General features: G+C 64.6%; 50 protein-coding genes and 1 tRNA gene (2 of these 51 only partly in view). 30 read left to right on the forward strand and 21 right to left on the reverse strand.

The window, feature by feature from the left end; translation table 11 throughout:
* Positions 1-879, reverse strand: partial view of a DnaJ C-terminal domain-containing protein gene (locus PE058_RS17195; RefSeq protein WP_020085268.1) — the 5' portion only. It extends 42 nt beyond the left edge of the window; 879 of the gene's 921 nt are visible here — the first part of the coding sequence; it begins with the start codon at positions 877-879; the stop codon falls past the left edge of the window.
* Positions 880-990: 111 nt separating this feature from the next.
* Positions 991-1,818, reverse strand: coding sequence for an alpha/beta hydrolase (locus PE058_RS17200; protein ID WP_271028955.1), 828 nt, complete (start codon positions 1,816-1,818; stop codon positions 991-993).
* Positions 1,819-2,089: 271 nt separating this feature from the next.
* Here PE058_RS17200 and PE058_RS17205 point away from each other — a divergent pair, with 271 nt between their 5' ends.
* The 3 genes from PE058_RS17205 to PE058_RS17215 all read left to right on the forward strand — a co-directional run bounded on the left by PE058_RS17205 (position 2,090) and on the right by PE058_RS17215 (position 5,632).
* On the forward strand, positions 2,090-3,166 hold the full coding sequence (locus tag PE058_RS17205; RefSeq protein ID WP_271028956.1) for a prephenate dehydrogenase: 1,077 nt from the start codon (positions 2,090-2,092) through the stop codon (positions 3,164-3,166).
* A 275-nt stretch (positions 3,167-3,441) separates the two neighbouring features.
* Positions 3,442-4,848, forward strand: coding sequence for a cell envelope integrity protein CreD (gene creD / locus PE058_RS17210; RefSeq protein ID WP_271028957.1), 1,407 nt, complete (start codon positions 3,442-3,444; stop codon positions 4,846-4,848).
* 115 nt (positions 4,849-4,963) lie between these two features.
* Complete coding sequence (locus PE058_RS17215) at positions 4,964-5,632, forward strand: aquaporin (RefSeq protein ID WP_271028958.1); 669 nt, start codon at positions 4,964-4,966, stop codon at positions 5,630-5,632.
* A 99-nt stretch (positions 5,633-5,731) separates the two neighbouring features.
* Here PE058_RS17215 and PE058_RS17220 read toward each other — a convergent pair whose 3' ends face one another.
* A complete protein-coding gene (locus tag PE058_RS17220) occupies positions 5,732-5,950 on the reverse strand; it encodes a hypothetical protein (RefSeq protein WP_020665368.1) in 219 nt (72 codons plus the stop codon).
* Positions 5,951-6,005: 55 nt separating this feature from the next.
* Here PE058_RS17220 and PE058_RS17225 point away from each other — a divergent pair, with 55 nt between their 5' ends.
* The 8 genes from PE058_RS17225 (at position 6,006) to PE058_RS17260 (ending at position 13,638) form a co-directional block, all read left to right on the forward strand.
* Complete coding sequence (locus PE058_RS17225) at positions 6,006-7,646, forward strand: DEAD/DEAH box helicase (RefSeq protein WP_020085262.1); 1,641 nt, start codon at positions 6,006-6,008, stop codon at positions 7,644-7,646.
* A gap of 318 nt (positions 7,647-7,964) precedes the next feature.
* The gene (locus PE058_RS17230) at positions 7,965-8,279 is read left to right on the forward strand and encodes a hypothetical protein (protein WP_020085261.1); all 315 of its coding nucleotides are present in this window, start codon (positions 7,965-7,967) and stop codon (positions 8,277-8,279) included.
* 40 nt (positions 8,280-8,319) lie between these two features.
* Complete coding sequence (locus PE058_RS17235) at positions 8,320-8,880, forward strand: GNAT family N-acetyltransferase (RefSeq protein ID WP_271028959.1); 561 nt, start codon at positions 8,320-8,322, stop codon at positions 8,878-8,880.
* Between the two features lie 58 nt (positions 8,881-8,938).
* Complete coding sequence (locus PE058_RS17240) at positions 8,939-9,721, forward strand: amino acid ABC transporter ATP-binding protein (RefSeq protein WP_271028960.1); 783 nt, start codon at positions 8,939-8,941, stop codon at positions 9,719-9,721.
* A gap of 1 nt (position 9,722) precedes the next feature.
* A complete protein-coding gene (locus tag PE058_RS17245) occupies positions 9,723-10,754 on the forward strand; it encodes an amino acid ABC transporter substrate-binding protein (protein WP_020085258.1) in 1,032 nt (343 codons plus the stop codon).
* An 8-nt stretch (positions 10,755-10,762) separates the two neighbouring features.
* The gene (locus PE058_RS17250; RefSeq protein ID WP_020085257.1) at positions 10,763-11,956 is read left to right on the forward strand and encodes an amino acid ABC transporter permease; all 1,194 of its coding nucleotides are present in this window, start codon (positions 10,763-10,765) and stop codon (positions 11,954-11,956) included.
* Entirely contained in the window at positions 11,953-13,080 is a 1,128-nt protein-coding gene (locus tag PE058_RS17255; protein WP_271028961.1) for an amino acid ABC transporter permease, read from the forward strand. The genes PE058_RS17250 and PE058_RS17255 overlap by 4 nt, the downstream gene beginning before the upstream one ends.
* A 111-nt stretch (positions 13,081-13,191) precedes the next feature.
* The gene (locus PE058_RS17260; RefSeq protein WP_020085255.1) at positions 13,192-13,638 is read left to right on the forward strand and encodes a hypothetical protein; all 447 of its coding nucleotides are present in this window, start codon (positions 13,192-13,194) and stop codon (positions 13,636-13,638) included.
* 66 nt (positions 13,639-13,704) lie between these two features.
* Here PE058_RS17260 and PE058_RS17265 read toward each other — a convergent pair whose 3' ends face one another.
* From PE058_RS17265 to PE058_RS17275, 3 genes are all read right to left on the reverse strand, one after another.
* Positions 13,705-14,868: an NAD(P)/FAD-dependent oxidoreductase gene (locus PE058_RS17265; protein ID WP_271028962.1), complete on the reverse strand. Its 1,164-nt coding sequence runs from the start codon at positions 14,866-14,868 to the stop codon at positions 13,705-13,707.
* 243 nt (positions 14,869-15,111) lie between these two features.
* Positions 15,112-15,606 carry a bactofilin family protein gene (locus PE058_RS17270; RefSeq protein WP_020085253.1) on the reverse strand — a complete coding sequence of 165 codons (495 nt, stop codon included), beginning with the start codon at positions 15,604-15,606 and terminating at the stop codon, positions 15,112-15,114.
* A gap of 427 nt (positions 15,607-16,033) precedes the next feature.
* Entirely contained in the window at positions 16,034-16,531 is a 498-nt protein-coding gene (locus tag PE058_RS17275) for a peroxiredoxin (RefSeq protein ID WP_271028963.1), read from the reverse strand.
* A gap of 415 nt (positions 16,532-16,946) precedes the next feature.
* Between PE058_RS17275 and PE058_RS17280 the strand changes: the two genes are divergently transcribed.
* Positions 16,947-20,705, forward strand: a complete 3,759-nt coding sequence (locus PE058_RS17280; protein WP_198011148.1) for a YhdP family protein — start codon at positions 16,947-16,949, stop codon at positions 20,703-20,705.
* Positions 20,706-20,881: 176 nt separating this feature from the next.
* Here the strand turns inward: PE058_RS17280 and tyrS are convergent, their stop codons facing one another.
* Complete coding sequence (tyrS, locus tag PE058_RS17285; RefSeq protein WP_020085250.1) at positions 20,882-22,141, reverse strand: tyrosine--tRNA ligase; 1,260 nt, start codon at positions 22,139-22,141, stop codon at positions 20,882-20,884.
* A gap of 132 nt (positions 22,142-22,273) precedes the next feature.
* Between tyrS and PE058_RS17290 the strand changes: the two genes are divergently transcribed.
* Entirely contained in the window at positions 22,274-23,392 is a 1,119-nt protein-coding gene (locus PE058_RS17290) for an anhydro-N-acetylmuramic acid kinase (RefSeq protein WP_333780404.1), read from the forward strand.
* 125 nt (positions 23,393-23,517) lie between these two features.
* Positions 23,518-24,468 (forward strand): DUF808 domain-containing protein, encoded by a 951-nt coding sequence (locus PE058_RS17295; RefSeq protein WP_271028965.1) that lies wholly within the window; start codon positions 23,518-23,520, stop codon positions 24,466-24,468.
* Between the two features lie 18 nt (positions 24,469-24,486).
* Here PE058_RS17295 and PE058_RS17300 read toward each other — a convergent pair whose 3' ends face one another.
* From PE058_RS17300 to PE058_RS17310, 3 genes are all read right to left on the reverse strand, one after another.
* Complete coding sequence (locus PE058_RS17300) at positions 24,487-25,095, reverse strand: hypothetical protein (protein WP_271028966.1); 609 nt, start codon at positions 25,093-25,095, stop codon at positions 24,487-24,489.
* A 178-nt stretch (positions 25,096-25,273) separates the two neighbouring features.
* Positions 25,274-26,041: a rhomboid family intramembrane serine protease gene (locus PE058_RS17305; protein WP_020085246.1), complete on the reverse strand. Its 768-nt coding sequence runs from the start codon at positions 26,039-26,041 to the stop codon at positions 25,274-25,276.
* Between the two features lie 117 nt (positions 26,042-26,158).
* A complete protein-coding gene (locus PE058_RS17310; RefSeq protein WP_020085245.1) occupies positions 26,159-26,929 on the reverse strand; it encodes an alpha/beta hydrolase in 771 nt (256 codons plus the stop codon).
* A 297-nt stretch (positions 26,930-27,226) separates the two neighbouring features.
* Between PE058_RS17310 and PE058_RS17315 the strand changes: the two genes are divergently transcribed.
* The 9 genes from PE058_RS17315 to PE058_RS17355 all read left to right on the forward strand — a co-directional run bounded on the left by PE058_RS17315 (position 27,227) and on the right by PE058_RS17355 (position 37,407).
* Complete coding sequence (locus PE058_RS17315) at positions 27,227-27,715, forward strand: Rrf2 family transcriptional regulator (RefSeq protein ID WP_271028967.1); 489 nt, start codon at positions 27,227-27,229, stop codon at positions 27,713-27,715.
* The gene (locus tag PE058_RS17320) at positions 27,712-28,830 is read left to right on the forward strand and encodes a cysteine desulfurase family protein (protein WP_271028968.1); all 1,119 of its coding nucleotides are present in this window, start codon (positions 27,712-27,714) and stop codon (positions 28,828-28,830) included. Before PE058_RS17315 ends, PE058_RS17320 begins: the two co-directional genes overlap by 4 nt.
* 111 nt (positions 28,831-28,941) lie before the next feature.
* On the forward strand, positions 28,942-30,411 hold the full coding sequence (gene sufB, locus PE058_RS17325; RefSeq protein ID WP_271028969.1) for a Fe-S cluster assembly protein SufB: 1,470 nt from the start codon (positions 28,942-28,944) through the stop codon (positions 30,409-30,411).
* Between the two features lie 70 nt (positions 30,412-30,481).
* A complete protein-coding gene (sufC, locus tag PE058_RS17330) occupies positions 30,482-31,237 on the forward strand; it encodes a Fe-S cluster assembly ATPase SufC (RefSeq protein ID WP_020085241.1) in 756 nt (251 codons plus the stop codon).
* A 47-nt stretch (positions 31,238-31,284) separates the two neighbouring features.
* Positions 31,285-32,625 (forward strand): Fe-S cluster assembly protein SufD, encoded by a 1,341-nt coding sequence (sufD, locus tag PE058_RS17335; RefSeq protein ID WP_026867916.1) that lies wholly within the window; start codon positions 31,285-31,287, stop codon positions 32,623-32,625.
* Positions 32,626-32,653: 28 nt separating this feature from the next.
* Positions 32,654-33,922 (forward strand): cysteine desulfurase, encoded by a 1,269-nt coding sequence (locus tag PE058_RS17340; RefSeq protein ID WP_051113785.1) that lies wholly within the window; start codon positions 32,654-32,656, stop codon positions 33,920-33,922.
* 21 nt (positions 33,923-33,943) lie between these two features.
* Positions 33,944-34,348 (forward strand): SUF system Fe-S cluster assembly protein, encoded by a 405-nt coding sequence (locus PE058_RS17345; RefSeq protein WP_020085238.1) that lies wholly within the window; start codon positions 33,944-33,946, stop codon positions 34,346-34,348.
* A gap of 146 nt (positions 34,349-34,494) precedes the next feature.
* Positions 34,495-34,902: a HesB/IscA family protein gene (locus tag PE058_RS17350; protein WP_245257637.1), complete on the forward strand. Its 408-nt coding sequence runs from the start codon at positions 34,495-34,497 to the stop codon at positions 34,900-34,902.
* Positions 34,903-35,088: 186 nt separating this feature from the next.
* On the forward strand, positions 35,089-37,407 hold the full coding sequence (locus PE058_RS17355) for a bifunctional diguanylate cyclase/phosphodiesterase (RefSeq protein WP_026867914.1): 2,319 nt from the start codon (positions 35,089-35,091) through the stop codon (positions 37,405-37,407).
* A gap of 27 nt (positions 37,408-37,434) precedes the next feature.
* Here PE058_RS17355 and PE058_RS17360 read toward each other — a convergent pair whose 3' ends face one another.
* From PE058_RS17360 to PE058_RS17370, 3 genes are all read right to left on the reverse strand, one after another.
* Positions 37,435-39,348: a potassium transporter Kup gene (locus PE058_RS17360; protein ID WP_420537149.1), complete on the reverse strand. Its 1,914-nt coding sequence runs from the start codon at positions 39,346-39,348 to the stop codon at positions 37,435-37,437.
* 268 nt (positions 39,349-39,616) lie between these two features.
* On the reverse strand, positions 39,617-39,796 hold the full coding sequence (locus PE058_RS17365) for an AbrB/MazE/SpoVT family DNA-binding domain-containing protein (RefSeq protein ID WP_271028970.1): 180 nt from the start codon (positions 39,794-39,796) through the stop codon (positions 39,617-39,619).
* A gap of 147 nt (positions 39,797-39,943) precedes the next feature.
* Complete coding sequence (locus PE058_RS17370; RefSeq protein ID WP_020085233.1) at positions 39,944-41,815, reverse strand: M3 family oligoendopeptidase; 1,872 nt, start codon at positions 41,813-41,815, stop codon at positions 39,944-39,946.
* Positions 41,816-42,103: 288 nt separating this feature from the next.
* On the opposite strand from PE058_RS17370, the gene PE058_RS17375 reads away from it, so the two are divergent.
* The 3 genes from PE058_RS17375 (at position 42,104) to PE058_RS17385 (ending at position 47,627) form a co-directional block, all read left to right on the forward strand.
* Positions 42,104-43,609 carry a sigma-54-dependent transcriptional regulator gene (locus PE058_RS17375; RefSeq protein WP_026867913.1) on the forward strand — a complete coding sequence of 502 codons (1,506 nt, stop codon included), beginning with the start codon at positions 42,104-42,106 and terminating at the stop codon, positions 43,607-43,609.
* 362 nt (positions 43,610-43,971) lie between these two features.
* Complete coding sequence (locus tag PE058_RS17380) at positions 43,972-45,861, forward strand: L,D-transpeptidase family protein (RefSeq protein ID WP_271028971.1); 1,890 nt, start codon at positions 43,972-43,974, stop codon at positions 45,859-45,861.
* 167 nt (positions 45,862-46,028) lie between these two features.
* Positions 46,029-47,627, forward strand: coding sequence for a DUF882 domain-containing protein (locus tag PE058_RS17385; protein ID WP_271028972.1), 1,599 nt, complete (start codon positions 46,029-46,031; stop codon positions 47,625-47,627).
* On the opposite strand, the gene PE058_RS17390 is transcribed toward PE058_RS17385, so the two are convergent.
* The 4 genes from PE058_RS17390 to PE058_RS17405 all read right to left on the reverse strand — a co-directional run bounded on the left by PE058_RS17390 (position 47,608) and on the right by PE058_RS17405 (position 50,459).
* Entirely contained in the window at positions 47,608-48,567 is a 960-nt protein-coding gene (locus PE058_RS17390) for a LysR substrate-binding domain-containing protein (RefSeq protein WP_020085229.1), read from the reverse strand. The genes PE058_RS17385 and PE058_RS17390 overlap by 20 nt on opposite strands.
* A gap of 249 nt (positions 48,568-48,816) precedes the next feature.
* A complete protein-coding gene (locus tag PE058_RS17395) occupies positions 48,817-49,119 on the reverse strand; it encodes a DUF2312 domain-containing protein (protein WP_020085228.1) in 303 nt (100 codons plus the stop codon).
* Positions 49,120-49,267: 148 nt separating this feature from the next.
* Complete coding sequence (locus tag PE058_RS17400) at positions 49,268-49,585, reverse strand: DUF1244 domain-containing protein (protein ID WP_020085227.1); 318 nt, start codon at positions 49,583-49,585, stop codon at positions 49,268-49,270.
* Between the two features lie 40 nt (positions 49,586-49,625).
* Positions 49,626-50,459 carry an N-formylglutamate amidohydrolase gene (locus PE058_RS17405; protein ID WP_020085226.1) on the reverse strand — a complete coding sequence of 278 codons (834 nt, stop codon included), beginning with the start codon at positions 50,457-50,459 and terminating at the stop codon, positions 49,626-49,628.
* Positions 50,460-50,682: 223 nt separating this feature from the next.
* Between PE058_RS17405 and PE058_RS17410 the strand changes: the two genes are divergently transcribed.
* Positions 50,683-51,120 (forward strand): DUF1036 domain-containing protein, encoded by a 438-nt coding sequence (locus PE058_RS17410; RefSeq protein ID WP_020085225.1) that lies wholly within the window; start codon positions 50,683-50,685, stop codon positions 51,118-51,120.
* Entirely contained in the window at positions 51,117-52,625 is a 1,509-nt protein-coding gene (gene pyk, locus PE058_RS17415) for a pyruvate kinase (protein WP_020085224.1), read from the forward strand. The genes PE058_RS17410 and pyk overlap by 4 nt, the downstream gene beginning before the upstream one ends.
* 425 nt (positions 52,626-53,050) lie before the next feature.
* On the opposite strand, the gene PE058_RS17420 is transcribed toward pyk, so the two are convergent.
* From PE058_RS17420 to cpdR, 4 genes are all read right to left on the reverse strand, one after another.
* Entirely contained in the window at positions 53,051-53,743 is a 693-nt protein-coding gene (locus PE058_RS17420; RefSeq protein ID WP_020085223.1) for a tetratricopeptide repeat protein, read from the reverse strand.
* A gap of 224 nt (positions 53,744-53,967) precedes the next feature.
* Positions 53,968-54,093: a type B 50S ribosomal protein L36 gene (gene ykgO / locus PE058_RS17425; RefSeq protein WP_020085222.1), complete on the reverse strand. Its 126-nt coding sequence runs from the start codon at positions 54,091-54,093 to the stop codon at positions 53,968-53,970.
* A 33-nt stretch (positions 54,094-54,126) separates the two neighbouring features.
* Positions 54,127-54,201 (reverse strand) — tRNA-Val (locus PE058_RS17430).
* 150 nt (positions 54,202-54,351) lie between these two features.
* Positions 54,352-54,711 (reverse strand): cell cycle two-component system response regulator CpdR, encoded by a 360-nt coding sequence (cpdR, locus tag PE058_RS17435; protein WP_026867911.1) that lies wholly within the window; start codon positions 54,709-54,711, stop codon positions 54,352-54,354.
* A 380-nt stretch (positions 54,712-55,091) separates the two neighbouring features.
* Between cpdR and PE058_RS17440 the strand changes: the two genes are divergently transcribed.
* Both PE058_RS17440 and hisN read left to right on the forward strand, forming a co-directional pair.
* Complete coding sequence (locus PE058_RS17440) at positions 55,092-55,991, forward strand: N-formylglutamate amidohydrolase (protein ID WP_020085220.1); 900 nt, start codon at positions 55,092-55,094, stop codon at positions 55,989-55,991.
* A gap of 928 nt (positions 55,992-56,919) precedes the next feature.
* Positions 56,920-57,671, forward strand: partial view of a histidinol-phosphatase gene (hisN, locus tag PE058_RS17445; RefSeq protein ID WP_020085219.1) — the 5' portion only. 55 nt of this gene lie beyond the right edge of the window; only the first 752 of its 807 coding nucleotides appear in the window; the start codon lies at positions 56,920-56,922; the stop codon falls past the right edge of the window.

A 57,671-nucleotide genomic window follows, 5' to 3' on the forward strand; every position in this document is an offset into this window, starting at 1 on the left:
CTTTGCTTCCCAGTCCGCCATGAACGCCGCGAGCTCGTCGTCGGGGTTCTCAGGCGGCACGACCACGAGCTCGATCAGGTGATCGCCCCGCGCGCCGGACTTGTCCCGCCGCACGCCCTTGTTGCGGAGGCGCAGGGTCGTGCCGGACTTGGCGCGCTTCGGCACTTTCACATCTACGGGGCCGTCGACCGTGTCGACACGCACGCTGCCTCCGTTCAACGCCTCGCCGAGGGAAATGGGAACCTCGGAGCGGATATCGTTGCCATCGCGGCGGAACTCAGGATGAGGGAGAACGTGGATCTCGACGTAGGCGTCACCGGGTGCTGCGCCTTCGGAGCCTGCCCTGCCCTGTCCCTTGAGGCGCAGGGTCTGGCCTTCGCGGATGCCGGCCGGGATCTCGATATCGAGCGTCTTGCCGTCCGGCATTCCGATGGTCTTGCGCGCGCCGTTGACGGCGTCGAGGAAATCGACGGGCAGCGTATAGTGGACATCGCTCGGGGGCTCGCGGAAGCGCGCGCCGCGCGAGCGGAACAGGTCGGCGAACAGATCGTCGGCGTCGAACGCATCGCCCGCACCACCCGACGTCGCGCGGCCGCCGTAGCGCATATTCGGATCGGCTTCCGCATAATCGCGATAGTAGCGGCGCTCCGGCTTTTCCGCGCCGCTTTCGTCGATCTCTCCGGCATCGAAGCGCTTGCGCTTCTCGGGGTCGCCGAGAATGTCGTTCGCGGCGGAGATTTCCTTGAAGCGGCGCTCGGCCTCCGCATTGCCGGGATTGAGGTCCGGATGCGTTTCCTTGGCGAGTTTGCGATACGCGCTTCTGATCTCCTCGGCCGTGGCAGTCTTGCTCACGCCTAGGGTCTTGTAGGGATCGGCCATTTTTTGACGCCTCTCAGTCGGCCCGATCCTACTCCCGAACGGAGGCCGGATGCATCCCAATCTGCAGGGTCGCGGTAAACGAGGCGCTTATCCTGCCGGGCGATTTTGTCCCTAGGCCGACAATGCGGCGGCTTCTCCCTCCGGACGCGCTTCCAGGGTTTCGAGCCAGCTCAGCAAGCCGTCGGCTGCGGCCTTCCAGTCGGGGTCGAGCATGAGCGTGTGCGAGAGGCCATCGAGAACCTGCGCGTCGGCGCCATACCAGATCGCGGTGGCCCAAAGGTCCTCGCGCCGGATGAAACGGTCCTCGCTGCCGCCCATGACGAGCATGCGGGGCGCCTGCCAGGGCATAGGCGCGAAGGGACGCATGCCTTGCAGCTCGAAGCCGACCAGCGGGCTCTCGCCGCCGCCTCTCGCGGCGAAGCGCGCGAACGCACCGGCGTCGATGCGGTTCGAGAACAGGCCGTCGCGCAGCACGTCGAGATCCGTCTGAAGCACACCCGACGTGAACATGACTGATAATTCGCGCCACAGCTTCGGCCGCGCCCACATCATGGCGATGTTCGCCGCCATCAATCCCCCCGGCGGAACGGAGGCCAGCAAGGCGGCGCCCGAGAAGCTCGCTCCGGAGCGTATGGCATGCTGCACGACCGCGCCGCCCATGGAATGGCCGACCGCGACCACCGGCCTTCCGAGCGACGTGGACACCTCCATGAGATCGGCGGTGTAGTCGGAAAGGGTTGCCGTGGCGAGGCGATCACGCCCGCAACTCGCGCCATGTCCGCGGAGGCTCATGGCGTGCACGTTGTAGCCGGCTTCCGCCAGATACGGCATGAAGTTCGGTTGCCAGATCCAGGCACCGACGAAGATGCCGTGCACGAGTACGACGTCGACGTTGCGCGCGCGGCCGCGGCCCGGCGTGGATAAGACTTCGAGTGTCATGCCGTCTCCGCCTTTATGTGGAGCTTGCAGTTTCTCGTCATCGCAAACCCCGTTGCAACCGCCACGGCGTCGCAGAGTTCCTGCTTCAGATTGACAGGCTGCGTGAGCGGCCTTATCGGGTACGGCCATGAACACCGGTCCGATCTGCACCCGCGCGTATTATCTGCCGTCCCCATAGGAGCGGCACGGATCGATTGTGTTCGAAACGATGCCGCCGCCAAGGCGGCATTCGTTTTTTGTGGCCTTGGCGGCCTTGCTGCCAGGAGCTCTCATGTCACCGTCCTCGATTTCCTCCGAGAGAAAAGCTTCGCCGTCGCGCCTCAACCTGCGCGCCCGCCCCCGTGACAAAACCGTCGGTTTGATCGGCTTCGGCGCGTTCGGGCGGCTGATCTTTCCGCTGCTCGCCGCGCATTTCGGCAAGGTGGTGGTGCACGATCCAAGCCCGGCGCCCGGCGTTGCGAGCGTGATGTTCGCGGGGCTCGGGGACGCGGCTCGCGCCGACGTGGTGGTGCTTGCCGCGCCCGTGCAGGAGATGCGCGCCATCGCGCATGCCATCGCTCCGCACCTGAAGGAGGGCGCACTTGTGCTGGACGTCGGCTCGGTGAAGTGTCTTCCGGCCGCGGCTCTGGCCGAGGAGCTGCCGGCTGGCGTTTCCATCGTCGGCACGCATCCCCTGTTCGGCCCGCAGAGCGCAGCCGATGGCGTTCACGGTCACAAGATCGTGCTCTGCCCGGTGCGCGGCGCTGGTCTCGGAGATGTCCGATCCTGGCTACGCAGCCTCGGTCTCAGGGTGCTCGTCCGGACACCCGAGCAACACGACCGCGAGATGGCGGTCGCGCAAGGACTGACGCACATGATCGGAAAGCTGATCGCAGACATGGGCGTGGTTCCATCGATCACGACGCCGAGCTTCGATCATCTGCTCGCGGCCGCACGGATGGTGAGCAGCGACGCCGCCGCCGTGTTCACGGCTATCCAGCGCGACAATCCGTTCGTGGCGGAGGTTCAGGACCGCTTCTTCGCGCTCGCGGAGACGATGCGGGGCAGCTTCGCGACTGGCGCTACACAGGCTACGGCCTCAGCCCTGCCCGCGCTTGCGCGCCCAATAGATCGCGAAGATGGCGATCCAGAACAGCAGAGCGGCCACGTCCATAAGAGTCGAAAGCTCGCGCAGGCTGCGGTGCCAAGGCTGATCGGGCGGGCCGACGAGCGTCAGGAGGCCGGCGATCGCGCCGACGGCCAAGCAAAGCCCGACGCCCACCCAAGCAATTCTCACGGCACGCCGCGTCATTGGCAAAGCCTCCCTGGCCTGGCGCTCTCGCCCGAAGACAATCTCAGTCTATCATGATCGGGCGTCGGACGGTATCGCCATGGACGCGCCAATTCCCGTCGTTTCCAGCATGCCGATATCTCACGTGCGGGCACTAGCCGGGGCGGGCGGCTCCACGCGCCTGCGGCGAGGAAAGTTCAGCTAAGTTCCGGCAATCACCGTACCCGTGAAACTGCTCCCCGATAACGGGAGTCTCCGGGAGTGCACCTTGCTCCGCCTCAAATTCGCCTGCTCCAATTCCGACAGCCTCAAAGCTCCAGGACGAGGCATGGATCAAGCAGGAAGGCGAGCATATGTCTGATATCGGACAATCCGCAGGACGCGTCGCGCGCAGCCCCGCATTCAAGTTCTTCCTGATCTCCTTTCTCGTTCTTCTGCTCCTCATTCCCCTCCTCATGGTGATCGCGCTCGTCTCCGATCGCGAGGGGCGCTCCAGGTCCGTGATGAGCGACATCGCGCGCACCTGGGGTGGCGTGCAGACGCTGACGGGACCCTATCTCGTGGTGCCTTACAGCGTGCGCGTCGAGACGAGAGACGGCGACAAAATCGTGCAGCAGACGCAAGAGCGCCGGGCGGTGTTTCTGCCGGAGGAGCTGACCATCACCGGCAACGGCAAGTCCAACGTGCTCACGCGCTCCATCTTCGACGTGAACGTCTACACCGCATCGCTTCGCATCGAGGGCCGCTTCAGCGCGCCGGATGTGGCCGATGTTGATCCCAACGCGATTTCCATCCGCTGGAAGGACGCCATCTTCGCGCTCGCCTTGAGCGACGTCGCAGGCCTCAAGGAGGCGGCGACGCTCAAGGTCAATGACCGCGAGACGCTGCCGTTCGCGCCGAGCCTCGGCATACCCGGCAACTACCTCAGCGGTATTCATGCGAAGCTCGACGACGCGGCCTCCGTGATCGAGGGGGAAAGCGCGGCGAAGGCATTTTCCTTCCACGCCGATCTCGTGTTCACCGGATCGTCCTCACTCTCCTTCACGCCGGCTGCGCGCGAGACGCGCGTGGAGCTGTCCTCCGACTGGCCGCACCCGAGCTTCATGGGCGCATTCCTGCCGGTCGAGCGCGAGGTCGGGCAAAGCGGGTTTTCCGCGAAATGGCGCGTGCCGCACCTCGCCCGCAGCGTGCCCAACCAGTGGACGACGACGGACGGCGGCGTGGACCGGTTTCTCCAGTACCAGTTTGGCGTGACGTTCTATCAGCCGGTCGACTTCTACGGCCTCGTCAATCGCGCCGTGAAATACGGACTCTTGTTCCTCGCTGTGGGATTCATGGGCGTGTTCGTTCTCGAGCTCATGTCGCACAAGCGCGTGCATGCCGTGCAGTATCTCTTCGTCGGCCTCGCGATGGTGTTCTTCTACGTGCTCCTGCTCTCGCTGGCCGAGCATCTCGGCTTCACGGCGGCGTATCTCATCGCCTCGCTCGCGACCGGCGGGATGCTCTCGATCTATGTGGGCAAGTCGCTCGAAAGCGGGCGCAGCGGGCTCATCATGGCCGCGCTTTTCGCGCTGCTCTACGGACTTCTCTATCTCATCCTGCGGCTCGAGGACTATGCGCTGCTGGCTGGCGCCGCGCTCGGCTTCGCTGCGCTTACCGCCGTGATGTTCACAACACTGAAGGTTGACTGGTCCGGGCTCGGTACCATCGGTGCACGCCCCATAAACGCATCCAAAGGGCGCGACGACGAGATGGTATGATCTCCCTGCTGGCGCCGTTCCGATTCGCTGCGTGTGAGGACTGCTTGCTCATCACCAGCACGAGGGAGCATCGGAATGCTGTCAGTACCATGACAAAACTACAGGGGAGACCGCGATGAACATCAAAGCACTTTTGGCCGAGTTCATCGGTACATTCATGCTTACGGGCGCCGTTCTCGGTGCCGCGTTCTATTCATTTGGGGCACCTTCCGGCGCGGCCGGAATTGTTGGCGTCGCCCTTTCGATCGGCATTACCGTGTTCGCGACCGCGCGTGCGATCGGACACATCTCCGGCGGACACTATAATCCCGCCGTTACGCTGGGGCTCGTCGCAGGCGGCCGCTTTTCCGTCGCAAGCGCAATTCCCTACATCGTGGCGCAGTGCCTCGGCGCGATCGCCGTCACCGCGGTTTTCTCGGCGATCGGCAATGCTCCGGCCTCCTATGCGGCCAACGGCTATGGCGATCTCTCGATGATCAAGGCGGGGCTCTCGAGCGTATTTCTCATTGAGGTTGTGCTCACCGCGTTCTTTCTCATCGTCATCATGGGGTCCACCCGGCCGGGTGCGCCCGCGGGTTTTGCGCCGCTTTCCATCGGTCTTGCGCTCACCGCCATTCATTTGATGTCCATTCCGGTCTCGAACACCTCCGTCAATCCGGCGCGCAGCCTCGGGCCGGCGCTGTTCGCGGGCGGAGAGTATTTGAGCCAGATCTGGGTATTCTGGGCCGCACCCATCGCGGGCGCGGTGATCGGCGCTGTCATCTACCGTTTCATGGACGAGTAGGCAGGGCTCCGCCCGGCAAGATTAAAATGCTTTGAAAAAGCGTCATAATCAGCGGCCGCCGTGCATTCCGGCGGCCGTTTGTTTTGAGCCGATCACAGTTTAGTTTTCAGTGCGACTTTTCAGCACCAAGAAAGTCCCTGTTTTTTCTTGATTTTTATGGGTGCCTATGCCAGCTAAGCGTTGGCTCGGGCGCAGGGGCTTCGATCTCATTTGTCCCTTTTCGAGCCCCCAATTCTTGTATTTGCCCGCTTGCGGCATCCGCCATTCCCCTGCGCTCTCGTCGCCTTGAAGCTGCTCCCGGAGACCCTCGTCGGTCATCTTTCCGGCTGTTTGCGCTCGGGGCCCTGAGATCGATCTATGGAGACGTATTTTTTTGGAAACGAAGACGTTCGCTGAGCTCGGGCTCAGCCAGAAAGTCCAGGCTGCCATCGCGACAGCCGGCTATGCCACACCCACACCCATTCAGACCGCAGCCATCCCCGTTGCAGTAACAGGGCGCGACGTGCTCGGCATCGCGCAGACCGGCACCGGCAAGACGGCCTCGTTCGTGCTGCCGATGATCACGCGTCTGGAAACGGGCCGCGCACGAGCGCGGATGCCGCGCTCGCTGATCCTCGCGCCCACGCGCGAGCTTGCCGCGCAGGTTGCGCAAAGCTTCGAAAAGTACGGCATCAATCACAAGCTCGACGTAGCGCTGCTCATCGGCGGCGTATCGATGGACGATCAGGTGCGCAAGCTCGATCGCGGTGTCGACGTGCTGATTGCGACGCCGGGCCGCCTGCTCGATCACTTCCAGCGCGGCCGCCTCATGCTGATGGGCGTCGACATTCTCGTGATCGACGAAGCCGACCGCATGCTCGACATGGGCTTCATTCCCGACATCGAGAAGATCTGCAATCTGCTGCCGCCAAAGCGCCAGACGCTGTTCTTCTCGGCAACGATGCCGCCGGAGATCACGCGTCTCGTCAACCAGTTCCTGCGCGATCCGGAGCGGATCGAGGTGGCGCGTCCCGCCACCACAGCAAAGACCATCACGCAGAGCTTCCGCTTTACGGGCGAGAGCGAGGACTGGGTGAAGCGCGAGATCCTGCGCGAGATGATCCGCGGGGAGACCGTGAAGAACGCGATCATCTTCTGCAATCGCAAGCGCGATGTGGCAATCCTGCTCAAGTCGCTTCTGAAGCACGGTTTCAATGCCGGCGCTCTGCATGGCGACATGGACCAGAAGAGCCGCATGGAAACGCTCGACAAGTTCCGCAACGGCGACATCAACATCCTGGCTGCGAGCGACGTGGCCGCGCGCGGCCTCGACATTCCCGACGTCTCGCACGTCTTCAACTTCGACCTGCCGTGGCAGTCCGACGACTACGTGCACCGCATCGGCCGCACGGGCCGTGCGGGACGCGAGGGTACGGCGCAGTCGATCGTCACGCCCGACGAGCTCAAGAGCTTCAAGGACATCGAGAAGATCATCGGCGACGATATCGTCTGGATCGGCGAGCCTCCCTCCGAGCAGGACTTCGCAGACGCCGGCAAGCGCCGCCGGGGACGCGGTGGCCGCGGCGGGCGGGCAGGTGCGCAGCGCGACAGCGGACGCGCGAACGGCAGCGAGCGGCACGAAGGCCGCGGCGAGCGCCGCTCGTCTCCGTCTCAGGCCCGCGGTGAGCGGCGTGCGCCGCAGGCACCGGGTCTGGGCGATCAGCCGCAGGTCCCCTCGGAGACCAGCGCAGCCAAGCCGCAACGGGAAGGCGGGCGCGATCAGCGCCGCGGCGAAGGCCGCCGGGATGGTGCACGGCCCCAGCAGCAAGCACGGCCGCAGCGTAGCGATAGCGCAAAGCCCGAGGCACGCCGCGAGCGCGAGGAGCAGCCGCGGACAAGCCCGCAGACTGCGCAACGCGCCAAGCCGCGTGTGGCTGAAGCAGAGGTCTCCAAGGCCGCGGTGAGCGCGTTCGCCGGAAACGTGCCGGCGTTCCTGAGGCGTCCTCCGCGCCCGGTCAAAGCAGCCACGGAATAGGATCCCCTCAGGTGCCCGACATCGGGACGCCGCTCCATTGCGGCGTCTCGAGGCTTGGCCAAGCGTACATTTTGCTGCACTGCTCTGGATCAGCGCAGGCATAAAAATCGCTGCATTTTTTGTTTATCGCGCAGCACCTTGCCAGGCTCACGGGTGCGTCCGCCCGATTCCTTATTTCGCACACGCGCAGCCGCATTGCACAAAGTCGAGTCAAGTAAATTTTGCGACGCAACATCAACTAGCTGTGGACATCGCGGCTTCTGCCTAATTTGCAGGCGCTCCCAGCGCTACTGTGACAGGGCATTGGAGGCCAAAACCATGCGTGAACATCGGCTCACCACCTCTTCCACCGGCCCTCGGGCCGCGGGCTGCCGGGTACGCGAATTGGACTACGTTCCGGCTCCTGACCTGATCGAGGCCGCCCAGCTTCGCCGCCTCGCTAGCACCGTGCTCGCTAAATCCCCGGACGACCTCGCCGCACTCGCGGAGACTAACCCCCTCCTGGTGTGGGAGTGGATCGACGCCTTCCGCAAGGAAAGGCTCGCAGCCGAGGCCGAGGCACGGTATTGGTCGGCCGCGGCCGCCGCTCTTTCGACGGCCACGCCGGAGGCGGTTCGCACGGCCGCGGAATAGCAGTCGGCCGAGGCTCACTTCAGCACCCAGCGGCGCCCTTATGTCGAACGTCGAGATTTGCCGCTGGGACGGGCTTGAGCCGGGGCCGGCACGCGACAGCCGGATCGCCGAGCTCGATCAGGTGTTCTTCTCCTCGAGCGCCACGCAATCTTTCCCCAGCGACGAAGCAAAAGCCGCGTTTCGCGAGCGCTGGCTCGGCCGCTATCTTCGCCATTTCCCCCACTATGCCCTGCTGGCGCTCGACGGCAGCAAGCGTCTCGTCGGCTACGTGATCGGCAGCATGGAGGATCCCGCACGCGATCCCCTGTTCTCCGATCTCACATTCCTCAGCCACTTTCGCGCGCTCACCCAGCGCTATCCGGCGCATCTTCACGTCAACCTGGATGCCGCCTGGCGCAGCCGCGGCATCGGCCAGCGGCTTGTGGAAGCCTTCGCCGACGAGGCGCGCGCCGCGGGCGCGCCCGGTCTCCATGTCGTGACGGCGCGCGGCATGCGCAATGTCGGGTTTTATGAGCGCAATGGGTTCCTGGAGCGCGGGACGGCCTCGATCGAGGGCCGCGAATTGCTGCTGCTCGGACGCGATCTCATCGCCAACCCTTGAGAAGTGCTGCAACTCTCTGGCATACTTCACAAAAGTTGCCTCAACATCTGCAGGACCGATGAGCGCGCCCGTATCGCAGCCTTCCGACGCGAGACCGTCCGGCAATGCCCGCGCGGTGGTTCTTGAAGACGTGCAGAAGTGGTTCGGCGACTTCCACGTGCTGAAAGACATCTCGCTCGAGGTGGCCGAGGGCGAGAAGATCGTGATCTGCGGTCCTTCGGGCTCGGGCAAATCCACTCTGATCCGCTGCCTCAACGGTCTCGAAACGCACGATGGCGGAAGGATCGTCGTCGACGGCACCGTGCTCACGCGCGATCTCAAGACGCTCGAAACCATCCGCTCCGAAGTCGGCATGGTGTTCCAGAGCTTCAACCTGTTTCCGCATCTCTCCGTGCTCGACAATCTCTGCCTCGCGCCCCAGTGGGTGCGCGGGATGAAGCGTGCCGAGGCCGAGAAGGCGGCGCTCGCCCTGCTCGACCGGGTGCGCATCGCGGATCAAGCCAACAAGTATCCGAGCCAGCTTTCGGGCGGGCAGCAGCAGCGCGTCGCCATCGCGCGTGCGCTCGCCATGAACCCGCGCATCATGCTGTTCGACGAGCCGACCTCCGCGCTCGATCCCGAGATGGTCAAAGAGGTGCTCGACGTGATGATCGAGCTGGCGCGACAGGGCATGACGATGCTGGTGGTGACGCACGAGATGGGCTTTGCGCGCGCGGTGGCCGACCGGGTGGTGTTCATGGACCGGGGCGAGATCGTGGAGGCGGGGCCGCCGGAGGTGTTGTTCGAAGCGCCGCGCTATGAACGCACGCGCCTGTTCCTCTCCCAGATCCTCGAGCACTGACATGCGCGAACGCTCTCTTCTTCTCGGCCTTCTCGCTCTGCTCTCCGCGACTATCTGCGGGGCGGGCTTCGCTGCCGCGCAGTCCGCTACGCTCGATGCGGTGCGTGCGCGGGGGCATCTCGTGTGCGGCGTCAATACAGGGCTCGCGGGCTTCAGCGCTCCCAACGACCGGGGCGACTGGACCGGCATCGACATCGACTTCTGCCGTGCCGTGGCGGCCGCCATCTTCAGAGACGGAAACCGGGTGCGCTTCGTGCCGCTCAACGCCAAGGAGCGGTTCACGGCGCTGCAATCGGGCGAGGTGGACGTGCTGTCGCGCAATACCACCTGGACCATGAGCCGCGACACGTCGCTAGGGCTCAATTTCACCGGCGTGCTCTACTACGACGGCCAGGCGTTCATGACGCGCAAGTCACTCGGGCTGCATTCGGTGAGCGACCTCAAGGGCGCGAGCATCTGCGTGCAATCCGGCACCACGAACGAGCTCAACCTCGCCGACTTCTTCTCGACGAGGGGGCTCGACTACCGGCCCGTGGTGTTCGAGCGGCTGGTGGAGGTGCTCGGTGCCTACAGCAGCGGGCGATGCGACGCCTTCACCACCGACAGCTCGCAGCTCGTCTCGGAGCGCACGCGGCTGCCCGACCCCGACTCCCACGAAATGCTGCCGGACCTGATCTCCAAGGAGCCTCTGGGGCCCGTCGTGCGGCAGGGCGATGCGGGCTGGTCCAATATCGTGCGCTGGACGCTGTTCGTGCTCGTCAACGCCGAGGAGCTCGGCGTGACGCAGGCCAACGTGGAGGAGATGCGCACGACAGCCAATCCCGAGATCCGCCGGATGCTCGGGACAGAGGGCGAATACGGCAAGGGCATCGGCCTCGACAACGATTGGGCCGTTTCCATCCTGAAGGCCGTGGGCAACTACGGCGAGTGCTTCGAGCGCAATCTCGGCGAAAGCTCGCCGCTCAAAATCGCGCGTGGGCGCAACGCGCTCTGGAAGGACGGCGGGCTGATGTATGCCCCGCCGATCCGCTGAGGCAGGCGATGGCGGATCTCCTCACTCGCCTCACCGACCGGAAAGCGTGGACTCGCGCGGTGTATGATCCGCAGGTGCGTGCCGTCGTATTCCAGGCGCTTCTGGTTCTCGTGCTCGCGCTCGTCGCAACCGAGATCGTGCTCAACACGGCTGCCAACCTCAAGAAGCAGAACATCGCCTCCGGCTTCGATTTCCTGACGAGGACAGCGGGCTTCGACGTCTCCCAATCGCTCCTGCCCTACACGAGCAAAAGCACCTACGGGCAGGCGTTCCTGGTAGGGCTCACCAACACGTTATTGGTGGCGGCGCTCGGCGTCGTGCTCGCGACCGCCCTCGGCTTCGTGCTCGGCATCGCACGGCTCTCGCCCAACTGGCTCGCCTCGAAGCTGGCGCTCGCCTACGTGGAGCTGGTGCGCAACGTGCCGCTGCTGCTCCAGCTTCTCATCTGGTACGTGGCGGTGCTGCGCGCCTTTCCGGCGCCCGGCGACGCGCTCGCCCTTCCGTTCGGCGCCTATCTCGACAAGCGCGGGCTGCATCTGCCGCACATCGCGCTCGCGCATGGCGGATGGCTCGCGCTTTCGATCCTCGCAGCGCTCGCGTTGGCGTGGTGGCTGAAGCGGCGCGCGAAACAGGATCAGAAGAGCGGGCCGGCGCACTCTCCCTCGCTCCGCTCCGCCGGATGGGTTCTGGCCGGGCTCGTGCCGGTCATCGTACTCATCTGGTCGAGCCTCGGCGCGACGGTGCGCTATCCCGTGCTCGGCCGTTTCAACTACGAAGGCGGACTTTCGATCGAGCCCGAATTTCTTGCGCTTCTGATCGGTCTTACGACGTACACCGCGGCCTTCATCGCGGAGATCGTGCGGGCGGGACTTTCCGGCGTGCCGCGTGGCCAGCGCGAAGCCGCCGCCGCACTCGGCCTCAGCCGGCGGCAGGCGCTGCGTCTGGTGATCCTTCCGCAAGCCCTGCGCATCATCATTCCGCCGCTCACCAACCAGTACCTGAACCTCACCAAGAACTCGTCGCTCGCCGTCGCAATCGGTTATCCCGACCTCGTCTCGGTGTTCTCCGGCACGGTTCTCAATCAGACCGGACAGGCGGTGGAGGTGATCCTGATCACCATGGCGGTCTATTTGCTCATCAGCCTCGCGACGGCGCTGGCGATGAACGCATTCAACGCCCGAACTGCGTGGGCCGAGCGATGACGCAGGAAAGCTCCTCCTCGAAACTCTCGCCTCACGCCGCGCGGCGCGGCGATCCCCAGCGCTCGTTTCTGGACTGGGCGCGGGAGGCGCTGTTTCCGTCGCCGGGGCAGGCGCTCGTCAGCCTCGCGCTCATCGTTCTCGCCGGATGGATCGCCTTCGCGTTCCTCGAATGGGCGGTCTTCAACGCCGTGTTCAGCGGAAGCGACGGCGGCGCCTGCCGCGCGGCGCCCTTGGGGGCGTGCTGGCCCTTCATCACGCACAAGATGGGGCTGTTCCTCTACGGGCGCTATCCGGATGCGGAGCTTTGGCGCGTCAATCTCACTTACGTACTTGCGCTTGCGGGCCTCGTGCCACTGATGGTGCCGGGCGTGCCGTACAAGCTCGCCCTCTCTCTCTACATGCTGCTGGTGTTTCCGGTGATCGCGTTCATCCTGCTCAGCGGCGGCGTGCTCGGACTCCCCTACGTCGACACCGCACTGTGGGGCGGGCTGCTGCTGACGCTCGTCATCGCGAGCGTGGGCATCGCGGCCTCGTTCCCTCTCGGCATCCTGCTCGCGCTCGCGCGGCGCTCGGACCTGCCGATCGTGCGCTGGTCGGCGATCGGCTACATCGAGCTGGTGCGGGGCGTGCCGCTTGTCACAGTTCTGTTCATGGCCTCTGTCATGCTGCCGCTGTTTCTGCCGCCGGACGTGACGATCGACAAGCTTCTGCGCGCGCTGGTCGGCGTGGCCCTGTTCTCGGCCGCCTATCTCGCGGAGGTGACTCGCGGTGGGCTGCAGGCGATTCCGCGCGGGCAATACGAAGCCGCCGATGCGCTCGGTCTCGGCTATTGGAAGAAAATGGGGCTCATCATTCTGCCCCAGGCCATTCGGCTGGTGATTCCCGGCCTGGTGAACTCGTTCATATCCTTGTTCAAGGATACGAGCCTTGTACTCATCATCGGACTTTTCGATCTTATCGGAATTGTTGAGCAATCCGTTCAAGCTGATGCGAAATGGTTCTCTCCGCAAACAGCCGCAACCGGGTATTTCTTTGCAGGCGCGGTGTTTTGGATATTCTGTTTTGCAATGTCACGATACTCATCATCTCTGGAACGAAAGCTCGCTTCCCGCGTGCGTTCCTGAGACTTGCGTATCTTCCCCGTGTTCGAACCGGCATGACAAAACCAGCCTGCTGGTATAAGGATTAGCCGCCATCAAAACAAAATCAGGTGGCGTGAAGCTGGGGGAATATCCATGTTTCTACCTACAGAATACGTCTGGCTGGAGCCTGTGCTCATCGCCGCCGGTGTGGTCTTCGTTGTAGGCCTGATCGGCAATGTGCTCTCCTTCTCGAGCCGTTTCTTGAACGCTCTCGTCACGGCAATTGTCTTCGCCGTGATCTTCGGATCGCTCACGTTTCTCGCGAAGGCCGAAGTTCAATCGATTCCGGCGCAGTTCCTGCCGGCCGAATATGCTTGGCTCGAGCCCGTGCTCATCGCATCCGCCGTTGTGTTCGTCGTGGACTTCATCGGCAACATTCTGTCGTTCTCCAACCGCTTCGTGAATGCGCTCGTCACGGCGATCGTCTTTGCTGTGATTTTCGGATCGCTCACCTTCATCGCGCATCGCGAGGGCGTGGCAGTGCCCACCATCACTGTCCCGACACCCGATGCGGCGCCTGCTCCGGCACCCGCACCCTAGCAGGGGCGCACAGCCTGGAATTCGAGAGGGCGGCCTTCGGGCCGCCCTTTTTCGTTTCGTGCCGTCTCAGCCGCGAAAAAGCGCCGCCACGTGCTCGCCGATCGCAAGCGAGGAGGTGAGGCCCGGGCTTTCGATGCCGTAGAGAGCGACGAGGCGCGCAATGCCGTGCTCGCGCTCACCATGGATCGCGAAGTCCGCCGCTGGCTCGCCGTTGCGATAGATCTTGGGCCTTATACCGACATAGCCCGGCGCGAGGGCGCCATCCGGAAGGCCGGGCCAGTAGCGGCGGATCTCACGCTCGAAACACGCGAGCCGTTCTCCACCCTGGCCATCGAATGACGTATCCTCAGCCGCACCAGACCGACCGCACCATTCGAGATCGGGACCGAACTTGGCGCGGCCCGCCACATCCAGCGTCAGATGCAGACCGAGCCAGGCGGCCTCGGGCAACGGATAGACGAGGTGGCGGAAGGGAACGCGCCCTTCGAGGACATAGTAATGGCCGCGTGCGGGATAGGTCTCGGGCGGCTGGTAGCGAGAGCCCGCAGCTAGCATCCTTCCGAGCTTCGTCGCGCCGAGGCCTGCGGCGATCACCAGATTGCGCGCCGTGAGCGTCATGGGCTGGCCCGCGCTGAGTGCCTCGATCTCGAAGAGGCCATCGCTCCTCGCCGACAGGTGCCGGACCTCAGTGTTGAGAACAACATCGCCGCCGCCTGCGCGGAGGTGGCCCTCGAGCGCGACCATGAGAGCGTGGCTATCGATCACGCCGGTCGAGGGCGAGAACAGCGCGGCGACGGCCGACACTTCCGGTTCGAGCGAGCGGACGTCCGCTTCGCCAAGACGCACGACGTCAGCCACGCCATTGGCTTCGGCCGTGCGCGACAATGCGTCGAGACGCGCGAGCTCGCCCTTGCCCGTGGCCACCACGAGCTTGCCGTAGCGGACGTGAGGAACGCCGTTCTCCACGGCGAAGGCATAGAGTAGATCTCTCCCTGCGGTGCACAGCTTGGCGCGGAGACTACCGGAGGGATAGTAGAGCCCCGCGTGGATGACCTCGCTCGATCGGCCTGATGTTTCCCGCCCGATCCCATCATGCCGCTCCAGCACCATGACCTCGTGCCCGGCGCTGGCCAGGGCGCGGGCGATCGCCAATCCGACGACGCCGGCTCCGATCACAGCCGTCTCGATGTCCGGTAGCGTCTCGTGCCGTCTTGCAGGGGGGAAATTCACACTGTTCTCTTATGATTCTCTCTCGTGGAACACGCTTTTAATTCATCATCTTACTCTGCTTTATTCACAAGTTATCCACAGGCGTTCACCATATTTGGGGACGACTTGAACAAAAATGGAACATAGCGGGGCGACTCAGCTAATTTATTTCGCCCTCCGTTTTTTCTTACTCCGGCCGCACAAAAAAAGCGCACGCCGACTTTCCGTCGGCGCACGCCACATGTTCGGCAGATCCTGGAAGGCTCAGATGCCTGGAGCAGCGTCGGGTGGAGGGGGCGGCAGCGTATCGTCGCTCGCCGCCGGGGCCGTGCCGCGATCAGGCCGGACCAAGCCAGCCAGCGGATCGTCCGTGCGGCGCGACTTGCCTTCGAAAAAGGCGCCCTGCTCGATGGCCATGGTCTGATGGTAGATATCGCCTTCGACGTGGCTCGAGCTCTGGAGCAACACGCGGCGGCCGCGGACGGTGCCCAGCAGGTGGCCGCGGATGACGCATTCCTCGGCGATGACGCCGCCGGTCACGCGTGCGCGCTCTCCGATTACGATATGGGTGCCGTAGATATCGCCCTGCACCTCGCCCTCGATCTGCACCTCACCCTTGGAGGTGAGATTGCCCTGGATCACGAGATCCGGTCCGATGACGGAGGCCGTGGACGGCCCGCCCGGCCGGAACGAAGCCCCGTTAGGGCGCGCACCGAGGGACGACGGAGAGGACGTATTCGGGACAGCGAGGTTTGTCATGGCCGGCTGAGGGAGCTGGGGTCTAGCGCTATCGTTTTCCGGCTTCCGGAATTGGGGCAGCATCCGTTGAATCTCCGCGGTTACGCTCTACCTTGCGCGAATTTTCTGATCGCCATTTTTGGCTTTGTGGTGTGGCTCGGCTTTTGACCGGCGCCCCAGGCGACATGTTTTCTGCAACGATCGCCCGGCGTCCTCCCGCACAATGTCGACTAGCACGATTTCATGCAGTGGTCACCCTCCGCAAGTGCCTGAATGTCGTCCACACAAAGCTTCAACAGACAATTTCTTGAGCAGGCGGCAGTGTGGCGCGGGGTCTTAGCATCGAGCAGGTTGTACTCCGGTTCGCGCGAACGCGGAGACGCCAATCGATTTGAGGTTACCGCGCCACGGGATGGCCGCATTCCATGCCGGTCGCGGCCCGCGGCCCCTAGTTTTTCGCGCGCTTGGGTTTCCTCGTCTCGCCGCCCGCGCCGCGTGCCCATTCAAGAACCTCCGCGGCGTGACCGCGCGGCGAAACCTTGCGCCAGATGCGCGCAATGTGACCCTTGGGTGAAATCGCGAAGGTGGCGCGCTCCACTCCCATGTACTTGCGTCCGTACATCGATTTCTCGACCCATACGCCATAGGCTTCGGCAACCGTCTTCTCCTCGTCGGAGGCGAGGAGAAGGGCCAGCTCGTGCTTGCATATGAACTTGTCGTGGCTCTTGGGGCTGTCCGGCGAGATGCCGATCACGGTCACGCCGGCACGCGCAAACTTGGGGGCGAGATCGGAGAACTCCTTGGCCTCGATCGTGCACCCCTCGGTGTTGTCCTTGGGATAGAAATAGAGCACCACGGGGCCGCCCCGGAAGGCCTTGAGCACAAGCCTTTTTCCTCCATCCGCCGGAAGATCGAACTCGGGGGCCAAATCGCCCTCTTTCAACATGTCTCGTGCCTTTCTTTTGTCGCTTTTGGTGAGCCACATCGCAGCCTTGGGTGGCGGGGGCTCAGAGTTCATCGGACCGGGATCGGGGATCCGGGGATATCGTGCTCCTCCAATCATGCTCGCATGGTTTTTCGGCCCAGGTCCACAGCTCGGCTTCACGATCCCAAGATTGTCCGGGACCGTGCTTGTCCAAGCGCAAGGCGCCGCACGCAAACGGGCTTGATATGACCCGCAGGAGCCAGCAAAACCTTCGCGCGATGCGCTGAGCGCCTCGCAGCCCACAACGGGAGAAACTCCAGCCTCGTCCCGGGCCGGATGCGCATTCCGGGATTACACAGTCCATCGGCTCGCCTCATGGTTCTGCGCGACCCTGATGGAGCCTCTCTCAACCTCGTCCGCCGGAGAACGTTTGGGGATGACGACACAACGCTCCGGCAGTCCTCGGCCCAAGACGGCCCCTCCGAGAGCCCCCGGCGAGCCGCCCTACGTGAGCACGCGCCGGCAACGCGCTCCGCGCCCGCGTAGCGCCGCCCTCCAGCGCCTGCTGCGAGGGTTGCATCTTCTCGCGCTGATCGTCGGCCCGGTGGTGCTGCTGTCGCTGGCGGCGGCGGGTATCGGGTATGTGCGGCTGCTGCACGGCCCCATCTCGCTCAAGTCATTCAGTGAGCGGATCGAATCCAGCATCAACGCGGAGCTGGATGGCTTCAAGACCGACATCGACGATGCGGTGATCACGCTTTCCGACGACTACAGGGTGGAGCTCCGGCTCATCAACCTGCGCATCAACGAGGCGGACGGAGACCTCGTGGCGTCGGCGCCGCTGGCTGCCGTGGAGCTCAACAAATCCGCGCTGTGGCAGCTCGATGCGGCGCCCGAGCGGGTCTATCTCATCGAGCCGCGCCTCGCCGTGATCTACACCGAGGCGCAAGGCTTCTCGCTCAGCATCGCCAACACGCCCGCAGCCTCCCCGGACGGGATCGCGCCCGACCGCCCGTCGACACCGCTCGCGCCCTCCTCCACTCCGCCGCCTGCGCAGAGCGGGGGAAGCGCTGCGCAGCCGCTGCCGCCTTCCTTCCACCGCATCGACCTCGCGCGCATTCTTTCTGAAAGCTCCGCTCGCGCCCGGCGCGGCGGCGCAGCGACATCCCGGTTGAGGGAGTTCGGCGTTCGCAACGCCCTCGTCTCCGTCAGCTACAAAGGCGAGATCAGCGACATCAACGTCGTCGAGGCGTCGGTCGATCTCGAGCACATGAAGCGGCGCAGCGTGATCTCGGGAACGGCGACGGTTGCCTCTCCGAAGGGCCCCTGGTCGCTCAGCTTCCGGACCGAGGAGACCGACCGGCGCAACGCGCTCAAGGTCACCACCACGGTGCACGACTTCGTGCCGAGCACGTTCGCCAATATTTCTCCGGCGCTCAGCCTGCTCGACATGTTCGACATGCCGGTCTCGGGACAGCTGACCCTCGCTCTCTCAAGCGGGGGCGATCTCAAGTCCGCCGATCTCGGCCTCGACGTGGGGCGCGGCTTCGTCAGGCTGCCCTCACTCTCCAATACGCCGCTTCTGCTCGACGGCGGGCGGCTCGTCATGCTCTATGACGCCGAGCAGCGCCGTCTCAGCCTGGCGCCTTCGTCGCTGGACTGGGGCGGCAGCCGCATCACGGTCGAGGGAGCGCTGTCGAGCGACCCGGCCGCGGCGGGCGACCCACAGTGGCATTTCGGGCTTCAATCGATCGACGGCGTGCTCGCGGCCGAGGAGTTCGGCGTGGCGCCGATCCCGATCGACAGCTTCAAGGCCACAGGGCGCATCATCCCGAGCGAAGGCCTGCTGCAGCTTTCCGAGCTCTCGCTCAAGGCCGGCGGAGGCGAGGTGACGGCGAACGGCGACATCATCAGCGGCGCCGATAGCCGGAGCACGCGCGTGGAGGCGGCGCTGACGCCAATGCCGCTCTCGACGCTGAAGGCCATGTGGCCGCGCGCTGCCGCTCCCACTGCCCGCTCCTGGGTGGGCACGCAGGTGGACAAGGCCGATCTCAAGGCGGCCTCTCTCAAGATCCTTTCCGGCAAGTTCCTGCAGAACGCCGCGGCATCGGACAACACCCTGCCGCCCACCGCGGGCGAGCGGCTCTCCGCCAGCATCGAGATCAGCAATCTGCGCATGGTGCCCCTGCCGCGCAGCCTGCCGATCGAAGCGGGGCAGGCTCTCATCCGTCTCGAGAACAGCTCGCTCGAGGTCACGGTGCCGGATGCGGCCATCATCGCAAGCCCCACCCAGCAGCTTCCCCTCAAGGGTGTGCGCCTCACGGTGGTGGATGTGACGCACGAGGCGCCGATCGCAGAGCTGGCGCTGAAATCGCAAACGTCGCTTGCGACGCTGATCGAGACGCTCAACCGAAGCCAGCTCAACCTGGCCGGCCAGGGGCCGCTGCCTATCGAGGGCGTGAACGGAAAGGTCGACGGCGAGATCAAGATCTCCATGCCGCTGGTCAGCGGTGCCAGCGTCGTGAAGGCCGAAGGCAAGGCGCGGATCAGCGATCTCAAGGGAAAGAGCAAGGAGCACAGTCTCGACCTGCAGGGCGGCACCATCGACATCAACGTCTCCGACATCGGCGTGATCGCCAAGGGCGACCTGATCATCAACGGCGTGCTCGCGAAGCTCCAGATGCATCGCATCCTCGACGCGCCGCCGGACATGCAGCCGCCGCTGCGGATTTCAGCAACGCTGGACAACTCCGACCGCACGCAACTCGGCCTCGACGTCAACCATCTGGTGCAGGGCGACGTGGCCGTCGAGGTTACCGTGGCGCACAAGCCGGACGACGCGCCGGCCATCCATCTGCGCGCCGATCTCACAAACGCGGAGCTTCTGTTCGACGATCTCGCGTGGCGCAAGGTGCCGGGGCGCATCGCCTCGCTCGAATTCGATGTGGCGAGCTCCGCGCCGGGTACGATCGATCTCAAGAACTTCCGGCTCGTCGGCGACAACATCGCGATCGACGGCTGGCTGACCGTGGACGACAAACGCGAGGTCAGCGAGTTCTATTTCCCGAATTTCTCCATCAACGTCGTGTCGCGTCTCGAGGTTCGGGGAAAGATCAACTCCAAGCGTATCTGGACGATCTCGGCGAAGGGCTCGACGTTCGACGCCAAGGATCTGTTCCGCTCGCTGCTCGCGCTCGGCAACACGACAGACACGGAGATCAAGCCGCTGCATCCGGCGGCGGGCGTGGATTTCACGGCCGAGGTTGACACGGTGCTCGGGCATTCGGACGTCTCGCTGCGCGGCTACAAGATCAAGCTCTCGGAGCGCGACGACCAGATCGTCTCGCTCGATGCGCAGGGAACGCTGGATGGCGGAAAGCCGCTCGTTGCGGTGATGAAGCCCGGCGGGCCGCGCAAGCTCTACGCCGAAAGCACCGACGCGGGGCAAGCCTTCAAGCTGATCGGCTTCTATCCCAACATCCAGGGCGGGCGGCTCAAGCTCGAGGTCAATCTCGAAGCGCGCGGCGCGGCCGAGAAGAGCGGCGTGCTGTGGATCGAGGACTTCCGCGTTCTCGGCGACCCGATCGTTTCCGAGGTGTATTCGAGCGTCGAGGGCAACAGCGGGGCGGCGGACGGCGGCAAGAGGAAGCGCGCCGTCGAGCGCGAGGTGTTCGAGTTCCAGCGCATGAAGGTGCCGTTCTCCGTGGGCCACGGGCAGTTCGTGCTGGATGACTCCTATATTCGCGGGCCGCTGCTCGGCGCCTCCATTCGCGGCAAGGTCGACTACAATGCGCAGCGGGTCAATCTCGGCGGAACCTACGTTCCCTTGCAGGGCATCAACGCCGCCGTGTGCGACATCCCGCTCGTGGGGCCGCTGGTTGCGGGCTTCGACTGCCAGGGCGTGTTCGGCATCACCTATGCCATTCAGGGCTCGATGAGCCAGCCGCAGGTGCTCGTCAATCCGCTGTCGATGTTCACGCCCGGCATCCTGCGCGGCATCATGGAGATGACAAGCCCCAACCCGCAGGTGCAGCCGCTGCGCGAGGAGCAGCGCGCACCGGTCGAGAACCGGGTTCGCGCATCGAGCTCGTCCGCCCGCACCGAGGGCGGAAAGAAAGATGGGATCGACGGCTGGTCGTCTGAGACCACGCCGAGCGGTGGCCAGAAGCAGGGCACGAAGAAGAAGCAACCCTGAGCGCCTCGCCTTGTGTGGATAGACGCGGGCGTATCTGGACCCCGGCCTTCGCCGGGGTGACGTCGGACTTTGCTTGCGCCCGCTCGGTTCTCACCCGCCATGCAGAGGCCACGCCGAGCGGCGCACCTCTCGCAAATCAGGAACAAGACCGGCGAAGAGGCCGCGACGCGACGGACCTAGGCGGGCTTCAGCAGCACGTGCTTCTTTTTGCCGAGGGACAGCTTGATGACGCCGTCGGGCGTCAGATCGGCTTCCGACAGCTTGGCCTTCTCGTCGGTGACGACCGTGTCGTTGACCTTGAGACCGCCGCTCTTGATCTGACGGCGCGCCTCGCTGGTGGACGCTACGAGCCCGGCCTCCACGAACTGGCTCAGAAGACCGACTGTGGCCTTGAGATCCGCGAGATTGATGGTGACGGTCGGCAGGCCCGCGGCGGTCGCGCCCTGCTCGAAGGTCTGCTTCGCGGTGAGTGCCGCGGCCTCCGCGTTCTCGCGGCCGTGGATGAGCGCCGTCGCCTCGGTGGCCAGCACCTTCTTGGCCTCGTTGATCTCGGCGCCGCCGAGGGCTGCGAGCTTCGCGATCTCGTCGAGCGGCAGAAGCGTGAAGAGCTTCAGGAAGCGGCCAACGTCGGCGTCCTCGGTGTTGCGCCAGTATTGCCAGTAGTCATAGGCTGAAAGCTGCGCCTCGTTGAGCCAGACGGCGCCGGAGGCGGTCTTGCCCATCTTCGCGCCTGAGGCAGTCGTGAGCAGCGGGCAGGTCAACGCGTAGAGCTGATGCTCGAGGCCCATGCGGCGGCCGAGATCGACACCGGTTACGATGTTGCCCCACTGGTCCGAGCCGCCCATCTGCAGGTTGCAGCCGAAACGGCGCGCGAGAGCCACGAAGTCGTAGGCCTGCAGCAGCATGTAGTTGAACTCGATGAACGACAGCTCCTGCTCGCGCTCGAGGCGGAGCTTGGCGCTGTCCATCGTCAACATGCGGTTCACCGAGAAATGGCGGCCGACATCGCGCAGGAACTCGATGTAGTTGAGCGGCGCGAGCCACTCGGCGTTGTCGAGCATCGCCGCGTCCTTCGGGCCGTCGCCGAACGCGAGGAAGCGGGCGAAGACCTTCTTGATGCTGTCCTTGTTGGCGTCGATCTCCTCGATGGTCCGCATCACGCGGGTCTCGTCCTTGCCGGAGGGATCGCCGATGCGCGTGGTGCCGCCGCCCATCAGGGCGATCGGCTTTCCGGCGCCGGACTTCTGCAACCAGTGCAGCATCATGATCGACAGCAGGTGACCGATGTGCAGGGACGGCGCGGTGCAATCGTAGCCAACATATGCGACCACCTTTCCGGCGCGGGCGAGAGCGTCGATGCCTTGCGCGTCGGAGGTCTGATGGATAAAGCCTCGGTCGGTGAGGATGTTCAGAAAATCTGATTGGAAATTCGACATGTTGGACTGCGAGGACCTTTTGTTCGCCGCCGGCTTGGTCGCCCGCCCATCGCGAGATCGGGCGATCTCGGGGGCCGGACCGGGTCAACCCGGGGTCGCGGTTTCGGCAGGACCATGCATGAGGAGGGGCGCGTGAGCAAGCGAGAGGGTGAGGTCTGGCGCGCTTTGGGGCTGATGAGCGGCACCTCGCTCGACGGAATCGACGTCGCGGTTATCGAAACCGACGGGGAGAAGATCTACGCCCGGAGCCACGCGGCCACCTATCCCTATTCGGACGCCTTCCGGGAAAAGCTGCGCGCGGGGCTGGCAGAAGCCGCCACGCTCACGGACCGCGGGGCGCGCCCCGGGCGCCTCCGGATGCTGGAGCAGTACCTCACGGAGCTGCACGCCGAAGCGATCTCGCACTACCTCACGGACCATGAAATCGCGCCCGAGAGCATCGACCTCGTGGGCTTCCATGGGCAGACCGTGTTGCATCGGCCGGAAGCGCGGCTCACGGTGCAGCTCGGCGACGGCGCGTTGCTCGCGCGGCTCGCCGGGCGTCCGGTGGTCTACGACCTGCGCGCGGCCGATGTGGCGGCGGGCGGACAGGGCGCCCCCCTTGCCCCCGTCTATCACCGGGCGCTGGCCGCCGACATTGCCGAGCGGCCCGTCGCGGTTCTCAATCTCGGCGGCGTTGCCAACATCACCTGGATCGGGCGCGACGGAACGCTGATCGCGTTCGACACCGGCCCTGCCTCGGCGATGATCGACGACTGGGTGCAGACGAAGCTCGGCAAGCCGTTCGATGCGGATGGGCGGATTGCGGCAGGAGGCGCGGTGCACGAGTCCATCGTGGCGGACTATCTGCGTCATCCCCACTTCGCCGAGTTGCCGCCGAAGTCTCTCGACCGCAATGCCTTCAGCCTCGATGCCGTCGCGCACCTGTCTCCCGAGGACGGCGCCGCCACGCTCGCGGCATTCACGGCCGCCTCCATCGCGCAGTCGCTTTCGCACCTGCCCGAGCCGCCGCAACTGCTGGTGATCTCGGGCGGAGGACGGCGCAACGACACGATGGTCGCCATGATCGCGCAGCGAACCGGAATCGACATCCAGCACGCCGAGGACTTCGGGATCGACGGCGACGGGGTGGAGGCGGAGGCGTGGGCCTTTCTGGCCGTGCGGAGCGCACTCGGCCTTCCGATCACGTTTCCGGGCACCACGGGCGTATCCGGGCCGCTGACCGGCGGCGTGCGGGCGGACCCGGCCTAGGCAAAACGGGCCTTTGGGCGCCTTCCCCTCCGCGTTGCATGGCCTTGCATGGTTGACGCGGATCAGGCCATGCTCGGCCCGTTCAGGACGGGTTTGTTTTCTGCAGACACTGGGGGATCGGCGCGATGAGCGGCCTGTTGGCACTCTTAGACGACGTTGTGGCTTTGGCGAAGGTCGCGGCGGTGACGCTCGACGATGCCGTGGGACAGGCGGCCAAGGTCGGCACCAAGGCGGCCGGCGTGGTGATCGACGACGCGGCTGTCACCCCGCGTTACGTCACGGGCTTTGCCGCCAAGCGCGAGCTGCCGATCATCGGGCGGATCGCACTCGGCTCGCTCAAGAACAAGCTCGTCTTCCTGCTTCCGGCGGCGCTGCTGCTCTCGGTTTTCCTGCCGTCAGCCATCACGCCGCTGCTGATGCTCGGCGGCCTCTATCTTGCCTACGAAGGCTTCGAGAAGGTGCTGCATTGGGTGACGGGCCCGTCCGGCACCCACGCAGCGGTCGAGAAGGTCGCCGCGCTCGACGACAAGGCGCTCGAGGAGCAGAAGATTGCGGGCGCGATCCGCACCGACTTCATCCTTTCCGCCGAGATCATGGCCATCGCGCTCGCCAACATCACGGTGCCGGATCTGGTGACGAAGGCGATCGTTCTCGCCGCCGTCGCGATCCTGATCACGGGCGCGGTGTACGGCGCGGTTGCGCTGATCGTGAAGGCTGACGACTTCGGCGTGGCCCTCGCCCGCCGCAACGGCTTCCTCTCCGGTCCCGTGGGGCGCGCGCTGGTATACGGCATGCCGCCGTTCCTGCAGGTGCTGAGTGTGGTCGGCACGCTCGCCATGCTGTGGGTCGGCGGCGGCATTCTGGTGCACGGGCTTCAGGAGTATGGCATCAGCGAGCCCGAGCACTGGCTGCACGCTCTATCCGAGGGCGTCGGCTCCGTCATTCCGGTGGCCAGCGGCGTATTCGCGTGGCTCGCCAGCGCGACCGGGGCAGCCATCATCGGCCTCGTCGCGGGCGCGCTCACGGCGATCGTCGTGAAGATCGTCAGCGTGCCTTTCGCAGGCTCGAAGGCCTGACCGGGGCTCGTGCGCCGCTCACTCGTTTCGCTGGGACGGCGCCGCGGCGCCGTCCACGAACAGCGACGCCACCACGAGCAGGAAGAACATGATGTGGCCCATGATCTCGAGGTTTTCCTCGAACAGATCATTGGTGATGCCGGCCGGCAGCAGCGAATCCCAGATCCGCCGATCGAAGGTCTTGCTGACGGCATACGTCCACAGCATCGACATCAGGATGGTCACGACCACCTTGTTGGAGATGAAGGGCTCCAGGCGATCGCGCGCAAACGAGGCCCATCCGATCAGCAGGACGATGGCGATATAGAAGCCGGTGTTGGTGCCCTGGAAGTGCAGCTCCCGCAGGAACAGGGCCAGCGCGAACAGGGCCAGCCACTTGTAGTAGACGTGGGGTCTCGTGGCGGCGAGCCCTGCCGCGATCACCAGCGGAACGGCCAGGATGATCGGAGAGGTTATCTCCGCCGTCTCTTTCGAGAGATAGGGGGCGACGGCCGGCAATGTGTTGAGCAGATAGATCACCACCGCGCCGAGCGCGGGAACCAGCAGAACCCAGGGTGGCGTCGTCCGCAGAATTCGAGCCGCGGTCTCCGTATGCCAGGCAATCTGGCCGCCTGCTCGTCCCAGCATGACCCCTCCGTCGATCGGCTACACGCCGCCGCCAGTTGGCCGCGCAGCATGCGGAGCGTCAAGCTCTCGTGACGGATCATTGACTTACAAATCCGTACAGGATTCCGCAGACTGGAGGACAGGCGGCTCTCGATCCTCGACGACATATCGCCGTTTCCGGCGCAGGCTCACACCGGCATTACCGCCGCCACCACCACGACATCCAGCGCATCCAGACAGTCCACGGCCACATCATCGAGCGGGCCGCAGCGTGGGTTTCTTCCACCGGATCCGCAGGCGGGGCTGTCCGGCGCAGAAGAAACCATCCGGCAAGGAAGCCGCCGATGTGCGCCCACCAGGCGATGCCGCCCGCGCCCGACGGCAACGCGAGCGAGCCCGCCGCCTGCATGATCTGGGTGAGGAACCAGAGACCGGCGAAGGCGAGCGCGGGCATCATGAAGAAGATCGGAATGAAGGCGATGGGCTGGAGGATGTTCACCCACGCGTAAGGAAAGCGGCGCGCATAAGCGGCGATCACGCCTGCGATCGCGCCGGACGCTCCGAGGGTGGGCACCGCCGAGGAGAAATTGAAAATGACATGCACGACCGCGGCCGCAATGCCGGAGAGCAGATAGAGCAGCACGAAGCGGCCGGAGCCGAGCCGGTCCTCCAGCGCGGGGCCGAAGACCCAGAGCGTCCAGAGATTGGACGCGATGTGGAGGATGCCGCCATGCAGGAACATGCTGGTGATGACGGGCGTGAGGTCGAAGCGGGCGACGCCGTGCGTCTCGGCCCATGCGCTACCCGTATAGCGCGCGGGCACCAGTGCGTAGTGGGTGAGGAACGTCTCCGCAGCCTGCTGAGACAGGCTCATCTGGTAGAGAAACGCCGCTACGCAGAGCCCGACGATGGAGAGTGTCGCCCAGGGGCGGGCCGTGTAGGGGATGGTGTTGTTCGTCGGGATCACGAGCGGCCTCGGAGAGCAGCGAAACGCATGATGCGCCCGATGCTATCCGAAGGGAACTCGCGCGCCAACGCGGCGCAGTGTGCGCAGCTTTCGGCGGTGGCGCGGATGTAAGGGCGACTACTCGTCGTCGCCGTCTTCGACCTCAGCGACGCCGCTGCTCGCTTCCTCGCGCTCACGCTCACGCTCGCGCTCGCGGGCTGCCTCGCGCTCCTTCTCGCGCTCCTTCTGGCTCTCGCGGTCGGCGAGGGCCTTCGCAAGGCGCATGTCGAGATAGCCGCCGACGACCGTCTCCAGCTCCTCGGTCTTGTTCTCGAAGAAGTGGTTCGCGCCGGGGATGATCTCGTGGTCGATCTTGATGCCACGCTGCGTCTTGAGCTTGCCGGTGAGCTCCGCCACCGAGTTCGAAGGCACGACGCGATCCTTGTCGCCGTTGACCATCAGGCCGGAAGACGGACAGGGAGCGAGAAACGAGAAGTCATAGAGGTTCGACGGCGGCGCCACGCAGATGAAGCCGTCCACCTCGGGCCGGCGCATCAGGAGCTGCATCGCGATCCAGGTGCCGAACGAGACGCCCGCGATCCAGCAGTACTTCGCGTCGGGCTTCACGGTCTGGAGCCAGTCGAGCGCGGAGGCTGCATCGGCAAGCTCGCCGGGGCCGCCATCCCAGAAGCCCTGACTGCGGCCGACGCCGCGGAAATTGAAGCGGAGGACCGAAAAGCCCCGCTGCGCGAACGTGTAATACAGGCTGTAGACGACCTGATTGTTCATCGTCCCGCCGAACTGCGGATGGGGATGCAGGATGAGCGCGATGGGGCTATCGCTGGCCGGCTCGTGGTGGTAGCGGGCCTCGATACGGCCCGCAGGCCCATTAATGATCAGCTCGGGCATAGGTCCTGCTCGCTATTTTAGCTCTATTTAGAAGGGGTTGCTGGGGTCTGAAGGGCGCCCATTGGCCTGCGACAACGCGTGTTATCCAAAGTTCACGACATCGTGCCCAAGAGAATGCTTGATTTCCCCGCTCGGAATTTTCATATTCCGCTTACAATTTAGAACAGTTCGAAAGTGTGCCGTCGTCGGCTCAGTTTTCGACTGCACCCAGCGCGTCGCGTCTCCTTAGCACACGTGGGGTGGTTGGTTGCAAGCGGTATGCGCCGTATCGCGGCGCGTTCAAGGTTGGTGGAGCCGATGGAACTCAACACACGAGGCCGTTACGCAGTGATGGCCATGGCCGATCTCGCCAAGCACGGCAACGGCGGCTCGGTGCCGCTTTCGGCCGTCGCTCAGCGCCAACAGATCTCGCTCGACTATCTGGAGCAGCTTTTCCTGAAGCTCCGCCGCGCGGGGCTCGTGGAAAGTCTGCGCGGCCGGCACGGAGGCTACAAGCTCGGGCGTCCGGCCGCCGACATCTACGTGGCGGAGATCATGAACGCCGTGGAGGAAGGCACGCGCATGACGCGCTGCTTCGGCGAGCAGGCTGCGGGCTGCCTGGGCGAGAGCCGCTGCCTGACGCACAATCTCTGGACCGTACTCGGCGACCAGATCGAAACGTTCCTCGCGAGCGTAAGCCTCAACGACGTGGTGGACGGCATGTCGCGCTTTGCTGCGCCACGCGCGCCTTCACGCGCAACCGCCGTCGCCGCTCTCGAAACCGGATTGGAGAGACCCGCGCAGTGATCTCGGCGCGCACATACCTCGACTACAACGCATCGGCCCCGCTGAGGCCCGAAGCCCGCGCGGCCGTGATCGCGTCTCTCGATCAGTTCGGCAACGCCTCCTCCGTGCATGTGGAGGGCCAGCGCGCCCGGGCCCTGATCGATGATGCGCGCGAAGCCGTTGCGCGGCTGGTCAATGCCAAGCCGGCCGAGGTGGTGTTCACGAGCGGGGCGACGGAAGCAAACACCTGGGCGCTTTCCGGACCCTGGAAGGCGATCGCGCTTGCCGGCATCGAGCACGACTCGCTGCGTGCGCCCGCCGCGCAGATCGCGGCCTCACGCGGCGCATCGGTCATCGACGTGCCGGTCTCGGCGGACGGCATTGCCGACTACAAGGCGGCCAAGCTCATCCCCGGCACCCTTCTCGCGTTGCAGCTCGCCAACAACGAGACGGGCGTTCTGCAGGACGTGACGAAAGCGGCCCTGTGGGCGCTCGAAAACGGCGTGCACATCCACACGGACGCGGTGCAGGCTCCAGGCCGCATCGCCATCGATTTCTGCACGCTGGGCGCGACGACGATGAGCCTTTCGGCGCATAAGATCGGCGGACCGAAGGGGGTTGGCGCGCTGGTGATCAGCGGGAGTACGCCGCTGCCGCCGCTGTTCGCGGGAGGCGGCCAGGAGGGCCGGCGGCGCGCGGGCACGGAGAACGTCGCTGCGATCGCAGGCTTCGGCGCGGCGGCACGGGCGGCGCTGACGGACCTCGAAGATGCGTCGCGCCTCACCGCACTCAGAGATACGCTCGAACGCGAGGTGCTGCGGGCGACGCCCGGGGCGGTGGTGATCGGCGCGGGGGCTCCCCGCCTGCCGAACACATCCTCGATCGCGCTTCCGGGTATCTCCGCTGAAACCCTCGTCATCAAGCTTGACCTAATGGGTTTGGCGGTGAGCGCGGGTGCGGCATGCTCATCGGGCAAGGTGGGACAGAGCCACGTGCTCTCGGCGATGGGGCTTCCGCCCGAAATCGCTGGCAGCGCGATCCGGGTCAGCCTCGGACCCGGGTCTACGGAGAAGGATATCGCGGCGTTCATCGCCGCATGGAAACGGATTCACGGCGGCGCATCGCTTGCGGCCTAGATAGGCCGCTCAGGCAGACCGCTTAGATTAGGCCCATGAGTGACCTCATGGGTTTCGAGCTTCGAAGATACGGCGCGGCCTCGGCGGGCCGCACGCAATTGGGTGGATGGAATGGCAGCAGTTCAAGAGACGATCGACCAGGTCAAGAAGATCGATGTCGATCAGTACAAGTACGGCTTCGAGACCGAGATCGAGTCGATCAAGGCGCCGAAGGGCCTCAACGAGGACATCGTCCGCTTCATCTCGGAGCGCAAGGGCGAGCCCCAGTGGATGCTCGACTGGCGGCTCGAAGCCTACGCGCGCTGGCGGAACATGACCGAACCTACCTGGGCGAAGGTCAGCTATCCGAAGATCGACTTCGAGAATCTCTACTACTACTCGGCTCCCAAGGGCACGGAAGGCCCGAAGAGCCTCGACGAGGTCGATCCGGAGCTGATCCGCACCTACGAGAAGCTCGGCATCCCGCTCAAGGAGCGTGAGATCCTGGCTGGCGTGCAGGGTGCGCGCGTGGCCGTAGACGCCGTGTTCGACAGCGTGTCTGTCGTGACGACCTTCAAGGAAGAGCTTGCCAAGGCCGGTGTCATCTTCTGCCCGATCTCGGAAGCCATCCGCGAGCATCCGGAGCTGGTGAAGAAGTACCTCGGCTCGGTTGTGCCGCAGGGCGACAACTTCTACGCCGCCCTCAACTCGGCCGTGTTCTCCGATGGCTCGTTCGTCTACGTGCCGGAGGGTGTGCGCTGCCCGATGGAGCTTTCGACGTACTTCCGCATCAACGAGCGCAACACGGGCCAGTTCGAGCGCACGCTCATCATCGCCGACAAGGGCTCGCACGTCTCCTACCTCGAAGGCTGCACGGCGCCGACGCGCGACGAGAACCAGCTTCATGCTGCGGTTGTGGAACTGATCGCGCTGGACGATGCCGAGATCAAGTACTCGACCGTGCAGAACTGGTATCCCGGCGACAAGGACGGCAAGGGCGGCGTCTATAACTTCGTGACCAAGCGCGGCGACTGCCGCGGCCACAGCTCGAAGATCTCCTGGACGCAGGTGGAGACCGGATCGGCGATCACCTGGAAGTATCCCTCGTGCATCCTGCGCGGCGACAACAGCCGCGGCGAGTTCTACTCGATCGCGATCTCGAACGGGCGCCAGCAGGTGGACAGCGGAACGAAGATGATCCACCTCGGCAAGAACTCGTCCTCCCGCATCATCTCGAAGGGCATCGCGGCCGGGCACTCGCAGAACACCTATCGCGGGCTCGTCTCGGCGCATCGCAAGGCAACGGGCGCGCGCAACTTCACCAACTGCGACTCGCTGCTCATCGGCGACAAGTGCGGGGCACATACCGTGCCCTACATCGAGGCCAAGAACTCGAGCGCGCATTTCGAGCACGAGGCGACCACGTCCAAGATCTCCGAGGACATGCTGTTCTACTGCATGCAGCGCGGACTCTCCCAGGAAGAAGCGGTGGCGCTCGTCGTGAACGGGTTCGTGCGCGACGTGCTTCAGCAGCTCCCGATGGAGTTCATGGCCGAGACGCAGAAGCTGATCGGCGTCTCGCTCGAAGGCAGCGTGGGATAACGGCGCGACGACACGAGACCGGAATTTACGGCCGACGGCAGGCCGAACAGAAGTGACTGAGGTAAGAAGAATGCTCGAGATCAAGAACCTGCATGTGAAGCTCGAAGACGAGGACAAGGAGATCCTCAAGGGACTCTCGCTTACCGTGCCGAAGGGCGAGGTGCACGCCATCATGGGCCCGAACGGGTCCGGCAAATCGACGCTTGCGCACGTGCTCGCCGGACGCGACGGCTACGAGGTGACGAGCGGCGAACTCAACTGGAACGGTGAGAGCCTGATCGACATGGAGCCGGACGAGCGCGCCGCCAAGGGCGTGTTCCTCGCGTTCCAGTATCCGATGGAGATTCCGGGCGTCGCGGGGCTCACGTTCCTGCGGACGGCCGCAAACGCCGTGCGCAAGAAGCGGGGCGAAGCCGAGCTTTCCACACCCGATTTCATGAAGCTCGTGCGCAGCAAGGCGGAGACGCTCAAGATCGACACGGAGATGCTGAAGCGTCCCGTGAACGTCGGCTTCTCGGGCGGCGAGAAGAAGCGCGCCGAGATCCTGCAGATGGCGGTTCTCGAGCCTACGCTCTGCGTGCTCGACGAAACGGACAGCGGCCTCGACATCGACGCGCTCAAGATCGTCTCCGACGGCGTCAACGCGCTGCGCAGCCCCGACCGCGCGATGCTCGTGATCACGCACTATCAGCGCCTCCTCAACTACATCGTTCCCGATCGCGTGCACGTGCTCGCGAACGGCAAGATCCAGGCGTCGGGCGGCAAGGAGCTAGCTCTCGAACTCGAGAAGGCCGGCTATGCGGCTTACCAGGGCAAGGCGGCGTGACGATGAGCGTGGCCCAACCCATCAAGGCTCAGACCACGGGGCGACCCATGACTGTGCAAGTTCTCAAGACGAAGGCGGAGACCTCGCTCGTCGAGGCTTTCGCGGCCGTCGAAGCGCACCTGCCGGGCGGCGACTGGCTGCGCCAGCTTCGCCGTGCCGCGATCGGTGCGTTCCAGGCCGAGGGGCTGCCGCACCGGCGCGTCGAGGAATGGAAATTCACGGATCTGCGCGCGCTGATGCGAGAGGCGTTTCCGCTTGCTAAGGCCGCGGCCGGCGCGGCGCCGGCGCTCGACGCCGTCGCCAAGAACGCGCTGCCGGGAGCCGACCTTTCGAAGTCCGCCGTGCTGTTCGTTGATGGCGCGGGCGTCGCGGAGCGCGGCATTTCCGAGGTCTCGGAAGCGGCTAGTCCCTTCCTCACCAAGCTCATCGATCATCCGCCGGCCTGGCTCGAAAGCGAGGTCTCGGAGGTGAGCGGGCATGTGGGCGACGGCGCGCTGGCACTCAACACCGCCCTGTTCTCGGACGGGGCCGTGCTCGACATCGCCGACGGCCGCGAGATCGAGACGCCGATCGCGCTTCTCTTCTCCGATGCCGACACCACGCCCCGCACGGTCGTCACCCGTAACGTGGTGCGCGTCGGCAAGGGCGCGAAGGTCGTTCTCGTCGAATGCCATGTGGTTTCCGAGGGGCCGCGTCAGGCGAATACGCTCACGCAGCTCGTCGTCGGTGACGAGGCGGAGGTCGTGCACGTCAAGCTCGTCATCTCGCGCGCCGGTTCGATCCATTTGGGGCGCACGGTCGCGCGGCTCGGCAAGTCGTCGAGCTACCGGCCGTTCCAGCTCGTGGCTGGAGACGGCGTGGTGCGCAACGATCTCTCGGTGACGTTCGGTGGCCAGCACGCCACGTTCGATCTCGGCGGAGCGCTGCTCACGAACGGCAACGGGCACGCCGATACGACGCTGGTCGTCGATCACGCTGTGCCCCATTGCACGAGCCGCGAGCTCATCAAGTGCGTGCTCGCCGACCAGTCGCGCGGGGTGTTCCAGGGCAAGGTGATCGTGCGCCCGGACGCACAGAAGACCGACGGCAAGCAGATGGCGCAGGCGCTCATGCTTTCGCCGGATGCGGAATTCGACAGCAAGCCGGAGCTCGAAATCTACGCCGACGACGTGGTCTGCGGCCACGGCACAACGTCGGCCGAGATCGATCCCGAGCTGATCTTCTATCTCCGCTCGCGAGGCATTCCGCTGGCGGAAGCGCAGGCGATGCTCGTCGAAAGCTTCATCGGCGAGGCCATCGACAAGGCGGAGCCGGACGTGGTGCAGGATGCGTTTCGTACCCTTGCGCGCCAATGGCTCGCCGGACACGCGCGGCCGCTCAAGAGCTAGCGCCGATCGCCAGGAGAAGGACGACACGATGACAACGGCTACGCGCGATCAGCCCCATCCGACCCGCGCCAACACCGCGTTCTTCGACGTAGAGCGGGTGCGCACGGACTTCCCGATCCTCTATCGGGACATCTACGGGAAGCCGCTCGTCTATCTCGACAACGGCGCGTCGGCGCAGAAGCCGCTGCCGGTGATCGAGGCGATGGATCACGCCTATCGCTTCGAGTACGCCAACGTTCATCGTGGCCTTCATTTTCTCTCCAACACGGCGACGCAGCGGTTCGAGGAAGCGCGCGAAACCGTGCGCCGCTTCCTCAACGCGCCCTCGACCGAAGAGATCATCTTCACGCGCAACGCGACGGGCGCCATCAATCTCGTCGCCTCCTCGTTCGGCGCGCTCGAGATCGGCGAAGGCGACGAGATCGTGCTCTCCATCATGGAGCATCATTCGAACATCGTGCCCTGGCACTTCCATCGGGAGCGCAAGGGCGCGGTGCTCAAGTGGGCCCCGATCTCGGATACGGGCGAGTTCCTGATCGACGAGTTCGAGCGCCTGCTCACGGCGCGCACGAAGATCGTGGCGCTCACTCACATGTCCAACGTGCTCGGCACCGTCGTGCCGATCAAGGAGGTCATCGAAATCGCGCACGCGCGCGGCATTCCGGTGCTGGTGGATGGAAGCCAGGCGGCCGTGCACATGCCGATCGACGTGCAGGACTTGGACGCGGATTTCTACGTGTTCACCGGGCACAAGACTTATGGCCCTTCCGGCATCGGCGTGCTCTACGGCAAGAAGAAGTATCTCGACATGATGCCCCCCTACGAAGGCGGCGGCGACATGATCGAGGTGGTCGAGGTGGACCGTGTCACCTACGCCAAGCCTCCGCACCGCTTCGAGGCGGGAACGCCGGCCATCGTCGAGGCTGTGGGTCTCGGCGCCGCGCTCTCCTACATGATGCAGGTGGGCCGCGACCGGATCGCGCGACACGAGGCCGAGATCGGCGCCTATGCAGCCGAGCTGCTCTCCGACATTCCAGGCCTCACCATTCACGGCACGGCCAAGGACAAGGGCGCGATCGTCTCCTTCTCGATCGACGGGCTGCATCCGCACGACATCGCCACCATCATCGACCGGTCGGGAATCGCGGTGCGGGCCGGCCACCATTGCGCCCAGCCGCTGATGGAGCGGCTCGGGGTGTCGGCGACCTGCCGAGCCTCCTTCGCAATGTACAACACCCGGCAGGAAGTGGACGCGCTGGCCGCTGCCTTGCGGCGGGCCAAAGACTTCTTTGCGTGACGAGCGAGTGAGGCACAGGAAATGAGCGAGCTCGAGACACAGGATACGACGACGCCGGCCGAGGCGAGCGTGCCGGAGACCACCGCTCCGGCCGAGGTCTCCGCCTTGCCGCCGGAAGAGCTGGACAGGCTGACGACCGATATCGTGGCTGCCCTCAAGACCGTCTACGATCCTGAGATTCCGGCCGACATCTACGAGCTGGGGCTGATCTACAAGATCGACATCAACGACGACCGGGAGGTCGCGATCGAGATGACGCTCACGGCGCCGGGATGCCCGGTTGCAGGTGAAATGCCGATCTGGGTCGAGGACGCCGTCAACGCCGTTCCCGGCGTCAGCGGAACGAAGGTGAAGCTCACGTTCGATCCGCCCTGGGATCAAAGCCGCATGTCGGACGAGGCGCGGCTGGCACTGAATATGTTCTAAACATTCCAGGAACCGGCGGATCGCCGCCGGGCCTGCCGGGCGCCCATCTCGTAAATTGATCCATGTCACGCTATATTGGGATCGTGTGACCATCCAAAGCGGATGTTGACCTCCGGAAGCACGGGCGAACCAGGACGCGCGCACAGATGACCGACCAGACCACTTCAGCCCCCCGCCGGCCCCGGCCGAAGGTGATGACGCTGACGCCTCGCGCCGCCGAGCGCGTACGGGCGATCATGGCCTCGAAGGGACCCGACGTCGCGGGTCTCAAGATCGGGATCAAGAAGGGCGGCTGCGCGGGCATGGAATACACGATGAGCTGGACCGACACCGTCGGAAAGTTCGACGAGACCGTCGAGCAGGACGGTGCGCGCGTCATCATCGATCCGCAGGCCGTCCTCTACCTGCTCGGCACCGAGATGGACTACAAGACCGACAAGCTCTCGGCCACGTTCGTTTTCAACAACCCGAACCAGAAGGGCGCCTGCGGCTGCGGCGAGAGCGTGAACCTCGTGCCGGCCGGAAAGTCCGAGCTCGAAGCCCTCAACGACTGAGCGGCCTGCGCAAGAGCCCGTCAGGGTTAGCTATCCGTTTCCTCCCGTCGCCTTTTGCAACGCGCCCTGTCAGTTCCGGCGCGCGATGCTCTGTTTCGACCTCAAACACGACAGTACACGTCAGGAAATATATTCATTTTCTGCATGTATCTGGGGGGCTCTTCGCTCCATTCGGACCCCACCAGTATGCGTGTTCTCTCCTGCCTGACGACCGAGCACAACCTGCTGCTCGTCACCCTCGCTGCGTTGATCTGCACCCTCGGTGCCTGGACCTCTCTCAACCTTCTCGGCAAAGCGAGGGGCGGACATGGAGGCACGGCAAAGGCGTGGGTTTTCTTCGGGGCCGTGGCCGCAGGCTCGAGCGTGTGGTGCACGCATTTCGTGGCGATGCTCGCGTTCGAGCCGCAGACACCCGTCAGCTATGAAGCAGGACTGACCGCCCTCTCGCTTATCCTCGTGATCTTCACGAGCACGATCGCCTTCCTCGTCGCCTCGATGAACGTCCCGTTCGCTGCAAGCCTCGGTGGCGCGGCGTTCGGTGGCGGCGTCGCCGTGATGCATTACGTGGGAATGGCAGCATTCTCGGTCGACGCAACCATTCTCTGGAACTCCGGATATTTCACGGCCTCCCTCGCCTGGTCGATCGTGGTCTCGGCGCTGGCATTCCAAAGCGTTGCGTCCGCCAACCCGTCATGGGCGCGCTACGGGGCACCCGGCCTTCTCGTGGGCTCCGTCGTCGGCCTCCATTTCACCGGAATGGCAGCCATGACGATCCTGCCTTTCGCGCCCTCCGATGCGGCGGCGACAAGCAGCGAAGCCCGCGAGATGCTGGCGTTCGCCGTGACGGGCGTTGCCGTGCTCGTGATGGGTATCGTCTGGGTCAGCAATTTCGTGGATCGCGCAGTGCGCGAGCAAGCCGCCCAGCGGCTCCGGCATCTGGCCGGAAGCTCGGCCGATGGCATGATCATCACGCAGAACGACGAGATCATCGAGGCAAACGCCGCGTTCGAAGCGCTGAGCGGCTTCGCGCGCGACGACCTGATCGGTCAGCCTGTCTCGACCGTAGGGTTCCGGGTGGACACGCTCGTCGAGGGTGCCGTCGTGCGCACCACGCTGCAGGCCGCCTGCGGCGACAGCGTCGCGGTCGAAATTGCGGCTCACACGGAAAGCGGCGAGCAGGGTTTGCGCGTCTACGCCTTGCGTGACATCCGGCCCCGCCTCGAGCAGGAACGGCGCATCGCCAATCTCGCGCGGACCGACGCGCTCACCGGGCTGCCCAACCGCGCCTCGTTCCTCGATCATCTCGACCATATCATCGCCGACTGCGAGGTGGGTTCGTCGCTTGCCTTGCTCGCGATCGACCTCAACCGCTTCAAGGAGGTGAATGACCTTCAAGGCCACGCGGCGGGCGACATCGTGCTTCGGGTGCTTTCGGAGCGCATGCGCGGCGTGCTTCGCGAGCGGGAATACCTCGCGCGCCTCGGCGGCGACGAATTCGTGGCGACCTGCCGCGTCTCCGGCCGCGACGATGCGCTCGATCTCGCGGTGCGGCTCGAGAAGCAACTGTTCTCGACCGTGCAGATCGATCACGTGGAGGCCGTTTGCGGCGCCAGCATCGGCATCGCCCTTTATCCCGATCACGCGCCGAACGCGACCACGCTCATGAACAACGCCGATCTGGCGATGTATCGCGCGAAGGGATCGCCCATCGACAACATCTGCTTCTACGCGGAGGAGATGGACGAAGCGTTGCGCGTGAGACGCCGCATGATCAGCGATCTGCGCGAAGCCTTGCCGCGCGGGGAACTGGAGCTGCGCTATCAGGTTCAGGTCGACATCACGACCGAGCGGAGCGTCGGCTATGAAGCGCTTCTGCGCTGGCGTCACCCGGAGCGCGGCTACGTGTCTCCCACCGAGTTCATCCCGCTCGCGGAGGAAACCGGCCTCATTCTCCCGATAGGAGAATGGGTTTTGCGGATGGCCTGCGCGGAAGCTGCGACCTGGGACGAGCCGGATACGATCGCGGTCAATCTTTCCGCGATCCAGCTGCATCAGATCGAGCTGCCCGACATCGTGGAGCAGATCCTGATCGAGACGGGCCTGCCTCCCTCGCGGCTCGAACTGGAGACGACCGAGACGTCGCTGATGAAGGATCCGCAGCGTGCGATCCACGTTCTGAAAAGGCTCAAGGAGCTCGGGATCTCCATCGCGATGGACGATTTCGGCACCGGCTATTCCTCGCTCTCGACGCTGCGCGCGTTCGACTTCGACAAGATCAAGCTGGACAAGACGTTCGTTGACGGCATCGACAAGGATGCGCAGGCGCGGGCGGTGATGCTTGCCGTTCTGGCACTCGGCAATGCACTCTCCATCCCCGTTCTCGCGGAAGGCGTGGAGACCAAGGAGCAGGTAGATTTCCTCAAGAGCCGCGGCTGCGACAAGGTGCAGGGCTATTTCTTCGGGCGCCCGGTGCCCGCCGTCGAAAGGAAGAAGGCCGTGGCTTGAGGGCCGCGGCTCATCCGGACCCGTTTCCTATATCGCGACCTGGGTCCCGACCTCGACCACACGGTCTGTCGGGATCTGGAAGTATGTGGTGGCGTCCTCAGCGGTGCGCGCGAGCCAGATGAACAGGCGCTCCTGCCACCGCGGCATCTCGGATCTCGTGGTCGGCCGCAGCGAGCGGCGTGAGAGGAAGAAGGACGTCGCCCCCACGTCGAGATTCAGATCCTTGCGCCGGCAGCTTTCCATGATCTTCGGAATGCTGGGCGTTTCCATGAAGCCGTATGACGCGACCACCCGGATGAAAGTCTCGTTCGAGCGATCGATCTCCACACGCTCGTGGCGAGGCACGCGGGGCGTATCCTCAGTGCGGATCGAAAGCACCAGGTTCCGTTCATGCAGCACACGGTTGTGCTTCAAGTTGTGCATGAGCGCGGTCGGTGCCGCATTCACATCGGACGACAGGAAGACGGCAGTGCCCGGAACGCGCGTCGGGGGCTTGGCTTCGAGCTTGCGCACGAGCCAGTCGAGATCGGCCTCGTTGCGGCGCGTGATCTTGGCGAGGATGGCGTAACCCCGCACCCAGGTGAACATGATGAGGCTCAGGACACCCGCGATGGCGAGCGGAACCCAGGCGCCTTCGAACAGCTTCAGGATATTTGCGGCAAAGAACGTCTGCTCGATGATCAGAAGCGGGATCATCAGGATGGCCGCCTTCCACACCGGCCAGCGCCAGTACTTCCAGACTACGAAGAACGCCATCATCGTGTCGATGACGAGGGCCGCGGTAACGGAGACGCCGTAGGCGGTGGCGAGGTGCGAGGAGCTCTTGAACATCAGCACGGCGACCACGACGCCGAGCAGCAGAAGCCAGTTGACGCGCGGGAGGTAGATCTGCCCCGCCATGCTCTCTGACGTGTGGCGGATCGCGAAGCGTGGCAGGAGGCCGAGCTGAATGGCCTGGCGGGCGAGCGAGAACGCGCCCGTGATCACCGCCTGGCTCGCGACCACGGTGGCGGTCGTCGCGAGTATGACCATGGGCACCAGTGCCCACTCGGGGTAGAGGCGATAGAACGGGTTTTCGAGCGCCGTCGCATCGGAGAGCACGAGTGCACCCTGGCCCAGATAGTTCAGCATCAGGGAGGGGAACACGAAACCGAGCCACGCGGTCTGGATCGGCTTGCGGCCGAAATGGCCGAGATCGGTGTAAAGGGCTTCCGCACCCGTGACCGCCAGGAAGACGAGGCCCAGAACGGTGAGGCCCAGCATGCCGTGGGTCGCCATGAAGCGGACGCCGTGCCACGGATTGAGGGCGGAGAACACGATCGGGTTGTCGAAAATGTGCAGCAGCCCGCCGATGGCGAGCGAGAGGAACCAGACGATGGTGAGGGGGCCGAAGAACTGGGCGACGCGGGCCGTGCCGTGGCTCTGAACCGCGAAGAGCCCGACGATCACCACGAGGGCGATCGGGACGATCAGATTGTGGAAGGCGGGCGAGACGAGCGCGAGGCCTTCGACCGCCGAGAGCACAGAGATGGCGGGGGTGATGACCGCGTCGCCGTAAAAGAACGAGGCGCCGGCGATGCCGAGCCCCAACAGCAGGGGCGAGCTTCGTTTGGCGACCGATTGGCCCAGCGCCATCAGAGCGAACGTGCCGCCCTCGCCCTTGTTGTCGGCGCGCAGGAGCACGATCACGTACTTCAGCGTGACGATCAGGATCAGCGCCCAGAATATGAGCGACAGCACGCCGAACACCGCTTCCGAGTTGGCCGGGCTTCCGCCGCTGGCCGCGCGGACCGCCTCGCGGAAGGCATAAAGGGGGCTTGTACCGATATCGCCGTAGACAACGCCGACTGATCCGACGACGAGCGTCCAGAAATGGCGATCGTGCGAAGTTTCGCCGGACTCGCCACCAACCTCGGTGGCCTTAGGGCGTGCCACGATCAGGCCTCTTATTGCTGCCGCTGCTTTCGCAGCAAATTTCGGCGCTTATACGCCTGTTCGAGCAGGCTCGTAAGCGGTCAAATTCGCAGGGCGGAGCGTGGTTCCGTCTTGACAGCGGCAAAGGCGAGTTGCAGTCGCACCCGTTTTACGGGGCTTTGGGCCAGTTGTCGCGGATCCAACGGGACAGGCCCTCCTCCGCGATCTCGGTTCCGGAAACAGCCAGACGGGCTCGCTCATTTGGGCAATTCGGTAAGGGCGGCCCGATAGGTCTTCATCGCCTTACGAGCTCCAACCCCTTCTCCATGTCGGGAACGTAGCGCGAGATCTTGAGACCGTCCGGCCCCTCGGTGACGAGCACGTGGTCGCCCTGGGAAAGCCCGAGGCGCGCCAGCAGCTCCTTCGGCAGGATGAGCCCCGTCGAGTTGCCGATCTTCTTGATTTCGAGCTTCATGGCGGCGGCTCCGCATTGCGTTATACAAATTGTACAACACAGGCAGAGGGCCGTTGTACGGATTGTAAAACGCCCGCCGCCCCGCAACCCCTGGATGACCGCCTCGAGGGCGGCCATCGTGTTGAGGGGGCAAGAAATCGGCAGCCATCAGGCGGTGGCGCGGTCCATGGCCTCCAACTCGTCGATCATGCCCTCGATCACCTTGAGCCCCTTCGACCAGAAGGACGGATCGGTGGCGTCAAGGCCGAATGGCGCGAGCAGCTCGGAGTGGTGCTTCGAGCCACCCGCCTTCAGGAGATCGAAGTATTTGGTGACGAAGCCGGGGTGGGCCTCCCGGTAAAGGCCATAGAGCGAGTTCACGAGGCAATCGCCGAACGCGTAGGCGTAAACGTAGAACGGCGAGTTGATGAAGTGGGGGATGTAGGCCCAATAGACCTCGTAGCCCGGCTTGAGGTCGATCGCCGGTCCCAGGCTCTCGCTCTGCACCTCCATCCAGTAGGCATTCAGCTCGTCGCTCGTAAGCTCACCCTTGCGGCGTCCCTCATGGACCTTGCGCTCGAACAGGTAGAACGCGATCTGCCGGACGACGGTGTTCAGCATGTCCTCGACCTTGCCGGCGATCATCGCTTTCTTTTCGCGCGGGCTCTTGGTCTCGGCGAGGAGCGCGCGGAAGGTCAGCATCTCGCCGAACACCGACGCGGTCTCCGCGAGCGTGAGCGGGGTCGGCGCGAGCAGCGCGCCCTGGTCGCGGGCCAGCATCTGGTGGACGCCGTGGCCCAGCTCGTGCGCGAGCGTCATCACGTCCCGCGGCTTGCCCTGGTAGTTCATGAGCACGTAGGGGTGCACCGAGGGAACGGTTGCGGCGGAGAACGCGCCTTGCGTTTTGCCTTCACGCAGCGGCGCGTCGATCCAGCGCTTGTCAAAGAACTGTTTCGCGACGTTCGCCATATCGGGCGCGAAGGCGCCGTAAGCCTTGAGCACGATTCCCTCGGCTTCCGCCCAGGTGAAGATCTGCTCCGGTTTGTCGGGGAGCGGGGCGTTGCGGTCCCAGTGCGAGAGCCGGTCCATGCCGAGCCACTTGGCCTTCATGGCGTAGTAGCGATGCGACAGGCGCGGGTAGGCTTCCCGCACGCTCTCGACCAGCGCGTCCACGACCGGCGCCTCGACGCGGTTGGCAAGGTGGCGGCTGTCGGCCACATCCTTGAAGCCGCGCCAGCGGTCGGAAATCTCCTTGTCCTTGGCCAGCGTGTTGGTGATCAGGGTGAAGAGGCGGATGTTGTCCTTGAACACCTTCGAAAGTGCCTCCGCCGCTGCGCGGCGGCGCGGCTCGGCCGGGTTCGAAAGCAGGTTCAGCGTCGCTTCGAGCGCCAGGGGTGCGGGTTCTCCCTCCACATCGAAGCGAAGGCCGGTCATCGTCTCGCTGAACAGACGGTTGAACGCGCCGCGTCCAGTCTGGCCTTTCTCCGTGAAAAGCTGCTCGAGCTTCTCGTCGAGCTGATAGGGCTTTTCCTTGCGCAGATCCTCGAGCCAGGGCTTGTAACGGGCGAGCGCGGGATGCGTCACCGCCTGGGCGAGCGCCGCCTCCTCGATCTGATTGAGCTCCAGCTCGACGAAGATGAGATCGGTCGAGATTTTCGTGAGCTTCTCGGAGATGTCTCCATAGAACTTGGCACGGGCGGGATCCGCCTGGTTGGCGGCATAGAGAAGGCCTGCGAACGAGCCGAGCTTGCCCATCAGATCGGAAAGCTGCTCGTAGGAAGAAATGGCGTCCGCCAGCTTGGCGCCGTCGCCCGCGAGCGCGACGAGCTTGCCTTGATAAGCGTCCTTGATGCGCTTTGCCTCTGCAGCCGCCCGATCGATGTCGCGGGTCACCGACGGATCGTCCATTCCCTTGTAGAGATCCGAAAGGTCCCACTCGGGGATGGGGCCGAGATCGCGCTCCTCCGTCGGGGTCGATCCGCTCTGGGCCTTTGCCCGGGCGATATCAGAGAACAGCGGGGCGCGCGTGGTCGGCGTCATCAGTAGCTCCAGTGAATATGGGAGAAAGCAATCCTTAATCTGCGGGCTCTCGCCCCCGGTTTCAAGCGGCAAAGGTGAAGTGTCTGGGCTCCTCCGCGGGTGAAAAGCGTCAACCTGAGGCCACAGGCGGGCAAAAAAGTTTCAAGGTGAGCATAGCCGAAAGAGCTTGTTTACCGTTGTCGGGCAATCATTCGCTCGAGTTGAGTTGCTGATCGATCCGCGCGCGGCTGTGTTAGCGCGTGGGGCGAGGCCGGCAGTGTTCCAGTTCGTGTTGTGTACGAGTGCTTCATGGCAAAGCGTGTTCTTATTGTCGACGATGATCCCGCCCAGCGCCGCATCCTCGAAGAAACGGTCAAACGGTTCGGCTTCGAGACCCGCTCCACGAATTCCGGCGAGCAGGCGCTCGAAGTGCTCGAAGGCCCCGAGCGGGGCACCATCTCCCTCGTCCTTCTGGATCTCGTCATGCCCGGCATCGGCGGCATGGCCGTTCTCGAACGGCTGAAGGGCAAAGCCTCGCCTCCCGTCATCGTGCTCACCGCCAACGGCTCGGTGGATGCGGCGATCAGCGCGATCCGTCTCGGCGCCGTGGACTTCGTGATCAAGCCCGCCTCTCCGGAGCGTCTCGAAGTCTCCATGAAGAGCGCGATGAAGATCGAAGCGCTTTCCGAAGAGATCTCGCGGATCAAGAAGAAGACGGACGGCACGCTGACGTTCGACGATCTCATCATCCGCGGCGAAGGCATGCAGCGCGTGATCGCGCTCGGCAAACGCGCGGCCACCTCCACCATTCCGGTCCTGATCGAAGGCGAGAGCGGCGTCGGCAAGGAGCTGATCGCACGCGCCATCCAGGGCGAGAGCGAGCGGGCGGGACGGCCCTTCGTCACCGTCAACTGCGGCGCGATCCCCGAGAACCTGGTGGAGAGCATCCTGTTCGGCCACGAGAAGGGTGCGTTCACCGGCGCCGTCGAGAGGCGCGTCGGAAAGTTCCAGGAAGCCGACGGCGGCACGCTGTTCCTCGACGAGATCGGCGAGCTGCCGCTCGATGCGCAGGTAAAGCTGCTGCGCGCGCTTCAGGAAGGCGAGATCGATCCGGTCGGCGCGAAGAAGCCCATCAAGGTCAACTTCCGCCTCGTGTCCGCCACCAACCGCGACATGATCCAGCTCGTGAAGGACGGCAAGTTCCGCGAAGATCTCTATTACCGACTCAACGTGTTCCCCATCTGGGTGCCGCCGCTACGCGAGCGCCGCGAGGACATTCCCGAGCTTGCTCAGCATTTCCTCGCCCGCTTCGGCGCGGAGGAAGGCAAGCGCGTCGGTGGCTTCACCGACGAGGCGATGCGGATGCTGATGGCCTACGACTGGCCGGGCAACGTGCGCCAGCTCGAGAACGCGATTTTCCGCGCGGTCGTCCTGGCCGATGGCGCTGAGCTTTCTGTGGCCGAGTTCCCGCAGATCGCAACGCAGGTCGAAGGCTTCACCGCCGAGATCCCGCCCGCTCCGGCCGGCTTGCAGAAGCCGCCGGCCTACACGGGCCCCGCGCTGCTCGGCGCGGAGGACACCATTCCGCAGACCGTCGAAGTGCGCCCCTCGGGCGGCCCTTCGGCGCTCGGCATTCCCGCGGTGACCGAGAGCGGCGAGATCCGCGCGCTCGAAGACATCGAGGCCGACATGATCCGCCTCGCGCTCGGGCGCTATCGCGGCCACATGACGGAAGTGGCGAAGCGCCTCAAGATCGGCCGTTCGACGCTCTACCGGAAGATGCAGGAGTACGGCCTCGAGCCGCGCGTGAACTAGAAGGTCGCGCAAAAACGCTCAGAAGATCGATCGATGGCCGGGCTCGTCCCGGCCATTTTTGCGACGAGGCTGCCGGACGACATTGATCAGCCGGCCTCCATTTCCTCCTCTTCGATGTTCGGCCGGCGTGGCAGGATGGCGGAGCGGCGCGGCCCCCGTGATCACAATTCCACAACAGTAGACGGGCAAAAGTTCGCCTGCGTGCGGGACGCGGGCCCTCCCAGCTTCTCAAGGCTTAGTGCCTCGGCTAGACCATGATTGCATCCGAACCTATCGGTCCGGCGCATCGGTCATGGTTGCTGCTTAGGTGTCGAGCGTGATCGCGCGTCCTGATTTTTACAGCGCGGCCACGAGGAATTGCCATGCGTCACCGGTTGAGGGGCATCGCCCCGTCCTGCGTTCTGCTGCTTGCGGCGTCCGTGCTGCCGGCAACCGCCTTCGCAGATCCAGTCGCAGCGCCTGACGCCGCACCACCCGCGGCCCCGATCACGGCAGCGCCCACGCAACCGGCCGACGCCACGGCTGCGCCCGTCACCGCAGCACCTGTCGCGCAACCTGCTCCTCCCGCCTCGCCCGCTCCTGAGCAGGCGGCGACGCCCGCGCCTACGAAACCGCAGCTCGGCGCACTGGTCCGCGCGGCTCTCGACACACTTCCCAAGACCGCGACCGAGGCCGAGCGGCAGGATGCGCTCGCACTCAAGGATTTCTATCTCGCGCGCAATGACGCGCCGCTTTGGATCGCGGACGGCTCCTTGAACGATCGCGCCGTGCTCGTGATCGCCGAAATCAAGAAGGCCAACGACTGGGGGCTCGACGCCTCGGCGTTCGCGTTGCCGGATGTCGGCGGAACGCTGACCGAAGAGAGCGCTGCCGACGCCGAGCGCAAGCTCTCCGTCGCCGCCCTCACCTACGCGCGCCACGCGCGCGGTGGCCGCATTACCGAGCCCGCCAAACAGCTTTCGTCCTACCTGGACCGCACGCCGCAACTCCTCGATCCCAAGGCCGTGCTTGCGGACCTTGCCGGATCGACGCCGCCCGATGCGACGCTGAGAGGGTTCCACCCGAAGCATCCGCAGTTCGAAAAGCTGCGCCAGAAGTATCTCGAGCTTCTGAAGTCGGCGAGCACGGCGGACGCCATCGTCCGCCTGCCGAAAGGACCGGCACTCTCGCCGGGGCAAACTCATCCGCATGTCGCGCTGCTCCGCCAGCGGCTCAAGGTGCCAGCTCCGGCGGGCACTGCCGAGCAGCCCGCAGATGAGGCCTTTTACGACGACGCGCTCGCAACCGCCGTCAAGGCCTTCCAGACCGAGAAGGGCCTCGCGCCCGACGGCATCGTGGGCGCGGGCTCGCGCGCCGCGCTCAACGACATCGACGTGCCGAACCCGGATCGCGTGCGCGCGAACATGGAGCTATGGCGCTGGATGCCCGAGGATCTCGGCGCCACGCACGTGTGGGTGAACATCCCGGAGTTCATGTTCGAGTTCGTGCGGGATGGAAAAGTGGTGCACGAAGAGCGAGTGATCACGGGCCTCGTCGACAAACAGACGCCGGTGTTCTCGGCGGTCATGGACACGGTCACCATTCATCCGCGCTGGAACGTGCCGGACTCGATCAAAGTGCGGGAGCTCTATCCGAGCCTGGCGCGGGGCGGCACCTATTTCCAGAAGCAGGGCCTGCGCATGACGCGCAACGGCAAGCCGGTCGATCCTTATTATGTCGACTGGGGCTCTGCGGACATTCGCCAATTCGACGTGCATCAGCCGCCGGGCGCCGCGAACGTGCTCGGCCAGTTCAAGTTCACGTTCCACAACAAGCATATCGTCTACATGCACGACACGCCGACGAAGCACCTCTTCAACCAGGCGACCCGTGCCTACAGCCATGGCTGCATCCGCGTGCGTAACCCCGCGCGGTTCGCGGAGGTGGTGCTGGAGTTCGACAAGGGCTGGACGCCGGACCAGGTCGCCTCCCTCGTCAACGCCGACCCGGTCGAAAACCCGATCGTGCTCGAGAAGAAGATCCCCGTGCACACGGCCTACTTCACGCAATGGGTGAACGACGCAGGCGAGCTCGTAAGCTTCAAGGACGTCTACGGTCACGAGCAGCGCGTCATTCTCGCGCTCGAAGGGCGCTTCAATGCCATCGCGCGCGGCCCGGATCACCTGGCGCCCGTCACCTATGCGAAATCGCAGTACGCGGGCGGCGGCAACCCGCTCGAAACGTTCTTCAACAACGTATTCGGCGGCTTCTGAGCATTAGCCTCGCTCCTTAACCCTCCCCTGCGTCTTACTGGCGGCGCGGGGCGTCTTGCCCTTTTTATGCCGCGGGCGAGCCCTCTTGATCGCGCATTCCGAGGTTACCAACCGTTAAGCAACGGGGCGTAAGCGTTAACCTTGGCATTCTCGATGGGGGAATTCTGTTGGGCGTAAAGGCGGGACTGTCCACCTGCCGGTATCTGGGCTTCGGCGCGGCCGCACTCGTGGCCGCCGCCTCGCAGGCCACGCTGGCGCATGCCGGTGACGATCGCACCATCTCCTTCTTCCACATCCACACCAAGGAAACGCTCACCGTCCAGTACAAGAAGGACGGCCGCTTCGTTCCCGCCGCGCTCGAGAAGATCAACTGGATCATGCGCGACTGGCGGGAGAACAAATCCATCCAGATGGACCCCAACACGGTGGACATCATCTGGGAGATGCACCGGGAGCTGGGCTCTCAGCAGCCTGTCAGCATCATCTGCGGCTATCGCTCGCGCGGCACCAACGAGATGCTGCGCAAGACGCGCGGCGGACAGGCGAGCCAGAGCCAGCACATAACCGGCAAGGCGATCGACATCGCGTTTCCGGACGTACCCGTGAAGCGGATGCGCTACTCGGCCATGATCCGTGAGCGCGGCGGCGTCGGCTACTATCCGACCTCCGGCATTCCTTTCGTGCATGTGGACACGGCGCGCGTGCGCCACTGGCCGCGCATGGTGCGCGACGAGCTGGCGCTGCTGTTCCCGTCCGGTCATTCGAAGCACGAGCCATCTGACGGCCGTCCCATCACACCTGCCGACGTGCGCGCCGCACGCGAGCGGCGCAAGGATCTCGCGCAAGAAGTTGCGCAATTCTACGCCCTGCGGGACAGCCCCAAGGCGGCTGTGCAGGTAGCGGATGCTTCATCTGTGACCAACCCGGCTCCAGTGCCTCCGCGCCCGGCGCGGGCGGTTCGCCCGCCTGCTCCGCATCAACGCATGGCCGTCGGCGCGCCGATGCCGCCGCCTTCCGAGACCGCGCCTGAGACGATGCGCTCGGTGGCCCTCACCTCCGATCGGACAGCGGGCGAGAGCAAGGGCGTGATCGCCAAGGCTGTCGCCGAGACGGCTGCTCAGGACGTGAAGCCCAAACTCGTAAGTGCGCCGAAGCCCGTCGACCGGCCGTCGACGTTCGTCGCCAAGCTGCCCGATGCCGACCGCTCACGCCTCGACATGCTGGTCCAGCTCGCCTCAATCGAGGAGACGGCTGCGCTGGCGCCCGCCGCAAAGAGCGCATCCCTGATCACGGGCTCCACGCCGATGCGCGCCTCGATGACGCCGGACTGGCCGTTCCCGAAGCGAGCCGTCGCCAACGAGCCCGCACCGAAAGCGGCTCCTGCCGCGGCGCATCCCTTCGGAGAGGGCTCAACCGACTGGCGGAGCGGCTGGACGGCTGCACCTGAATATGACGAAGACCATCCGGACGAGCTTTCCTACCGGCCTTTCGCGCTCGCCCCGCTGCTGACGGAAACCGCCTCGTTCGACGACCCGGCGCTGCAGACGCTCGTGCATCCGGACGTGCCGATGACGCTCGAAATGCTGGATGACGAGGGCACCGTGCTGCCGATGCGGTTCGGCGCGGGCCAATTGCAGACGGCGATGGCGTGGGCGCAGGAGTTCAGCGGTAGCGCCGTGCACCTCGAGTCGATGGCGGCTGTCCCTGAGCCGCAGCCAGCAGCCCCTCAGCTCGTCTCGCGGGCGGTCAAGACCCTGCCGCGGTGATTGGCTTGCGGGAGCGGCTTCCTCCTAGCGCGATTGCCAGAGGACCCTCTTTCCAGGCTTTGGTGACGAGGCGCCCCAGCTCCTCGAAATCCTGCGTTCGCGGAGACGTGGACCGCCACACGAGGCCGATGGTGCGCGAGGGCTCGGGATCGACGAACCGCACGAGCGTGATGTCGCGTCCGCGCTCCTCGATGCCCACGGCCATCTCAGGAAGCAGCGTGATGCCGTAGCCCGCCGAGACCATCTCGACGATGGTGGCGAGGCTCGAGGCGCCGAAGGTGTTCACCGCATCCACCTGCTGGAGGCTGCAATAGGTGAGTGCCTGATCGCGCAGGCAATGGCCTTCCTCCAGCAGCAGCAAGCGCTCGTGCTCGATCAGCTCCTTGGTTGCGCGCACGCGGCCGGAGAGCTTCCGGTCCTTGGGCACGGCGAGGAGAAACTTGTCCTCGAACAGCTTGCGATTGGTGAGATCCGTATGCTTGAGCGGCAGCGCGAGCAGCAGCACGTCGAGCTTGCCTTCGAGCAGCTCGTCGGTCAGCACCTGGGTCTGCGTCTCGCGGACATGCAGCTCCAGATCCGGATAGGCCTCGCGCAGCAGGGGCAGCAGTGGCGGCAGCATGTAGGGCGCGACCGAGGGGATGACGCCGAGCCGGAGCGTGCCGGCGAGCACGCGGTTGGCGTGCTGGGCGTAGGCCACGAGATCGCGAACGTCTCCCAGGATGCGCGCGCAGCGAGCGGCGATCTCGATACCCTTGCCGGTGAGCTGCACGCCCGAGCGCGTCCGCTCGACCAGGATCAGGCCGAGGTTCTGCTCGAGCTCGTGGATCTGCATGGAAAGGGCTGGCTGCGTGACCGCGCACGCATCCGCCGCGCGGCCGAAATGAAGCTCCCGCGCGAGCGCATCGAAATAGCGTAACTGCTTGATAGTGACCTGCGTCATAAGACAGCCTGATCAGGGGAGAAACAAATAACGATTAGCCCTGATATCGGCAGCGGTCTATGGTCGCAGCGAACAAACGATCGTGATCGTTCCGCGATTTCGCGGCGATCCGGGAAACAGTTCCCGAATACGGCAGGTGAAGCTCCGGCTTCCACTCGTCGTTAGCGTCTCGGGCCGTGCGCCGAAGCGGCCCGAGACGTTTTTTATTTTCACGTCACACCACGGATGGCCGATCTGCCCGCGGACGAGCTACTCCGCCGCGATCATGCGGTCGGCAGCTGCCTCCGCACCGGCCGAGACCGGTCCATTCAGCATTCCGAGAGCGTGCATGTAGACCTCGAGCAGGCTTTCTTCTTCCTGCCGCTCGGTCTGGCTCTTCTTGCGCAGGCGAACGATCTGCCGAAGGATCTTCACGTCGAAGCCCACGCCCTTGGCCTCGAGATACTTGTCGCGGATGTCGCCGGAGAGAGCCTTCTTCTCCTCTTCGAGCCGCTCGATGCTTTCGATGATCTGGCGAAGCTGATTCTGTGCCGAAGCCTGAAGCGTCGTCATTACTACCCCCAACAAATACGGATATCCGATCCCTCTTCGCGCTCCGCCGTTTGCGGATGCGATCTTGAGCCGAGGCTAGAACTCGGATGGGACAGGGGCAAGGCGAGGCGCTTTCTCATCCAGAGATAATTTCCTGTGGATGAGGCTCCTAGTTTTTGTTCTTCGTGGTGTGGGCGCTGCTCTTCTCGAACGCGGCAAGGGCCTGCGGGGAGGCTTCGGTCTGGTGGCGCTTCTGCCATTCGGCATACGGCATGCCGTAGATGATCTCGCGCGCTTCATCCTTCGACACGATCATGCCTTTGTCGGCTGCCGCCTCCTGATACCAGTTGGCGAGACAGTTCCGGCAGAAACCCGCGAGATTCATGAGGTCGATGTTCTGCACATCCGCGCGCTCGCGCAGGTGCGCGACAAGACGGCGAAACGCAGCGGCCTCAAGCTCGATGGTGGTTCTTGGATCGCGTGTCATCTGTTGTTCCTCATCCGGCTCCGAGGCCGATCGCGGTATCTCAATCGGTGTGAGACCCGAAATGTTTCACCCGCTTGAGATCGGGATCGCCATCCCGACCTGCAAGGATGCGCTGCATCACGGACGCCAGGCGATCCGCCCACTCTCTCTGGCCGCTCTCCGTCGCGATCAAGTCCTGGCGAACCTCGACGATGGCGTGGGAAAGCCCGCGCGAGGTTCCGTGGCGCCACATGCAGTCGCCCTTGAGGCGGCCCGAGTAGGGCTCGTTGTCGCCGATGACGAAGGCAGCGTCCGCGCGCAAGCCCTCGATCAACGGCCCGGCAAGCCTCGGATCCTTGTCCCAGAGGATGGCGCCATGCCAGGGCCGCGGCTTTCCGCGCCACTGCGGCGTGAAGCTGTGCATCGAGAGCAGCACCGGGGCGATGCCGGACGCCAACGCGCGATCGAGAAGGGCGCCGATGGCCTCGTGATAGGGGCGATAGAAGCGCATGATCCGCTTTTCGCGCTCGCCGTCGCTCAACGTGCGGTTTCCAGGAACGATGGCGCCGTCCGAGAGACGCATGATGAGCGTGGGATCGTCCTCGCCCCGGTTGCAGTCGATCAGCAGGCGGGAAAAGCGCGTCAGCACGGCGGGGGCCCCGAGTTTGTCGGCCAGCCGCTCCGTCACCGCGCGTGCCCCGATGTCATAGGCGATATGGCGCTCGAGCTCGGACGGCGGCAGGCCAAGACTGCCGTACTCCCCGGGAAGGGCATTGTCGGCGTGGTCGCACAGCACGATCAGCCCCGCGTCCAGGGAGCCCGGACGGCGGACGAACGCTTCGGCGGTTTCCGCCTCGATGGTGACGCTGGCGGCGGGCGCTGTCTCGGGTCGCATCGGCACCTTAATCTTGTATCGGCCTCGTTATTTCGCCGTTTCGGCTTTTCCCCCGGGGGCTTGCGAAAATTCGCGTCCCGGCCTTCAATGGCGCAGCGCTCGTGGGGGTGCCGTCAGCCGTGCACTCCTCAAAGCTGCCCGCTTTCATTGCCAACGTTTCGCCCTCCCAGCAAGGCTCGGCCAGTGTCGTGATCCCACGTACAGGCCGGCATCCCGTGAAACCATGAATCTGAGAGCATTCCTTTCGCCGCTTGCAGCGGCCCTGTTGCTGGCGATGCTCCCGCGGCCGGCGCTGGCAGACCTCAAGTTCTGCAATGCCACGCAGAGCCGGGTCGGCGTCTCGATCGGCTACCAGGACCCGGAAGGCTGGGCGACCGAGGGGTGGTGGAACATCGCGTCGCAGTCTTGCGAAACGCTCTTGAAAGGGGCAGTACCGAGCCGGTTTATCTACGTCCACGCCGTGGATTACGACCGCGGGGGGGAATGGGCGGGCACGAACTTCATGTGCACAGCCGATAAGACGTTCGCCATCCGGGGGGTGCAGGATTGCCCCAAACGCGGATATAAGCGCACGGGATTTTTCGAAGTCGATACGGGAGAGGCGCAAGAGTGGACGGTTCGCCTCACCGATCCAGACGATAAAGAGGCGGACGGGAAATGAGACGTAATCGGCGGGTCAAGATTGTTGCGACGCTTGGACCCGCGTCGTCCGCGCCCGACGTTCTCGAGCGTCTCTTCATTGCGGGAGCGGACGTTTTTCGCATCAACATGAGCCACACGAGCGCGGAGACGGCCCACACGCTGGTGCGCTCCATCCGTGACGTGGCCGCGAAGCATCGCTGCTCGATCGGCGTGCTGTGCGATCTGCAGGGCCCCAAGTTCCGCCTCGGCGAGTTCGTCGACGGGCGGGCGCTGGTCAAGGCTGGCGAGCATTTCCGCTTCGATCAGACCGGCGTGCCGGGCACCTCTCAGCGCGTGAGCCTGCCGCACCCCGCGATCTTCGATGCCGTGCGGCCCGGGCACATGCTGCTCATCGACGACGGCAAGTTGCGCATGCGCGTGGCCGACGTGGACGGCAAGAGCATGGTGGCCGAAGTGGTGACCGGCGGCATCCTTTCGAGCCGCAAGGGCATCAGCATGCCCGACACCGTGCTGCCCATCAGCTCGCTTACGGACAAGGATCGCAAGGATCTCGACATCGCGCTGAAGCTCGGCGCCGACTGGATCGCGCTGTCGTTCGTGCAGCGTGCCGAGGACATCATCGAAGCCAAGCGCATCATCGACGGGCGGGCCGCGGTGCTCGCCAAGATCGAGAAGCCCTCGGCCATTGAGGACATCGACGACATCATCGCGGCCGGTGACGGCTTCATGGTGGCGCGCGGCGACCTGGGCGTCGAAATGCCCGTCGAGCGCGTTCCGGGCCTTCAGAAGCAGATCACCCGCAAGGCGCGTGCCGCCGGCAAGCCGATCGTAGTCGCGACCCAGATGCTGGAGAGCATGACGTCGTCGCCGATGCCGACGCGCGCCGAGGTCTCCGACGTCGCGACCGCCGTCTTCGACGGCGCGGACGCGATCATGCTGTCGGGCGAATCCGCCGTTGGCCAGTACCCGGTCGAGACCATCGAGATGATGGCGCGCATCGCCCACGAGGTGGAGAACGACGCGAGCTACGACGCTTTCGTGCACGCCATCGAGTTTCCGCCGATGCCGACGGGCGCCGACGCTATCGCGGCCGCCGCGCACGCGATCTCCGAGACGGTCAAGGTGGCGGCCATCCTCTGCTACACCGCGACGGGCTCGACCGCGCTTCGCGTCGCCCGCGAACGGCCCAACCTGCCCGTGATCGGCCTCACGCCGATCGCGCGCACGGCCCAGCGCCTCGCGCTCGTCTGGGGCATCGAGACGGTGCTCACCGGCGATCCCGAGGATCTCGCCGACATGGTGCGCAAGGCGACGCGCATCGCCTACGAGGGCGGGTTCGTGAAGCCGGGCCAGGGTGTGGTCATCACGTGCGGTGTGCCGCTCGGCTCGCCCGGCGCGACCAACATGATCCGCCTCGCGTTCGTGGACGAGCACGGCCTTCCGGACGGCCACAGCCCGGATTACGTGCCGACAGGCGGCAAGGTGCCTGTGGAACGGCGCACCCCGCCCAAGATCACGTCCTGACGCGCTGCGCTTTTCGTTAGCGAAACCGATGAGTCACGCTTCGGACTGATAGGGTCCGAAGCGATCATGAGGCTTTTAGCGAGACCGATGAGTCACGCTTCGGACTGATAGGGTCCGAAGCGATCATGGGGCTTTTAGCGAGACCGATGAGTCACGCTTCGGACTGATAGGATCCGAAGCGATCATGGGGCTTTTAGCGAGACCGATGAGGCACGCTTCGGACTGGTAGGATCCGAAGCGATCATGGGGCTTTTAGCGAGACCGATGAGGCACGCTTCGGACTGATAGGGTCCGAAGCGATCATGGGGCTTTTAGCGAGACCGATGAGGCACGCTTCGGACTGATAGGGTCCGAAGCGATCATGGGGCTTTTAGCGAGACCGATGAGGCACGCTTCGGACTGATAGGGTCCGAAGCGATCATGGTCTAAATCCCCTGCCCTTCCACCTCGACCTTGAGGTCGTCGCGCGCCTTCTTGGCGCCTGGCGCGTTGGGGTAGACCTTGAGCAGGCTCTCGTAAGCCTCGAGGGCCGCTTTCTTCTCCCCGAGGTGCTGCAGGATGTTGGCGAGCCCTTCGAGGGCCTTGAAGTGATGCGGCTCGAGAGCGAGCACGCGGCGGATGTCGCCGAGGGCGCGCTTGTAGTCGTCCTCCAGATAGAAGAGGTACGCGCGGCGGTTCCAGGCTTCCGCATAGTCCGGCTGAAGCTCGATCGCGGCATTGAGCAGCTTCATCGCGAGATCACGCCGCTCGGCTTCCGTTGCGGCCGTGGCGCGCGCAACCAGCAAGTCCGCCGTGGCGCTTCCCGAATGCTGCCAAAGCTGCTCGACGGCGGTCGCGATCTGCGCGGCGGTCGCTTCATCCGGTGCGCTCGCCAAACGGGCATAGAGCTCGGCCAGGAGCTTTTCGCGCTGCTCGGGCGTCGACTCGGTCCCTCCGGCGGCGCCCTTGCCCGGCGGCGCTCCGTTGTTGTCACCCTCGGGCTGCTTACCCGCCTGAGGCCGCTTCTCGGGCGCGGGAACGGGGCCAGTCACGGCGGGAGGGCCTTGATCGGGCAATGTGAGCTGGGGTGGAGCGACGCCCGGCTCCTGCTGGGCCAGGACGGCGGACGGGGCGGCCATTGCCGCGAGGCCCGCGCAGAGGAGACCGCTCGCGCGGCTCAGGACGGTGACTGGGAAAATCTTACCTTTTGCCATAGGCCGAAGATAGGGAGGCGCACCAGCGGCGTCAAAGGGCTTCGGCGGAGAGTGCGCTCGCTGAAAAGGCTCCAGACAAGCGAAACCGCCCGTACACCTTGAGGTGCCGGGCGGATCATCCCCCACGCGAGAAATTCAGATATACGCGATCAGCCCTGGCGCGCCTTGAAGCGGCGGAGGGTCTTGTTGATCACGTAAACGCGTCCCTTGCGCCTGACGAGGCGGTTGTCGCGATGACGCGAGCGAAGAGACTTAAGCGAGTTTCTTACTTTCATTGTTCTCAACCGTTTGAGGGCACGGCGGACGGATGGTGGGCACTAGAGGGATCGAACCTCTGACCCCTACCATGTCAAGGTAGTGCTCTACCGCTGAGCTAAGTGCCCATCCGTGCCGAGAAAGTCATTCGGAAGCGCCTCCTATACTGGCATTGCCAGCGGTCCGCAAGGGCGGAAACCAATTATCCGCGAAGCGGTCGCAGGAGGGCGCCCCGGTTTGGCGAAAGACCCCGAAAATCGGGGCTCAAGCGCCGGGAGCTAGGCCGCCAGGAGACGCTCCACCTCGCGCACCAGGTCCTTGAGGTGGAAGGGCTTGGAGAGCACCCGGGCCTCCTTGGGCGCGGTGGCCTCGTTGTTCAGGATCACGGCGGCGAAGCCGGTGATGAACATGATTTTGAGCTCGGGATCGATCTCGGCGGCGCGCCGCGCCAGCTCGATGCCGTCCATGCGGGGCATGACGATATCGGTCAGCAGCAGCGTGAAGGGCTCCTGCTGCAAGCGCTCGTAGGCTTCCTCGCCGTTGGCGAACGAGATCACCTCATAGCCGGCCTTGCCCAGCGCGCGCTCGAGGAAGCCACGCATGGAGTCATCGTCCTCTGCGAGCAAGATTCTGCACATCGGAAGGCGGGAGGGCTTGGCGGTCATGGGATTTGTTACTCGAAATATCCACTTATCGGTGATAGCGCCAGATGGCACGGGAATCTGACGCCAGTTTGGTAAACGGAGCGTGAAGCCTCGACAGTGTCGGGGTGGTTGCCCACATAACGGACAGCACAGCAAAAGGTGGGCCAGGATGTGCCGCGGGCGCACTCTAGCTCATTTTTCCACGGCGGGTATGCGAAATGCCTCGCGTGACGTGGACAGGGCCGTGCGGCATTGGCACACTATGCGTGCGTCGTCCTGTCGGCAGCGGCGCTGCGGTTCGATTGATAGACAGGTACGAGCCGTTCGGACGTGCCATCATGAGACGGTGAGGCCCTCGACGTGATCAGGACCAGATGACCGCGCAGAAACCTTTCACGCTGAGCCCCGAACTCGCGCCGCCGTTCACGATCCTGACGCCCAAGGTTCAGAGCGCGCCGTTCGTGCTGTGCTCGCCGCATTCTGGACGCGTCTATCCCAAGGAATTCCTCGCGCAGTCGCGCCTAGACCCGCTGACGCTCAGAAAGTCAGAAGACTGCTTCGTGGACGAATTGTTCCAGGGGGCGGCGGAGCTCGGTGTTCCGCTCATTTCGGCGCAGTTTCCGCGCGCCTATCTCGACGTCAATCGCGAGCCTTACGAGCTCGATCCCGAGCTTTTCGCGGACCCGCTGCCGGACTACGCCAACAGCCAGTCTGTGCGTGTCGTCGGCGGTCTCGGCACCATCGCCCGCATCGTCGCCGACGGCGAGGAGATCTATCGCACGCGCCTCAGCGTGGACGACGCGCTCGGGCGTATCGAGCAGTTGTATTTCCCGTTCCATGCAGCGCTCGAGGAACTGATCGAGCAGACGCGCGCGCAATTCGGCTATGCCATCCTCGTCGACTGCCATTCGATGCCGTCGGCGCAGATGACCCAGAGCAGCGGTCCGCGCCCGGACTTCGTGATCGGCGACCGGTTCGGGGCCGCTTGCGATCCGCGGCTCACGCGCTATCTCCGCGACATGCTCGCGAGCGAAGGTTACGACGTGCAGCTCAACCGGCCTTATGCCGGCGGCTACATCACTGAGCATTATGGACGCCCGTATCGCGGCGTGCAGGCGGTTCAGGTCGAGATCAACCGCGCACTCTATCTCGATGAGCGGACATTCACGCCGTCGCGGCGTTTCCACAGGCTGAAGACGGATCTCACGCGCTTCGCGGCCATGCTGTTCTCGGCCATCCCGGCGATGATCGAGCAGCGCGCAGCCGCCGAATAGCGCGCGGGCGCAGGACCTCTCAAAAAAAAATCGGACGGAATAAAAAAAACAGGGCCGTCCAATGGACGGCCCAAGTCTAGGGAGGAAACGCCCAAGGAGGGCTTGTGATCACGCGGGGATGGCGAAAGCCATGGCCACGTTCTCACCCTTCAAATCTATGCTGCAGCGCCGCAATCCGCAACCCCCGCCCTCAGCTATTTTTGCTGCGATGCGCCAAGCGCGCTTATTGGGCCACAGTGAGGAAATAAGCCCAAACCGGCCAAATCCCAGACTCCGAAGCAAATCTTGACGAGGGAATTTCCGCTGTAGTTTCCATGCGCTACAGCGTCGCACGAGCGACAGAAAAGAAAAAAGGGCCGTCCGGATACGGACGGCCCAAGTCTAGGGAGGAAACGCCCAAGGAGGGCTACGACGGCCAAGCCTTGCTCGGCGATGTCGCACTGCAAAATATCGTCGGTGACCCCTGAAAAGGAAGTGCAAAAACTGCAGAGCTGCCATTACAGAGGCGTGGGGCACGTTGTGCCCAATCAACAGGCTGATTTATCTGCACAAGAGGCGCCGCGCGCGCCGGTCGAGATCTAGTATTGTCGCGGCGCCGACAGTAATCTCGGCTCGAAATCTTGCCCTAGCCGTCAAAAAGAGGCCGTTCGAGCGAGCGAACGGCCCAAGTCTAGGGAGGAAACGCCCGTAATGGGCTGCGGTGGCGAAGAAGTGGTCCCTCGAAACCGCATAATTTGTATGCGCCTGTTCGCTGAATGCAGCAACTTCACGCACGATATGTGGCTCTATTTATAGTGAATATGATGCGGCCCCGCAACACAACCGCCTCATCTAGACCTTTCTACTCTAAACAGGTGTATTTCTGAACACCGTTGCTGCACTTAGAATGCCCGAACATCGGCTTCAACTTAAGTCCCGGATATCCATTGTGACTTTCCCGAACAACGCGCAATTCAAAGAGCTTCTCGCCCTGGCCCATGATCTGGCGGACGCTTCGCGGGGGGTGATCCTTCCGCATTTCCGCAAGCAAATGGCGGTGGCCAACAAGGCGGGCGAGCAAGCCTTCGATCCCGTGACGAAAGCCGACCGGGCGGCCGAGCGCGCGATCGCGCGACTCATTCGCTCGCGCGCGCCGGAGCATGGGCTCATCGGCGAGGAATTCGGGCAGGAGCGCAAGGACGCCGCGTTTCAGTGGGTCATCGACCCGATCGACGGAACGCGCTCGTTCATCACCGGCACGCCGATGTGGGGAACGTTGATCGGCCTGCTCTACGAAGGCGCGCCGGTGCTGGGCCTGATGGACCAGCCGTTCACGGGCGAACGCTTCTGGGCCGCGAAGTCTGCCGCCTATACGCAGGGCACGGCCCAGAAGGCGCGTCGCATTCACACGCGCGGCTGCTCGCGGGTTGCGGATGCGCTCATGATGACGACGACGCCGGATCTCTTCGAGAAAGGCGCGGAGGCCAGCGGCTTCGAGCGCATCCGGCGCGAAGTGCGCATGACGCGCTACGGCGGCGACTGCTACGCCTATTGCCTGCTCGCGCACGGGCTCGTGGATCTCGTGGTGGAAGCGGGCCTCAAGAGCTACGACGTGGTCGCGCTGATCCCCATTGTCGAGCGGGCGGGCGGGCGCATGACGACGTGGGACGGACGCCCCGCCACATCGGGCGGGCGCATCGT

It is taken from the genome of Hyphomicrobium sp. DMF-1 (genome assembly GCF_027886585.1).
Lineage (GTDB): Bacteria > Pseudomonadota > Alphaproteobacteria > Rhizobiales > Hyphomicrobiaceae > Hyphomicrobium_C > Hyphomicrobium_C zavarzinii.

Coding starts and splice junctions, on each gene's coding strand:
- PE058_RS17200 (WP_271028955.1), bottom strand. CDS start 1,818: ATGACACTCGAAGTCTTATCCACGCCGGGCCGCGGCCGCGCGCGCAAC.
- PE058_RS17205 (WP_271028956.1), top strand. CDS start 2,090: ATGTCACCGTCCTCGATTTCCTCCGAGAGAAAAGCTTCGCCGTCGCGC.
- creD (WP_271028957.1), top strand. CDS start 3,442: ATGTCTGATATCGGACAATCCGCAGGACGCGTCGCGCGCAGCCCCGCA.
- PE058_RS17215 (WP_271028958.1), top strand. CDS start 4,964: ATGAACATCAAAGCACTTTTGGCCGAGTTCATCGGTACATTCATGCTT.
- PE058_RS17220 (WP_020665368.1), bottom strand. CDS start 5,950: ATGACCGACGAGGGTCTCCGGGAGCAGCTTCAAGGCGACGAGAGCGCA.
- PE058_RS17230 (WP_020085261.1), top strand. CDS start 7,965: ATGCGTGAACATCGGCTCACCACCTCTTCCACCGGCCCTCGGGCCGCG.
- PE058_RS17235 (WP_271028959.1), top strand. CDS start 8,320: ATGTCGAACGTCGAGATTTGCCGCTGGGACGGGCTTGAGCCGGGGCCG.
- PE058_RS17240 (WP_271028960.1), top strand. CDS start 8,939: ATGAGCGCGCCCGTATCGCAGCCTTCCGACGCGAGACCGTCCGGCAAT.
- PE058_RS17245 (WP_020085258.1), top strand. CDS start 9,723: ATGCGCGAACGCTCTCTTCTTCTCGGCCTTCTCGCTCTGCTCTCCGCG.
- PE058_RS17250 (WP_020085257.1), top strand. CDS start 10,763: ATGGCGGATCTCCTCACTCGCCTCACCGACCGGAAAGCGTGGACTCGC.
- PE058_RS17255 (WP_271028961.1), top strand. CDS start 11,953: ATGACGCAGGAAAGCTCCTCCTCGAAACTCTCGCCTCACGCCGCGCGG.
- PE058_RS17260 (WP_020085255.1), top strand. CDS start 13,192: ATGTTTCTACCTACAGAATACGTCTGGCTGGAGCCTGTGCTCATCGCC.
- PE058_RS17270 (WP_020085253.1), bottom strand. CDS start 15,606: ATGACAAACCTCGCTGTCCCGAATACGTCCTCTCCGTCGTCCCTCGGT.
- PE058_RS17275 (WP_271028963.1), bottom strand. CDS start 16,531: ATGTTGAAAGAGGGCGATTTGGCCCCCGAGTTCGATCTTCCGGCGGAT.
- PE058_RS17280 (WP_198011148.1), top strand. CDS start 16,947: ATGACGACACAACGCTCCGGCAGTCCTCGGCCCAAGACGGCCCCTCCG.
- tyrS (WP_020085250.1), bottom strand. CDS start 22,141: ATGTCGAATTTCCAATCAGATTTTCTGAACATCCTCACCGACCGAGGC.
- PE058_RS17295 (WP_271028965.1), top strand. CDS start 23,518: ATGAGCGGCCTGTTGGCACTCTTAGACGACGTTGTGGCTTTGGCGAAG.
- PE058_RS17300 (WP_271028966.1), bottom strand. CDS start 25,095: ATGCTGGGACGAGCAGGCGGCCAGATTGCCTGGCATACGGAGACCGCG.
- PE058_RS17310 (WP_020085245.1), bottom strand. CDS start 26,929: ATGCCCGAGCTGATCATTAATGGGCCTGCGGGCCGTATCGAGGCCCGC.
- PE058_RS17315 (WP_271028967.1), top strand. CDS start 27,227: ATGGAACTCAACACACGAGGCCGTTACGCAGTGATGGCCATGGCCGAT.
- sufB (WP_271028969.1), top strand. CDS start 28,942: ATGGCAGCAGTTCAAGAGACGATCGACCAGGTCAAGAAGATCGATGTC.
- sufC (WP_020085241.1), top strand. CDS start 30,482: ATGCTCGAGATCAAGAACCTGCATGTGAAGCTCGAAGACGAGGACAAG.
- sufD (WP_026867916.1), top strand. CDS start 31,285: ATGACTGTGCAAGTTCTCAAGACGAAGGCGGAGACCTCGCTCGTCGAG.
- PE058_RS17340 (WP_051113785.1), top strand. CDS start 32,654: ATGACAACGGCTACGCGCGATCAGCCCCATCCGACCCGCGCCAACACC.
- PE058_RS17345 (WP_020085238.1), top strand. CDS start 33,944: ATGAGCGAGCTCGAGACACAGGATACGACGACGCCGGCCGAGGCGAGC.
- PE058_RS17350 (WP_245257637.1), top strand. CDS start 34,495: ATGACCGACCAGACCACTTCAGCCCCCCGCCGGCCCCGGCCGAAGGTG.
- PE058_RS17355 (WP_026867914.1), top strand. CDS start 35,089: ATGCGTGTTCTCTCCTGCCTGACGACCGAGCACAACCTGCTGCTCGTC.
- PE058_RS17365 (WP_271028970.1), bottom strand. CDS start 39,796: ATGAAGCTCGAAATCAAGAAGATCGGCAACTCGACGGGGCTCATCCTG.
- PE058_RS17370 (WP_020085233.1), bottom strand. CDS start 41,815: ATGACGCCGACCACGCGCGCCCCGCTGTTCTCTGATATCGCCCGGGCA.
- PE058_RS17375 (WP_026867913.1), top strand. CDS start 42,104: ATGGCAAAGCGTGTTCTTATTGTCGACGATGATCCCGCCCAGCGCCGC.
- PE058_RS17380 (WP_271028971.1), top strand. CDS start 43,972: ATGCGTCACCGGTTGAGGGGCATCGCCCCGTCCTGCGTTCTGCTGCTT.
- PE058_RS17390 (WP_020085229.1), bottom strand. CDS start 48,567: ATGACGCAGGTCACTATCAAGCAGTTACGCTATTTCGATGCGCTCGCG.
- PE058_RS17395 (WP_020085228.1), bottom strand. CDS start 49,119: ATGACGACGCTTCAGGCTTCGGCACAGAATCAGCTTCGCCAGATCATC.
- PE058_RS17400 (WP_020085227.1), bottom strand. CDS start 49,585: ATGACACGCGATCCAAGAACCACCATCGAGCTTGAGGCCGCTGCGTTT.
- PE058_RS17405 (WP_020085226.1), bottom strand. CDS start 50,459: ATGCGACCCGAGACAGCGCCCGCCGCCAGCGTCACCATCGAGGCGGAA.
- PE058_RS17410 (WP_020085225.1), top strand. CDS start 50,683: ATGAATCTGAGAGCATTCCTTTCGCCGCTTGCAGCGGCCCTGTTGCTG.
- pyk (WP_020085224.1), top strand. CDS start 51,117: ATGAGACGTAATCGGCGGGTCAAGATTGTTGCGACGCTTGGACCCGCG.
- PE058_RS17420 (WP_020085223.1), bottom strand. CDS start 53,743: ATGGCCGCCCCGTCCGCCGTCCTGGCCCAGCAGGAGCCGGGCGTCGCT.
- ykgO (WP_020085222.1), bottom strand. CDS start 54,093: ATGAAAGTAAGAAACTCGCTTAAGTCTCTTCGCTCGCGTCATCGCGAC.
- cpdR (WP_026867911.1), bottom strand. CDS start 54,711: ATGTGCAGAATCTTGCTCGCAGAGGACGATGACTCCATGCGTGGCTTC.
- PE058_RS17440 (WP_020085220.1), top strand. CDS start 55,092: ATGACCGCGCAGAAACCTTTCACGCTGAGCCCCGAACTCGCGCCGCCG.